At 63.9% G+C, this 56,428-nt stretch carries 53 protein-coding genes (2 of these 53 only partly in view); 34 read left to right on the forward strand and 19 right to left on the reverse strand.

The window, feature by feature from the left end:
- The 5 genes in view from ASC75_RS00295 to ASC75_RS00315 are tightly spaced (at most 60 nt apart) and all read left to right on the forward strand, a layout consistent with a single transcriptional unit that may run on beyond the window.
- A protein-coding gene (locus ASC75_RS00295) for a TonB-dependent receptor (protein ID WP_200943429.1) crosses the window boundary here: on the forward strand, positions 1–856 show its final stretch. 1,199 nt of this gene lie to the left of the window's left edge; only the last 856 of its 2,055 coding nucleotides appear in the window; the start codon falls outside the window, past its left edge; it ends in the stop codon at positions 854–856.
- 46 nt (positions 857–902) lie between these two features.
- The gene (locus ASC75_RS00300; RefSeq protein WP_244487717.1) at positions 903–1,307 is read left to right on the forward strand and encodes a hypothetical protein; all 405 of its coding nucleotides are present in this window, start codon (positions 903–905) and stop codon (positions 1,305–1,307) included.
- Between the two features lie 60 nt (positions 1,308–1,367).
- The gene (locus ASC75_RS00305) at positions 1,368–1,607 is read left to right on the forward strand and encodes a hypothetical protein (RefSeq protein ID WP_055969029.1); all 240 of its coding nucleotides are present in this window, start codon (positions 1,368–1,370) and stop codon (positions 1,605–1,607) included.
- Positions 1,608–1,618: 11 nt separating this feature from the next.
- On the forward strand, positions 1,619–1,933 hold the full coding sequence (locus ASC75_RS00310; RefSeq protein WP_055969032.1) for an antibiotic biosynthesis monooxygenase: 315 nt from the start codon (positions 1,619–1,621) through the stop codon (positions 1,931–1,933).
- A gap of 3 nt (positions 1,934–1,936) precedes the next feature.
- On the forward strand, positions 1,937–2,308 hold the full coding sequence (locus ASC75_RS00315; RefSeq protein ID WP_244487718.1) for a VOC family protein: 372 nt from the start codon (positions 1,937–1,939) through the stop codon (positions 2,306–2,308).
- 17 nt (positions 2,309–2,325) lie between these two features.
- On the opposite strand, the gene putA is transcribed toward ASC75_RS00315, so the two are convergent.
- Entirely contained in the window at positions 2,326–5,931 is a 3,606-nt protein-coding gene (gene putA / locus ASC75_RS00320; protein ID WP_055969038.1) for a bifunctional proline dehydrogenase/L-glutamate gamma-semialdehyde dehydrogenase PutA, read from the reverse strand.
- A 168-nt stretch (positions 5,932–6,099) separates the two neighbouring features.
- On the opposite strand from putA, the gene ASC75_RS00325 reads away from it, so the two are divergent.
- Positions 6,100–6,552 (forward strand): Lrp/AsnC ligand binding domain-containing protein, encoded by a 453-nt coding sequence (locus tag ASC75_RS00325; protein ID WP_055969041.1) that lies wholly within the window; start codon positions 6,100–6,102, stop codon positions 6,550–6,552.
- Here the strand turns inward: ASC75_RS00325 and ASC75_RS00330 are convergent, their stop codons facing one another.
- From ASC75_RS00330 to ASC75_RS00345, 4 genes are all read right to left on the reverse strand, one after another.
- Complete coding sequence (locus tag ASC75_RS00330; RefSeq protein WP_244487719.1) at positions 6,553–7,731, reverse strand: cytochrome c peroxidase; 1,179 nt, start codon at positions 7,729–7,731, stop codon at positions 6,553–6,555.
- A gap of 34 nt (positions 7,732–7,765) precedes the next feature.
- A complete protein-coding gene (locus ASC75_RS00335; protein WP_055969047.1) occupies positions 7,766–8,206 on the reverse strand; it encodes a FixH family protein in 441 nt (146 codons plus the stop codon).
- Between the two features lie 251 nt (positions 8,207–8,457).
- Complete coding sequence (locus tag ASC75_RS00340) at positions 8,458–9,915, reverse strand: NAD-dependent succinate-semialdehyde dehydrogenase (RefSeq protein WP_055969050.1); 1,458 nt, start codon at positions 9,913–9,915, stop codon at positions 8,458–8,460.
- Positions 9,916–10,061: 146 nt separating this feature from the next.
- A complete protein-coding gene (locus tag ASC75_RS00345) occupies positions 10,062–11,012 on the reverse strand; it encodes an AEC family transporter (protein WP_055969053.1) in 951 nt (316 codons plus the stop codon).
- Positions 11,013–11,176: 164 nt separating this feature from the next.
- Between ASC75_RS00345 and ASC75_RS00350 the strand changes: the two genes are divergently transcribed.
- The 6 genes from ASC75_RS00350 to ASC75_RS00375 all read left to right on the forward strand — a co-directional run bounded on the left by ASC75_RS00350 (position 11,177) and on the right by ASC75_RS00375 (position 16,745).
- Positions 11,177–11,722 carry a histidine phosphatase family protein gene (locus ASC75_RS00350; RefSeq protein ID WP_055969055.1) on the forward strand — a complete coding sequence of 182 codons (546 nt, stop codon included), beginning with the start codon at positions 11,177–11,179 and terminating at the stop codon, positions 11,720–11,722.
- Between the two features lie 136 nt (positions 11,723–11,858).
- A complete protein-coding gene (locus ASC75_RS00355; protein WP_183260656.1) occupies positions 11,859–12,167 on the forward strand; it encodes an acyl carrier protein in 309 nt (102 codons plus the stop codon).
- Between the two features lie 17 nt (positions 12,168–12,184).
- A complete protein-coding gene (locus ASC75_RS00360) occupies positions 12,185–13,372 on the forward strand; it encodes a beta-ketoacyl-ACP synthase (protein ID WP_055969058.1) in 1,188 nt (395 codons plus the stop codon).
- 18 nt (positions 13,373–13,390) lie between these two features.
- Positions 13,391–14,662: a beta-ketoacyl-ACP synthase gene (locus tag ASC75_RS00365; RefSeq protein ID WP_055969062.1), complete on the forward strand. Its 1,272-nt coding sequence runs from the start codon at positions 13,391–13,393 to the stop codon at positions 14,660–14,662.
- A 42-nt stretch (positions 14,663–14,704) separates the two neighbouring features.
- On the forward strand, positions 14,705–15,733 hold the full coding sequence (locus ASC75_RS00370; protein ID WP_055969065.1) for a zinc-binding dehydrogenase: 1,029 nt from the start codon (positions 14,705–14,707) through the stop codon (positions 15,731–15,733).
- A gap of 64 nt (positions 15,734–15,797) precedes the next feature.
- The gene (locus tag ASC75_RS00375; RefSeq protein WP_055970582.1) at positions 15,798–16,745 is read left to right on the forward strand and encodes a lipid A biosynthesis lauroyl acyltransferase; all 948 of its coding nucleotides are present in this window, start codon (positions 15,798–15,800) and stop codon (positions 16,743–16,745) included.
- A gap of 9 nt (positions 16,746–16,754) precedes the next feature.
- Here the strand turns inward: ASC75_RS00375 and ASC75_RS00380 are convergent, their stop codons facing one another.
- The 4 genes from ASC75_RS00380 to ASC75_RS00395 form a co-directional block, all read right to left on the reverse strand.
- The gene (locus ASC75_RS00380; RefSeq protein ID WP_055969068.1) at positions 16,755–17,675 is read right to left on the reverse strand and encodes a DmsC/YnfH family molybdoenzyme membrane anchor subunit; all 921 of its coding nucleotides are present in this window, start codon (positions 17,673–17,675) and stop codon (positions 16,755–16,757) included.
- Positions 17,676–17,678: 3 nt separating this feature from the next.
- A complete protein-coding gene (locus tag ASC75_RS00385; protein ID WP_055969071.1) occupies positions 17,679–18,446 on the reverse strand; it encodes a 4Fe-4S dicluster domain-containing protein in 768 nt (255 codons plus the stop codon).
- On the reverse strand, positions 18,443–21,292 hold the full coding sequence (locus ASC75_RS00390; RefSeq protein ID WP_055969074.1) for a molybdopterin oxidoreductase family protein: 2,850 nt from the start codon (positions 21,290–21,292) through the stop codon (positions 18,443–18,445). Before ASC75_RS00390 ends, ASC75_RS00385 begins: the two co-directional genes overlap by 4 nt.
- Before the next feature lie 347 nt (positions 21,293–21,639).
- Positions 21,640–22,065, reverse strand: a complete 426-nt coding sequence (locus ASC75_RS00395; protein WP_055969077.1) for a L,D-transpeptidase — start codon at positions 22,063–22,065, stop codon at positions 21,640–21,642.
- Between the two features lie 309 nt (positions 22,066–22,374).
- Here ASC75_RS00395 and ASC75_RS00400 point away from each other — a divergent pair, with 309 nt between their 5' ends.
- The 8 genes from ASC75_RS00400 to ASC75_RS00435 all read left to right on the forward strand — a co-directional run bounded on the left by ASC75_RS00400 (position 22,375) and on the right by ASC75_RS00435 (position 31,591).
- Entirely contained in the window at positions 22,375–23,976 is a 1,602-nt protein-coding gene (locus ASC75_RS00400) for a flavin monoamine oxidase family protein (protein ID WP_244487720.1), read from the forward strand.
- Between the two features lie 49 nt (positions 23,977–24,025).
- Complete coding sequence (locus ASC75_RS00405) at positions 24,026–24,439, forward strand: cytochrome c (protein ID WP_055969083.1); 414 nt, start codon at positions 24,026–24,028, stop codon at positions 24,437–24,439.
- A 125-nt stretch (positions 24,440–24,564) separates the two neighbouring features.
- On the forward strand, positions 24,565–25,065 hold the full coding sequence (locus ASC75_RS00410) for a RidA family protein (RefSeq protein ID WP_055969086.1): 501 nt from the start codon (positions 24,565–24,567) through the stop codon (positions 25,063–25,065).
- Positions 25,066–25,177: 112 nt separating this feature from the next.
- On the forward strand, positions 25,178–26,458 hold the full coding sequence (locus tag ASC75_RS00415) for an acetylornithine deacetylase/succinyl-diaminopimelate desuccinylase family protein (protein ID WP_055969089.1): 1,281 nt from the start codon (positions 25,178–25,180) through the stop codon (positions 26,456–26,458).
- Positions 26,459–26,596: 138 nt separating this feature from the next.
- Positions 26,597–28,078 (forward strand): ABC transporter substrate-binding protein, encoded by a 1,482-nt coding sequence (locus ASC75_RS00420; RefSeq protein ID WP_055970584.1) that lies wholly within the window; start codon positions 26,597–26,599, stop codon positions 28,076–28,078.
- Positions 28,079–28,155: 77 nt separating this feature from the next.
- On the forward strand, positions 28,156–29,103 hold the full coding sequence (locus ASC75_RS00425; protein ID WP_055969091.1) for an ABC transporter permease: 948 nt from the start codon (positions 28,156–28,158) through the stop codon (positions 29,101–29,103).
- Between the two features lie 5 nt (positions 29,104–29,108).
- Positions 29,109–29,969 (forward strand): ABC transporter permease, encoded by an 861-nt coding sequence (locus ASC75_RS00430; RefSeq protein ID WP_184117362.1) that lies wholly within the window; start codon positions 29,109–29,111, stop codon positions 29,967–29,969.
- Positions 29,966–31,591: a dipeptide ABC transporter ATP-binding protein gene (locus tag ASC75_RS00435; RefSeq protein ID WP_055969097.1), complete on the forward strand. Its 1,626-nt coding sequence runs from the start codon at positions 29,966–29,968 to the stop codon at positions 31,589–31,591. The genes ASC75_RS00430 and ASC75_RS00435 overlap by 4 nt, the downstream gene beginning before the upstream one ends.
- An 18-nt stretch (positions 31,592–31,609) precedes the next feature.
- Here ASC75_RS00435 and ASC75_RS00440 read toward each other — a convergent pair whose 3' ends face one another.
- Complete coding sequence (locus tag ASC75_RS00440) at positions 31,610–32,041, reverse strand: TerB family tellurite resistance protein (RefSeq protein WP_055969100.1); 432 nt, start codon at positions 32,039–32,041, stop codon at positions 31,610–31,612.
- Between the two features lie 164 nt (positions 32,042–32,205).
- Between ASC75_RS00440 and ASC75_RS00445 the strand changes: the two genes are divergently transcribed.
- The 3 genes from ASC75_RS00445 to ASC75_RS00455 all read left to right on the forward strand — a co-directional run bounded on the left by ASC75_RS00445 (position 32,206) and on the right by ASC75_RS00455 (position 34,392).
- Positions 32,206–32,991, forward strand: coding sequence for a TSUP family transporter (locus ASC75_RS00445; protein ID WP_055970585.1), 786 nt, complete (start codon positions 32,206–32,208; stop codon positions 32,989–32,991).
- A gap of 118 nt (positions 32,992–33,109) precedes the next feature.
- Positions 33,110–33,889, forward strand: a complete 780-nt coding sequence (locus ASC75_RS00450) for a helix-turn-helix transcriptional regulator (RefSeq protein WP_244487721.1) — start codon at positions 33,110–33,112, stop codon at positions 33,887–33,889.
- An 83-nt stretch (positions 33,890–33,972) separates the two neighbouring features.
- Positions 33,973–34,392 carry a VOC family protein gene (locus ASC75_RS00455; RefSeq protein WP_055969106.1) on the forward strand — a complete coding sequence of 140 codons (420 nt, stop codon included), beginning with the start codon at positions 33,973–33,975 and terminating at the stop codon, positions 34,390–34,392.
- Here ASC75_RS00455 and ASC75_RS00460 read toward each other — a convergent pair whose 3' ends face one another.
- Positions 34,393–35,862: a cobyric acid synthase gene (locus ASC75_RS00460; protein WP_055969108.1), complete on the reverse strand. Its 1,470-nt coding sequence runs from the start codon at positions 35,860–35,862 to the stop codon at positions 34,393–34,395.
- 2 nt (positions 35,863–35,864) lie between these two features.
- Positions 35,865–36,464 carry a dimethylsulfonioproprionate lyase family protein gene (locus tag ASC75_RS00465; protein ID WP_055969112.1) on the reverse strand — a complete coding sequence of 200 codons (600 nt, stop codon included), beginning with the start codon at positions 36,462–36,464 and terminating at the stop codon, positions 35,865–35,867.
- Between the two features lie 117 nt (positions 36,465–36,581).
- Between ASC75_RS00465 and ASC75_RS00470 the strand changes: the two genes are divergently transcribed.
- Entirely contained in the window at positions 36,582–37,757 is a 1,176-nt protein-coding gene (locus ASC75_RS00470) for an isobutyryl-CoA dehydrogenase (RefSeq protein ID WP_055969114.1), read from the forward strand.
- 73 nt (positions 37,758–37,830) lie between these two features.
- Complete coding sequence (gene mmsB / locus ASC75_RS00475; RefSeq protein ID WP_348271277.1) at positions 37,831–38,733, forward strand: 3-hydroxyisobutyrate dehydrogenase; 903 nt, start codon at positions 37,831–37,833, stop codon at positions 38,731–38,733.
- 250 nt (positions 38,734–38,983) lie between these two features.
- On the opposite strand, the gene ASC75_RS00480 is transcribed toward mmsB, so the two are convergent.
- Complete coding sequence (locus ASC75_RS00480) at positions 38,984–39,355, reverse strand: hypothetical protein (RefSeq protein WP_055970587.1); 372 nt, start codon at positions 39,353–39,355, stop codon at positions 38,984–38,986.
- A 273-nt stretch (positions 39,356–39,628) separates the two neighbouring features.
- On the opposite strand from ASC75_RS00480, the gene ASC75_RS00485 reads away from it, so the two are divergent.
- Positions 39,629–39,925 carry a hypothetical protein gene (locus ASC75_RS00485; protein WP_055969120.1) on the forward strand — a complete coding sequence of 99 codons (297 nt, stop codon included), beginning with the start codon at positions 39,629–39,631 and terminating at the stop codon, positions 39,923–39,925.
- A 79-nt stretch (positions 39,926–40,004) separates the two neighbouring features.
- Here the strand turns inward: ASC75_RS00485 and ASC75_RS00490 are convergent, their stop codons facing one another.
- Both ASC75_RS00490 and ASC75_RS00495 read right to left on the reverse strand, forming a co-directional pair.
- On the reverse strand, positions 40,005–40,334 hold the full coding sequence (locus ASC75_RS00490; RefSeq protein ID WP_055969123.1) for an RcnB family protein: 330 nt from the start codon (positions 40,332–40,334) through the stop codon (positions 40,005–40,007).
- Positions 40,335–40,467: 133 nt separating this feature from the next.
- Positions 40,468–41,847 (reverse strand): aspartate aminotransferase family protein, encoded by a 1,380-nt coding sequence (locus ASC75_RS00495; RefSeq protein ID WP_055969126.1) that lies wholly within the window; start codon positions 41,845–41,847, stop codon positions 40,468–40,470.
- 320 nt (positions 41,848–42,167) lie between these two features.
- On the opposite strand from ASC75_RS00495, the gene ASC75_RS00500 reads away from it, so the two are divergent.
- Complete coding sequence (locus ASC75_RS00500; protein ID WP_055969130.1) at positions 42,168–42,545, forward strand: hypothetical protein; 378 nt, start codon at positions 42,168–42,170, stop codon at positions 42,543–42,545.
- Between the two features lie 58 nt (positions 42,546–42,603).
- On the opposite strand, the gene ASC75_RS00505 is transcribed toward ASC75_RS00500, so the two are convergent.
- Entirely contained in the window at positions 42,604–43,704 is a 1,101-nt protein-coding gene (locus tag ASC75_RS00505; protein WP_156381084.1) for an MFS transporter, read from the reverse strand.
- Positions 43,705–43,983: 279 nt separating this feature from the next.
- Between ASC75_RS00505 and ASC75_RS00510 the strand changes: the two genes are divergently transcribed.
- From ASC75_RS00510 to ASC75_RS00525, 4 genes are all read left to right on the forward strand, one after another.
- Positions 43,984–45,561 (forward strand): trimethylamine methyltransferase family protein, encoded by a 1,578-nt coding sequence (locus ASC75_RS00510; protein ID WP_055969135.1) that lies wholly within the window; start codon positions 43,984–43,986, stop codon positions 45,559–45,561.
- A gap of 44 nt (positions 45,562–45,605) precedes the next feature.
- A complete protein-coding gene (locus ASC75_RS00515; protein WP_055969139.1) occupies positions 45,606–48,179 on the forward strand; it encodes an FAD-dependent oxidoreductase in 2,574 nt (857 codons plus the stop codon).
- Between the two features lie 229 nt (positions 48,180–48,408).
- Positions 48,409–49,764 (forward strand): Xaa-Pro peptidase family protein, encoded by a 1,356-nt coding sequence (locus ASC75_RS00520; protein WP_055969142.1) that lies wholly within the window; start codon positions 48,409–48,411, stop codon positions 49,762–49,764.
- Positions 49,765–49,883: 119 nt separating this feature from the next.
- Positions 49,884–51,488 carry a glycosyltransferase family 39 protein gene (locus ASC75_RS00525; RefSeq protein ID WP_055969145.1) on the forward strand — a complete coding sequence of 535 codons (1,605 nt, stop codon included), beginning with the start codon at positions 49,884–49,886 and terminating at the stop codon, positions 51,486–51,488.
- 56 nt (positions 51,489–51,544) lie between these two features.
- Here the strand turns inward: ASC75_RS00525 and ASC75_RS00530 are convergent, their stop codons facing one another.
- Both ASC75_RS00530 and ASC75_RS00535 read right to left on the reverse strand, forming a co-directional pair.
- The gene (locus ASC75_RS00530) at positions 51,545–52,366 is read right to left on the reverse strand and encodes a PhnD/SsuA/transferrin family substrate-binding protein (RefSeq protein WP_055969148.1); all 822 of its coding nucleotides are present in this window, start codon (positions 52,364–52,366) and stop codon (positions 51,545–51,547) included.
- 47 nt (positions 52,367–52,413) lie between these two features.
- Positions 52,414–53,424 (reverse strand): fatty acid desaturase, encoded by a 1,011-nt coding sequence (locus ASC75_RS00535; RefSeq protein WP_055969150.1) that lies wholly within the window; start codon positions 53,422–53,424, stop codon positions 52,414–52,416.
- A gap of 217 nt (positions 53,425–53,641) precedes the next feature.
- On the opposite strand from ASC75_RS00535, the gene ASC75_RS00540 reads away from it, so the two are divergent.
- The 3 genes from ASC75_RS00540 to bmt all read left to right on the forward strand — a co-directional run bounded on the left by ASC75_RS00540 (position 53,642) and on the right by bmt (position 56,263).
- A complete protein-coding gene (locus ASC75_RS00540; RefSeq protein WP_055969153.1) occupies positions 53,642–54,499 on the forward strand; it encodes a helix-turn-helix transcriptional regulator in 858 nt (285 codons plus the stop codon).
- Positions 54,500–54,561: 62 nt separating this feature from the next.
- Positions 54,562–55,161, forward strand: a complete 600-nt coding sequence (locus ASC75_RS00545; RefSeq protein WP_055969157.1) for an urea carboxylase-associated family protein — start codon at positions 54,562–54,564, stop codon at positions 55,159–55,161.
- A gap of 85 nt (positions 55,162–55,246) precedes the next feature.
- On the forward strand, positions 55,247–56,263 hold the full coding sequence (gene bmt / locus ASC75_RS00550) for a betaine--homocysteine S-methyltransferase (RefSeq protein ID WP_055970590.1): 1,017 nt from the start codon (positions 55,247–55,249) through the stop codon (positions 56,261–56,263).
- A gap of 13 nt (positions 56,264–56,276) precedes the next feature.
- On the opposite strand, the gene ASC75_RS26595 is transcribed toward bmt, so the two are convergent.
- A protein-coding gene (locus ASC75_RS26595; protein ID WP_055969160.1) for a hypothetical protein crosses the window boundary here: on the reverse strand, positions 56,277–56,428 show its end. 253 nt of this gene lie beyond the right edge of the window; only the last 152 of its 405 coding nucleotides appear in the window; its start codon lies off the right edge, out of view — the gene reads right to left on this strand; the stop codon is at positions 56,277–56,279.

Genomic DNA, 56,428 nt, shown 5'->3' on the forward strand with positions numbered 1-56,428 from the left:
CTTCGTCCAGAACGAGTTCATCTGGGACGAGAGACTGACCCTGATCGCCGGTGCGCGCCTTGACTGGCAGAGGCTCGAGCCGACCGACATCGCAGCTGCTGCAAGCAAGGATCATACGGCCTTCTCACCCAAGATCGCAGCGCACTACAAGCTCAATGACACCTTCGCGGTATTCGGCTCGATCGCCCACACGGAACGCGTGCCGACCATCGACGAGGTGTTCGATTCGGCGCAGATCGGCAGACCCGATCTGAAGAAGGAACTGTCGAACAACTATGAAGCCGGTGTCGCCGTCTCGCTCTACGACCTGGCCCAGCAGGGCGATTCCCTGCAACTGAAGACCACCGGCTTCTACAACGACATCACCGACCTGATCACCGACAACGGTCGTCTTGCCAATCCGCGCTTCACCAACATTGGACAGGCCCGCATCTACGGCGCCGAAGTCGAACTGGGCTACGATTCGGACTATGTGTTCGGCAATGCCGCCTACTCCTATGTGATCGGCGAGGACCTGCTGAACGACACGGCACTGAACACCGTGGCGCCGCACGAATTTGCCTTCACCGTCGGCGGTCGCATGCCCGATCGCGATCTTTCATTCGGTTGGACCAGCAGGTTCGTGGCCGGACAGGACCGCGTCAGCGACTTGCCTAACATGCGCCTGCCAGTACCTTCTTTCTCAACCCATGACGTCTTCCTGACCTGGAAGCCGCAGGACGGCGTGCTGAAGGGCTTCGAGACCAACTTCCGCGTCGACAACATCTTCAACGAACAGTACCGCGAGTTCCTCTCGGGCACGGCCGGCAAGGGCCGCACCTTCAAGCTCACGCTCGCCAAGCAGCTGGATTGGTGACGCGATGACCAGACGAGCAAGGAACGGCCGTCCTCTGATCGCGGCTATGGTTGTTCTGCTCGCGGCAGCGGGCTCGGCGGGCGCCCAAAGCGCCCCGCCGGCCCCTGCCCTGGTGCTCGAGCTCAACGCGGCGCAACCCTCCGAAAAGGGTTGTCGCTTCACCTTCGTGGTGACCAACAATCTCGGCGCCGAGTTGTCCAAGGCGGCATTCGAGATCGCGCTGTTCAACGACGCCGGCGTGGTCGACCGCCTGACAGTGCTCGACTTCAAGGAATTGCCGTCCGGCAAGACCAAGGTCACGCGGTTCGACCTGTCTGGCACCGACTGCACCAAGGTCAGCCGCGTGCTGATCAACCAGGCCACCGATTGTACCGGTCCCGGCATCGCAGGCGCGGCCTGCCTCAAGTCCCTGCGCACCGAATCCAAGTCCGGCATCGCGTTTGGGATCTGAGGAACTACCTTGCCTAAACTCCCGTCATCTCGCGCACGACGCATCGAAAGGCACAAGCGCATGCTCGGACTGAACAAATTCGATCAGATGGTGAAACGCCAGGGCGACGGTCTCTTGCCGGAAATGCGCGAACTTTTCGAGCGCTTAGCGTGCATAAGGGCAAGCGCCAACGTCACGGAACTGGCAAGCTATCGCGATCAGTCCAGGGTTCAGTCCGGCCCGAACCCGGCCCCCGGCGGAGAGCGCTCCACCGCCAATGTCGTGTCGCTACGCAGCGTTCAGCAACGAAAGACCCGTTGAAAGGAAATATCATGTACATCGCAATGAACCGCTTCAAGGTCCAGAAAGGCTCCGAGACGGCCTTCGAGGACGTCTGGAAGAACCGTGATTCCTCGCTCAGCGAGATGAAGGGTTTTCGCGAATTCCACCTCCTGCGCGGCCCGGTCAATGAGGCCGAAGGCTATACGCTTTACGCCTCGCACACCGTCTGGGCGAGCCAGGACGATTTCGTCGCCTGGACCAAGTCGGAAAACTTCCGTGCCGCCCACAAGAACGCCGGCTCTGGAAAGGCGTCCTATGTCGGCCACCCGCAATTCGAAGGTTTTGCGGTCGTCGAAGGCGCCTGAGCGGTGACGGACTTTGCCCGCAGTATCCCCGTCATGCCCTCGCCCGACATCGGCGAGAGCCGCGATTTTTATCGCGACCGGCTTGGTTTCGAAGTCATCGGGCCTGAGATGGACGATTACCTGATCGTCCGGCGCGGCGAGATCGAGATCCATTTCTGGAAGAGCGACGACCGCAAGCTGCCCGAGGTGACCTCGTGCTACATCAGGGGCGGTGAGGTCCCAGCCCTTCACGCGGAATTCTCGGCGCGCGCTGTCGAGCGGCTGAGCCCGTTCACCGTGCGGCCGTGGAACATGAAGGAATTCTACATCCACGATCCGCACGGCAACCTGTTGCGGTTCGGATGCGCGCCCGAAGAAATCGAGGGGCAGGCCTAGACCTGCCCCATTTCGTTTCAGGCTGACGCCAGCAGACTGGCGTTGCCACCGGCAGCGGTGGTGTCGACGCAAACGGCCCGTTCATGGGCATAAGCGGCGGGATAGATCACCTCGCTCACCAGCGGCACGATCGGCCCCCTGCGCTCCGCGATCACCTTGCGGACGATGCGCATGCTCTCTTCCGTTCCCGAATAGGCGACGACATCGACAGCCAGCGCGCGGGCCTCGACCGGGTCGGGGCGGCCGTCGATGGCCGCGATCGGCAAGCCCTTGCCAAGCAGCGGCTGGACCGCCGCCGGCGCGCCGGGAGCAACCGCCAGAACCGCATTGCCGGCGGCTAGCGCCTGGATCGCCTGGGCCAGAAGCGTGTCAGCGTCCGGCCCGAGGCAAAGCACGCGGCCGCGCGGATTGAGCGACAGTGTATTGGCCTCGCCCGTCGGCCCGGGCAGGTCGACCTGGCCGAAGTCGATGCTGGCGGCTGCGGCGATCGCAGCCGCACCCTTGCCGCGCAGGTGCTTGCGCAGGATGGCGATGCGATCGGGCCTCGTCGCCCATTCGCCAGCATCGACGAGGTTGTCGACCAGTTCGGTTGCCGTGACCTTATGGCCTTCCGGCAAGACCGTTGCGGCTTCCGGCGCCTTGCGAAAACGCCTGAGATAGTGCGGTCCGCCGGCCTTGGGGCCGGTGCCGGACAGACCTTCGCCGCCGAAGGGCTGCGAGCCGACGACGGCGCCGATCTGGTTGCGGTTGACGTAGATGTTGCCGGCATGGATGCGGTCGACCATGTGCTGGACGCGGCCCTCGATCCGTGTGTGCAGGCCGAAGGTCAGGCCGTATCCCTTGCGGTTGATCGCGGAAATGACGCCGTCGAGTTCATCGGCCTCGAAGGTCGCGACATGCAGCACCGGGCCGAAGACCTCGCGCTCCATTTCCTCGATGCCCTTCACGCGGAAGACGTGCGGCGCGACGAAGCGGCCGTCGGCAGGCGCATCGAGCTTGGCGATGAGCTTGCCCTTGGCTTCCATCGCAGCACAGTAGTCCCGGATCGACGTCTGTGCCTCCTCGTCGATGACGGGGCCGACGTCGGTCGACAACTGCCATGGATCGCCGATCGTCAGCGCGTCCATGGCGCCCTTCAGCATCTCGACCATCTTCTTTTCGACGTCGGTCTGGACATAGAGCACGCGCAGCGCAGAGCAGCGCTGGCCGGCACTCTGGAACGACGAGGCCAGCACGTCGCGGATCGCCTGCTCGGGCAATGCGGTGGAATCGACGATCATCGCGTTGAGGCCGCCGGTCTCGGCGATCAGCATCGCATCGGGTGCCGCCGTCTCGGCGAGCTGCTTTTCGATCAGCTTGGCCACTTCGGTAGAGCCGGTGAAGCAGACACCCGCAATGCGCGGGTCGGCGGTCAGTGGTGCCCCGACATTGGGGCCGTCGCCCGGCAGGAGCTGGATCACGTCTTCCGGCACGCCGGCCTCGCGCATCAGCGCCACCGCACGCGCGGCAATCAGCGGCGTCTGTTCCGCCGGCTTGGCGATGACGCTGTTGCCCGTCACGAGCGCCGCGGCGATCTGGCCGGTGAAGATGGCGAGCGGAAAATTCCACGGCGAGATGCAGACGATGGCGCCGCGCGCCTCGGTGCCGGTTTCGGCTTTCTCGGCCTCCGCAGCGTAGTAGCGCAGAAAGTCGACGGCCTCGCGCACCTCAGCCACGCCGTCGGCCAGCGACTTGCCGGCCTCGCGGGTGGCAAGGGCAAAGAATTCGGCCGCGTTGGCCTCATAGAGATCTGCGGTGCGACGCAGGATCGCGGCGCGTTCGGCCACCGGCTTTTTGGCCCAGGCGGGCTGCGCCTCGATGGCGAAGCGCACGGCCGTCGGCACCTGCTTGGCCGCCGCCTCTGTCACCGTGCCGACGATGTCGTCCGGCCTGGCCGGGTTGATCACCTTGCGCGACGCGCCATAGCCGGCAGCGCGCGTGACGGGCTTTGCCGTCCACCTGTCGGCGCCCTTGAAGCTGTCCTTGGCCTTGTCGAGCGCGGCCAGGGTCACCGTATCGGTGATGTCCCAGCCCTTGGCGTTCTGGCGACCGGCGCCGAAGATCGCGGCGGGGACCGGGATCGACGGATTGGATGCCGCCCCTTGCGTCTCAACAGTGTCGAGCGGGTCACGGGCGATGTCTTCCGGCGCCACGTCCTCGTCGGTCAGCTGGTGCACGAAGGACGAGTTGGCACCATTTTCGAGCAGGCGGCGGACCAGATAGGCGAGCAGGTCGGAATGCGCGCCGACCGGCGCATAGATGCGGCAGCGTGTGCCCTCGGCCTTGCGCACGGTCTCGTGCAGCGCCTCGCCCATGCCATGCAGGCGCTGGAACTCGAACGACGTGCGGTCCGTGGCCATCGACAGGATGGCGGCGACCGTGTGTGCGTTGTGGGTGGCGAACTGCGGATAGATGCGGTCCGTCATCGACAAGAGCTTGCGGGCGCAGGCCATGTAGGAGACGTCGGTGTTGGCCTTGCGGGTGAACACGGGATAGCCCGGCAGGCCCAGCGTCTGGGCGCGCTTGATCTCGGTGTCCCAATAGGCGCCCTTGACCAGGCGCACCATGATGTTGCGGTCGAGCCTGTTGGCGAGTGCATAGAGCCAGTCGATGGCGAAGGCCGTGCGCGGGCCATAGGCCTGCACGACGACGCCGAACCCGTTCCAGCCCTCGAGTTGCGGATCGGTCAGGACGCGCTCGATCACGTCGAGCGACAGGTCAAGCCGGTCGGCCTCCTCGGCGTCGATGTTGAGACCCATGCGGGCGTGCTTGGCGGCAAGGCACAGCGACAGCAGGCGCTCGGCCATCACCGGCAGCATCTTGTCCCGGTGCGAGACCTCGTAGCGCGGATGCAGCGCCGACAGCTTGACCGAAATGCCGTGGTTGTAGCGGATGTCGGGACCGTTGGTGCCGTTGTCGAGCGACGAGATCGCTTCGGCATAGGCGCGGTGGTAGCGCAGCGCGTCGGCTTCGGTGCGGGCAGCCTCGCCCAGCATGTCGAACGAGTAGAGATAACCCTTCTGGATCATCGAGCGGCCGCGCTTGACCGCCTCTGTGATGGTGCGGCCGAGCACGAACTGCTCGCCCATTTCGCGCATGGCTGCCGCGACGGCGGTGCGGATGACCGGCTCGCCCAGGCGGCGCACCATCGAACGCAGCGTGCGCTCGATCGAGCCCTCGCCCTCGTCGAGCACGCGGCCGGTCAGCATCAGCGCCCAGGTCGAGGCATTGACGAAGATCGAACTCGAACCACCCGAATGGGACGACCAGTCGTGCGGCGCGATCTTGTCCTTGATCAGGTCGTCCATGGTTTCGGTGTCGGGCACGCGCAACAGCGCTTCGGCCAGGCACATCAACGCCACGCCCTCCTTGGTCGACAGGCCGTAGGCGGAGAGGAAGACCTCCATCAGCCGCGGATCGGTCGATCCGCGCACCGCGCGCACGAGGTCGGCGGCACGGGCGGAAATCGCCTTGCGGTCCTCGACCGAAAGATTGGCGGTTGCCGAAAGCCTTTTCAGCGCGTTGGCTTCGTCTGGGAGGTAGTTGGCGCGGATTTCCTGGCGGATGGCGTCGAGCGCGGGCATGATGTTCCTGTCGAGCGGTTGAGGCTGTGCCCGGCGGGAAACTCGCTGCCGAGCCTTTGTCGAAAACTAACACAACACCCCGGATATGGCCGGTCCAAAAAATTCGACTTTGCAGATCAAATTATCTACGATCTGGCGTTCAAATCCCTCATTAACGCTGCATTTCTCATGACTGAAGACCAATTGGACCGCATCGACCGCAACATCATGTTCGCCCTGACGCGCGATGGCCGCCTGTCGATGGCTGAGCTTGCCACAAAAGTCGGACTTTCCAAGACCCCGGTCCAGGCAAGGGTCAAGCGGCTGGAAAAAGATGGCTACATCAAGGGCTACCAGGCGGTCATCGACAGCGAGCGCATGGGCGAAGGCCACGTCGCCTTCGTCCAGGTCAAGCTGTCGGATACCCGCTCGGCCGCGCTCGACGATTTCAACCGCGCGGTGCACGCCGTGCGCGAGATCGAGCAGTGCCACATGATGGCGGCGAGTTTCGACTATCTGCTCAAAGTGCGCACCAAGGACATCGCCGCCTATCGCCGCGTGCTCGGCGAGCGCATCTCCGCCTTGCCCCATGTCGCCCAGACCTCGACATTCGTGGCGATGGAAACGGTCAAAGACCGCTGATCAGTCCGACAGGGTCTTGAGGAACGCCACCAAGGCGGCGCGCTCGCGGTCGGAAAGCTGGAGCGGGTGGATTTCCGTCTCGCCCTCTATGCTCGCTGCGGCCTTGGCGTAATGGTCAACTACTTGCTCCAGCGTGGCGAACTGGCCGGCATGCATGTAGGGCGCGCGGCCGGCGACACCGCGCAACGACGGCGTCTTGTAGGCGCGGACCAGTTCCGGCGAACTTTTCTGCATGAAGCGCAGCTCGCCGCATGCCTCCTCGTCGCCGTCGCGAAATTTTCCAAGACAGTTGAACGGATCCGCGCGCACCTCGTCCACGACCGCGATGCGCCCCCGATCGACAGGCAGGCCGGCGACCGGGGACACGCCCGTGTTGTGGAAGTGGTTGTCGGTGAAGCGCGGACCGGTGTGGCACGTCGAGCAACTGGCCTTGCCGATGAACAGCCGCAGGCCCGCTTCCTCTTCCTCGGAGAGCGCGGCATCGCCCGCCGGTGCGGTGCCCCTGGCAAGGGCATCGGCAAACCGATCGAAGCGGGTCGGCATATGAACCAGCGAGCGCTCGAAAGCCGCCATCGCCTTGCCTATATCGGCGAACACAAGGTCGACCCCATCGCGCTGCTGCTCCGTCATCGACGCCCAGGCCGCCCGCTCGGACGGCGCGCCGAATGGCCCGGCATTTGCCGGCAGTCCCGTGAGATCAGGCAAAGGCCGGAAGATTCGCTCATAGCGTTCGCCAAAGCGGCGCTTGATGTAGTGCGCATAAGAAGTGCGTGTACCGGCATGCTCGAGCGGGTTTTCCAGCGGCACCAGTGCCTGCGACCACAGGCTGTCCCTCCGGCCGTCCCAGAAGAAGAACGGATCACGCGCCACGCCCGCCAGCGGCATCGTGCGCCGGTTGGTCTCAGCCACGCCGATACCGCGCGGAAGGTCGTCCTGAAACTGGCGGTCGATCTTGTGGCAAGTGCCGCAGGCGACGTTGCCGTCGCGGCTCATCCCGGTATCGAAGAACAGCGTCGCGCCCAGCGCCGCAGCGCCCGGATCGTCGGCGAAGCGGTTGGTCGGATCCGGCGGCAAGGGTGCGAGCGCCGACAGCGACATCAACGCGATCGTACGCTTCTCGACGTCGGTGAATTCAGGCTGGCCGCACCCACCAAGCAATGCCGTCAGCGATACGGCCATTGCCAGTCTGCGGAGCGACGTCCTGTTCATTGCCTCACAGCACAAGGTTGAACGTGGCTTCGTCGGCCCCTGCTGGCGCCGTGATGCCGAACTTCAGCTGCCACCAGCCGGTCATCGAAAACTTCATGCCCTCGATGCGGTAGCGGCCATCGCCGAGATAGGATGTCGCCTCCGGGCTGGTCGGCAGGCCATGGGCATGCTCCGGCATGCCGCCGCCTATCGTGAAGCTGGCATTGTCGACCGGAGCGCCCTGCCGCGTCGTCACAGTCACGACCCACGAATGCAGGTCGCCTTGCTTCGGCTCGCCGGATTCCGGCGCGATGGCGATGGAATAGAGCCCCTTGAGAGAGGTTTTCGCGCGTGCAAGATCGGGTCCAGGTGCCGCAGGCGCAGTCAGGAAAACGACCGCCAGGAACCCGATTGCCAGCGCCACCAGGCCGAATGCCCCGACCACCATGCGCCCAGTCGAACCCATCTGCCCTCCACATCATACCGTCAACGAATGTCGCCGGCCCATCCGTCCCGCCGCCGATTCACAGACCGCAACATGGCGCAGCGGCGAACGGAACGCCATTCAGGAAACGACAGCGCGGCAGCCCCGGAAAACTCAAGGAAAAAGCAGTCAGAACAACGGCCTGCCTGCCTTTTCGGATTCCGTTTCTCAGAATTCAAGCAAAGAAAACGCGCGGACATGCCGCGCGTCTCGAGAGAGCGATGGCTCGAGCCCTACAATCCCAGCCCGCCGATGCAGACATATTTGGTGTCGAGATAGTCCTCGATTCCCTGATGCCCGCCCTCACGGCCGAGCCCGGACTCCTTGACGCCGCCGAACGGCGCCTCCGGCGTGGTGATCAGGCCCTCGTTGACGCCGACCATGCCATATTTCAACCCTTCCATCACCCGGAAGGCGCGGCCGAGATTGCCGGTGTAGAAATAGGACGCCAGGCCGAACTCGGTGTTGTTGGCAAGCTCGATGGCCTCCTCCTCGGTCTCGAAGCGGAAGACCGGCGCGACGGGGCCGAAAATCTCTTCTTTCATGAACTTCATCTCGGTCGTCGCATTGGCAATGACCGTCGGCTCGAAGAACGAGCCGCCGAGCGCGTGCCTCTTGCCGCCGGCAACCACCTTGCCGCCCTTGGCGGTGGCGTCGGAGATGAATTCCTCGACCTTCTCGACCGCCTTGCCGTCGATCAACGGGCCCTGCTGGACGCCTTCGTCGAGACCCGAGCCGACCTTGAGCTTGCTCGACGCCGCCGCGAACTTCTCGACGAACGCGTCGTAGATGCCGGCCTGCACGAAGAAGCGGTTAGTGCAGACGCAGGTCTGGCCCGAATTGCGGTACTTGGCGGTGATCGAGCCCTCGACCGCGCGGTCGATGTCGGCGTCGTCGAAGACGATGAACGGCGCGTTGCCGCCAAGTTCCATCGACACCTTCTTGACCGTCGAAGCCGACTTCTCGATCAGCAGCTTGCCGATCTCGGTCGAGCCGGTGAAGGTGATCTTCTTGACCAGCGGATTGGCGCAGATCTCGTCGCCGATTTCGCCGGCCGAGCCGGTCAGCACATTGACCACCCCCTTGGGGAAGCCGACTTCCTCGCACAGCGCGCCCCAGGCGAGGCCCGAATAGGGCGTCTGCGATGCGGGCTTGACCACGGCGGTGCAGCCCGCGGCAAGTGCCGGTCCGAGCTTGCGCGACAGCATCGATGACGGGAAATTCCACGGCGTGATCGCTGCGATGACACCGACCGGCTCCTTGGTGACGAGGATGCGGCGGTCGGCCCAGGGCGACGGCACCACGTCGCCATAGGTGCGGCGCGCCTCCTCGGCGAACCACAGCACATAGGCTGCCGATGAGCCGATCTCGCCGCGGGATTCGGTCAGCGACTTGCCCTGCTCGATGGTCAGCAGCTCGGCAAGCGAGTCCTGGTTGTCCATGATAGCGTCGTGAAGCTTGCGCAGCAGCTTCGAGCGTTCGAGCGCCGAGGTCTTGCGGAAGCTCTTGAAGGCTTCGTTGGCCGCCTCGATGGCGCGGCGCGTTTCCGCGCCCCCGGATTTCGGCACCGTGCCGATCTTCAGCCCGGTCGCCGGGTTGATGACATCGATGGTCTTGCCGGAATCGGCCTGTACCCATTCGCCATTGATGAGATTGGCCTGCCGCATGAACTGACTGGCTTTCTGGAGCATGGCTCACCTCCTGATATGGCGCCGGCTGGACACGGGAAGCGTCCGCCTTAGGATCGGCCAATGCCCGGCGCGCTGGTGCAAAATTAGTAGCGCGCTAAAAGCCAGGCGATCAACCACATTGTGGCATGGATACGCTGGTCCAGCCCTTAGCCGAACACCATCGTTGCAACCGTCAGCCAGAAGGCGGTCGTCACCACCGCGCAGGCGGTGGCGATCGTCATCTGGTTGGAGGCGAGCGCCTGGCCGGTGCCGAACTGCGTCGCGATAAGGTAGGAATTGACGCCCGAAGGCAGGCTCGCCGCCGCCACCGCCACCTTGGCCGGCAATGGTGGCAGCCCGAACAGCCAGGCAAAGGCGAGCGCGACAGCCGGCATCAGCATCAACTTGAGTACCGACAGCGCGAGTGCCGGCTTGATGTTGCCGGAAATGCCGAACTTCCTGAGCCCGAGCCCCATCGCAAACAGCGCGACCGGGCCTGCGATGTTGGCCAGCGCATCGACGAAGCGGGTCGCGAGCGAGGGCAGCGGAAAGCCGGTCGCCCGCCAGGCAAGGCCGGCCAGGATGCCGATGATCAACGGGTTGCTGAATATCTTGCGCAGGAAATCGCGGACGATGGCGAGCGGATGCATCGGCTCGTCGCGCCGCGGCCCGAACATCTCGAAAAGGATGATCGAAGCCATCATCATGGTCGGCAAGTGCACCGAGACGATCAGCGAAAGGACCTCGAAGCCCTGCTGGCCGAAGACGCCGAGCATGAACGGAATGCCCAGCAACACCAGGTTGGAAAAGGCCGACGAGACGCCGCCGACCACGCCTGCCTGTCCGTCGCGGCCGAACAGACGGGTGGTGACGAGATGACCGGCGGTCCAGGCAACCGCAACGGCGATGAAGTAGGTCGCCCACAGGGCCCACGGCGCCGCGCCGTGGAAGTCCGCTCCGACCATGGTGCGGAACAGCAGGAGCGGCAGCGCCACGCCGATGGCGAACTCCGAAAGCGCATCGCCGGTTTCAATTCGCAGATAACCGGTGACGCCTGAAATGTAACCCAGCGCCACGAGGCCAAAGACGAAGAGTACTGTTTCGACGAGCGGAGACATCGGCACACTGGCGTAAACGGGAATCGGCTTGCAGAAGCATTGCCCCCTGGCCGGCTCCGATCAAGCTCCCTGCGGCAGATCGGCTTCTGCCGGCATTTGTCGTCACCTTGCCTTTCATTCGGCTTTGGCATCCCTATATCCGCGTCGCCTGTTCGGGATCATTCATGCTTAGAGTTGCCATTGCGGTCATGCTTTTGTTCGGCGCCCCGCCTGCCCAGGCCACCGAAGCCGGCTGGGCACTGCTGCGCAACGGCGGCCATGTCGTGCTGCTGCGCAACGCCATGACCACCGGCACCGTCGAGCCGCCGAACTTCGACATCGAGAAATGCGCGACCCAGCTCAATCTGTCCGACCGCGGCCGCCAGCAGGCGCGCAAGATCGGCGCGTTGTTCGCCGCCCGCGCTGCCCCTGTCGAAAAGGTGTTGGCCAGCCGATTCTGCCGGACGCTGGAGACCGCCCGACTCGCCTTCGACGACCAGGTGGTCGAACCATTGGCGACCCTCGACAAGCCCACGGAGGCTACCGCCGAGGTCGATGTCGCCGCTGTCCTCGACATCATCCGCAACTATTCCGGCTCGGACAATCTCGTGCTTGTGACCCACCTGGAGAACATCCAGGCGCTGACCGGAGCGTCTGCGCGCGAGGGCGAAGCGCTGATTGTCGGCCTGCAAGGAGAAAGGCTGCATGTGCTCGGCCGCATCGTCTTCTAGCAAAGCGCTTGCCCTGCCTTCCCTTGCGTCCAAAGCCGGAAGCGTCAACCAAAGCGCAGGATTTGGCCTTTTCCTGTCTGAAAAAACCGATTAGACAGCCCCTCAAAACTATGCGCGCAGAATCTGTCCCGGATTCATGACCGCCCTCATCAAAGGAAAAAACGTGTCCACGACATTCGAGAAAGTCGCCAAGATCATTGCCGAAACCAGCGAGATCGACATCGACACCATCACGCCCGAGAGCCACACCATCGACGACCTGGGCATCGACAGCCTCGACTTCCTCGACATCGTCTTTGCCATCGACAAGGAATTCGGCATCAAGGTGCCGCTCGAGAAGTGGACGCAGGAAGTCAACGACGGCAAGGCTTCGACCGACGAATACTTCGTCATGAAGAACCTCTGCGCCAAGATCGACGCGCTCGTCGCCGCCAAGAACGCCTGAGCACGCTGAAGCCAACCATGGTCAACCGCGACGTCGTCATATCGGGAATCGGCCTTGTCTCCTCGCTCGGAGAGGGCGGTGACGCCCACTGGGACAAGATGACCGCGCCCGGCGTGGCACCGGTCACCGACGCCGAGCGCTTCCATCCCTATGTCGTGCACCCCCTGCCCGAGATCGACTGGGGCCAGCAGATCGCCAAGCGCGGCGACCAGCGGCAGATGGAGACCTGGCAGCGGCTCGGCACCTATACGGCGGGCATGGCGCTCGACGACGCCGGCATCAAGGGCAATGACGAGCTCAGCGCGACCATGGACATGGTTGTGGCGGCCGGTGGCGGCGAACGTGACGAAGCGGTCGACGCCGGCGTGCTGGCGGCATCGGAAAACCGCGCCGACCACGATGTGCTTCTCAACGAGAAGCTGACCACGGAACTCCGGCCTACCCTTTTCCTGGCCCAGCTTTCCAACCTTCTCGCCGGCAACATCTCGATCGTCCACAAAGTCACCGGCTCTTCGCGCACCTTCATGGGCGAAGAAGGCGCCGGCGTCGCCGCCATCGAAACCGCGGCGGCCCGCATCCGCTCGGGACAGTCGACGCATGTGCTTGTCGGCGGCGCCTTCCAGACCGAGCATCCAGACATGCTGCTCGGCTACGAACTCGGCGGCTATCTGCACCGGGGACCGTGGAAGCCGGTATGGCACAGGCGCGGCTCGGAAGGCGGCGGCGTGGTCACCGGCTCGGGCGGCGCGTTCCTCGTGCTGGAATCGCGCGAACATGCCGAAGCGCGCGGCCAGAAGATCTATGCCCAGCTCGGCCCGGTCGTTTCAGGTCGCGCCAGGCGCCGCAATGGCGGGCTAGAAGCAGGCATCGCCGAGTTGCTTTCCAAAGCGGAACTCCCCTCGGGCGAGTTGCTGGCGATCTCGGGCGCCTCGGGCGCGCATGCCGCCACAGCCGCTGAGAAGGCGGCGTTCGAGGCCAATCCGGCGATTGCAACCCGCGCCCTTTCGTCGCTCACGGGGCACATGAAGGAAGCGCAGTTTCCGTTCGCGGTGGCGCTTGCAGCGCTCGCCGTCAGCCGCGGTGCCGGTTATCCGGCCTTCGAGGCTGGCGAGAAAACATTTGCCGGAAAGCCCGCATCCGTGCTGGCAACTGCGGTCGGCTATCACCAATTCGAAGGCCTGGCGCTCGTTTCCGCGCCGCGCTGAAGGGTGTCAGGACAAAACATGGCCAATCTGAAGGATCATCTCGGCAGACCCGTCGTCGCCGTCACCGGCATCGGCGTCGTCACCTCGCTCGGCGTCGGCAAGGCCGAAAACTGGGCAGCGCTGACTTCCGGCAAGTCGGGCATCCACCCCATCACCCGCTTTCCCGTCGATCTCCTCAACACCCAGATTTCGGGCATGATCGACTTCCTGCCGTCGAGCACCAAAGGCTCCAGCGCCCTCACCTACGAACTGGCGGAGACGGCGGCAAAGGAAGCAGTGGCCGAAGCCGGACTGGACAATCAGGATTTCGATGGCCCGCTGTTCCTGGCCTCGCCCCCGGTCGAGCTCGACTGGGCTGACCGCCTCGCGCTCTATGCCGGCGACAAGGAAGGTGCGGGCTACGAGCGCCTGCTCAAGGTGGCGCGCAGCCAGAATTCGCTCGACATGTTCGAAACAGCGCAGTTCGGCTCCATCGCCGACCGCCTTGCCGACCTTTTCGGCACGCGCGGCCTGCCGATCACGCTCTCGACCGCCTGCGCTTCAGGTGCGACCGCAATCCAGCTTGGCGTCGAAGCCATCCGCCGCGGCGAATGCGATCGCGCGCTGTCGGTCGGCGCCGACGGCTCCGCAACCGCCGAGGCGCTGATCCGCTTCTCGCTGCTTTCCGCGCTTTCGACCAACAATGACGTGCCTGAAAAGGCGTCCAAGCCCTTCTCCAAGGACCGCGACGGCTTCGTGCTGGCAGAAGGCTCGGCAGCGCTCGTGCTCGAATCGCTCGAAAGCGCGCTCGCCCGCGGCGCCGAGGTGCTCGGCATCCTGCGCGGCTGCGGCGAAAAGTCTGACGACTTCCACCGCACCCGCTCCAAGCCGGACGGCTCGCCCGCCATCGGCGCGGTCAAGGCCGCCCTCGCCGACGCAGGCCTCGGCGAACACGAGATCGACTACGTCAACGCCCACGGCACCTCGACGCCCGAAAACGACAAGATGGAACATCTGTCGCTGTCGACAGTGTTCGGCGAGCGCATCCGCAAGATCCCGGTGTCTTCGAACAAGTCGATGATCGGCCACACGCTGTCGGCAGCCGGTGCCATCGAAGCGGCCTTCTCGCTGATGACCATGCGCGAAGGCGTCATTCCGCCAACCATCAACTACGACAATCCCGATCCTTCGATCGAGCTCGACGTCGTGCCCAATGTGAAGCGGAAAGCCGAAGTTCGCACCGTGCTTTCCAACTCCTTCGGCTTCGGCGGCCAGAACACCTGCCTTGTCATGGCGCGGGAACCGGTCTAAGCGACCGTCTCAACGTTCCAGAGACAAGGATTTAGCGACATCATGCGCGCATTGCAGCTCGTCGAGGACCGCCGGCTCGAGCAGGTGGACATCGCTCCGCCGCCGCCACCCGGCCTCGGCGAAGTCACGCTCCGCATCAAGGCCGTCGCGCTCAACCACATCGACGTATGGGGCTGGCGCGGCATGGCCTTTGCCAAGCGCAAGATGCCGCTGGTCATCGGCGCCGAAGCCTCGGGCGAGGTTGACGAGGTCGGCCCCGGTGTCACCGGTCTCGCGCCCGGCCAGCTGGTGTCGATCTACGGCGCCCGCACCTGCGGCCTCTGCCGCCCCTGCCGCGAGGGTCGCGACAACCTCTGCGAGCATGTCTCGGGCGTGCACGGCTTCCACCTCGACGGCTTCGCCCAGGAAAAGATCAACCTGCCGGCACGCCTGCTCGTCCCCGCCCCTCCCGGCGTCGACGCCATCGGTGCTGCCGTCGCTCCGGTAACCTTCGGTACCGTCGAGCACATGCTGTTCGACAACGCCAAACTCGAACCGGGCGAGACGATCCTGATCCATGCCGGCGGCTCGGGCATCGGTTCGGCGGCGATCCAGCTCGCCAAGAAGATGGGCTGCACCGTCATCACCACAGTCGGCTCGAACGACAAGATCGAGAAGGCCAAGGCTCTCGGCGCCGATCATGTCATCAACTACCGCGAGGACCGCTTTGAAGGCGTGGTGCGCAAGCTGACCAGGAAGAAGGGCGTCGACGTCGTCTTCGAGCATGTCGGCAAGGACACCTGGGCCGGCTCCATGTTCAGCCTGAAGCGTGGCGGCCGCCTCGTCACCTGCGGTTCGACGTCAGGCGTTTCCACCGACATGAACCTGATGATGCTGTTCCAGCAGCAGCTGAAGATCCTCGGCTCCTTCGGCTGCCGCATGGAAAACATGGCCGACGCCATGCAGAAGATGGCCGCCGGGCTGGTCAAGCCGATCATCGACACCGAGGTGGACTTCACCTCCATCGACACCGCACTGAAGCGGATGGAAGGTCGCGACGTGTTCGGCAAGATCATCCTCCGTATCGACTGAGGATCTGCCGGAATTGCCCCGCAAGAAGGCCAGCAAGATACCCAACCCCACGATTGTTCGGATCATGGGGCGCCTGCGCATGCTGAACTACTGGCTGGTGGCACAGGTCGCGCTTGTGGTGCTCAAGCTGCTGCGGCTGTTTCCGGTCGACAAGGCGCTCAATTTCGCCGACCGCGCGGCCCGCACCGTCGGCCCCTGGTTCGGCCGCCATCGGGTAGCGCTGTCCAACCTGCGCAATGCCTATCCTGAAAAGAGCGAAGCCGAGATCGAAGCCATCGCCCTCGACATGTGGGGCAACATGGGCCGGCTCGGCGCCGAGTACATTTTTCTTGAAAAGATCTTCGATTTCGATCCGGAGGCGACCACGCCCGGCCGCATCGAGGTGGCGGGCGTCGAGCATTTCGCCGAGATCGCGGGCGAGCAGAAGCCGCACATCGTCTTCACCGCACATCTCGGCAATTTCGAGCTCTTGCCCGTTGCTGCGGCGACCTTCGGCATGAAGATCACGGCGCTGTTCAGGCCGCCGAACAATCCGTATCTCGCCGAGTACATCCTCTCGACACGCACCTCGAACATGGGTGACCTGCTTGCCTCGCAGCGCGGCGCCTCATTCGCGCTGGCCGGCATCCTCGATCGCGGCGGCAACGTCGGGGTGCTCGTCGACCAGAAGTTCAATCGTGGCCTGCGGACAACCTTCTTTGGTCGCGAATGCGAAACCAACCCGGTGCTCGCCATGCTCGCGCGCCACTATGAATGCGATGTCTATCCCGCCCATTGCGTCCGGCTTCCGGGCAACCGCTACCGGCTGTCCGTAGAGGAAAAGCTGACGCTGCCGCGGCTGGCTGACGGCGCTGTCGACGTACAGGCGACGACCCAGATGCTCAACGACACCGTCGAGCGCTGGATTCGCGAGGACCCCGGGCAGTGGATGTGGTTCCACAAGCGCTGGTCTCTTTACGGAGGCAAGCGCCGGAAGGTCAACAAGACCAGCAAGACGACTGCCGACTCCTGAGCCGACGCGCTATCCGCCGTAATAATTCATGACGGCGTGACGAGCCTCGGCGAAGAACAGCCAGCGTTCGACGGCGAGGCCGAGGGCATAGAGCAGCACCGCCAGCATGGCAGCGATCACCGCAACCGCACCGCCGCCGGCAACAATGGCCACGATCAGCAACACGATCGGCATCGCACCGCCTGCAAGAATGGCCAGGCGCGACAGCTTGAGCGCGTGCTTGCGGGCGACCTTGAAGCCCATTTCACGGGTCAGGTAGTTGTCGTTGATATGCGGTCGCTCGAACAGCCTGACCCGGCCGATGTTGCCGAGCCCGGTGGCGCTCTCCGGCGTCGACAGGGGAGCAAGGGCCCGCAGGCGTGTCCACCACTGGTGCTTGGCAAGCCACGACGCCACGACAAACAGGGCGGCGATGACGGCGCACACCGTGCCGCCGGCGCCGGATGCATATCCCGCGACGGAAGCGAGCAGGAAGCCACCGGCTCCGGCAAACAGCAAGTAGCAAAGCGGTGTAAAGCCGGTATTCCAGGCCTGGATCGAGCGCAACGAGGCATAGATCATCGCCGTGCAGTAGACGGTGATCCCGCACATGGCCGCGCCAACCAGGCCGGCGACCGGCTGGTAGCCCCCCTCCACGACCGCAAACCACGCTGAGATCGTCAGAGGCACGAATGTCAGGATCGCCATCACGCCTTCGCGCGACAGCCAGCTCGACCACCATTGCGACAGGGCTCGCCAGGCGCGCTGCGGATTGCCGAGATGCAGCGTCGACGACAGCAGCCCACCGGCTATCATCGCCAACGCAGCCAGATGCGCGACCTTCACCGACAGGCCCGAAGCGTCGAGCAGTCCTAGCCCCAGAACGGCCGCAAGGCCGTAGCCGAGCCCGGAAAGCGTGGTGAACAGAATGATGGAAGGTGCAGGATGCATATTTCAGATTCGGTCCAGCATGCCGTCGAGCCAGGCAAAGAAGCCTTTGGCGCCATCGGTGTTCTCGGCAAGCACGGCAGCGCCGGCGCTCGCGGCGAGCGGCTTGCGCGCCCGCGGCGGCAGATATTTGTTGGTCGGGCGCGTACCCTGTTCCGGCATCAGGTCGAAGCCGCCGCGTTCGGCCACCATGCGCGACACCTCCGAACCGGGATCGGCGAGGTCGCCGAAATGGCGGGCATTGGCAGGACATGTGCGCACGCATGACGGCACGCGGTCGACCTCCTTCAGCGTCTCGTTGTAGATGCGGTCGACGCAGAGCGTGCACTTCTTCATCACGCCTGCGGCAAGGTCCATCTCGCGCGCGCCATAGGCGCAGGACCAGGCGCACAGCCCGCAGCCGATGCATTTGCTTTCGTCGACGAGCACGATGCCATCTTCGGCACGCTTGTAGGAAGCACCCGTCGGGCACACCGTGACACACGGAGCGTCCTCGCAATGCAGGCAGGACTTTGGGAAGTGCACGATGCGGGCTTCGCCGGCCTCGCCGATCACTTGGCCGCCCTCGGGCACCACCTCGAAGGTGTGGATGCGGTTGAGGAAGGTGCCGGACACATCAGCCCCATACGGGTCCTGGTCCGACAGCGCCGCGCCGTAACCGCCGGTGTTCCATTCCTTGCAACTGATGACACAGGCATGGCAGCCGACACAGACGTCGAGGTCGATGACCAGACCCAGCTTCCTCGGCGTTGGCACTGACGGCAAAAGAGTCATTTCGCCCACTCCTGGCCGTAGCGCAATTCGTCCACATGCGGCCGCTCGCCGCCCGGCTGCGCCAGGGCAGAAAAATGCGGTTCGCTGACCTCGGCGCGGTCGGCCTTCTCGATCCGCACCCTGAGGTCGTACCAGGCTGCCTGGCCGGTAATCGGATCGGAATTCGACCAGCGCATGCCATCGCCTTTCGGCGGCAGAAGTTCATGGATCAAGTGGTTCATCAGGAAGCCTTTTTTGGCTTCCGGCGCGTCCTTGTCGAGCGCCCAGGCACCCTCCCGCTTGCCGATCGCGTTCCAGGTCCAGATCGTACTGGAGTTGACCGCCTCCATCCGAGCGGCCTCGACCTTGATGCGTCCGTGATGCGAAATAACCCAGACCCAATCGCCGTCGACAAGTCCGATCTCGTCGCAGATGGCGGCGGGCACGTAGAGCGGGTTCCGGGTGTGGATCTGCCTCAGCCATGCATTCATCGAGCCCCAGGAGTGATACATCGCCGCCGGCCGCTGGGTGATGGCGTGATAGGGATAGTCCTCGCGGCTGACGGCGGCCTCCTCGAACGGCCGGTACCAAACCGGCAATGGATCGAAGGCCGCGAGGATGCGCTCGCGATGCGTCTCGGGTGCTACCGGTTCGCGCAGGCCCTCAGCCGAGAGGCGGAATTTCTGCAGTGTTTCCTGGTAGAGCTGGAAGGTCACCGGCTTCGGCTCGTCGAAGAAGCCCATGCGCACGGCAAAGTCCTGGTAGGCCTTGTTGGCATGCTTGAAGAACTGCGCTTCGAGCGGAATATGGGCCGAAAAGAACGAGCCGTTCTCGATGTAGCGATCGAGTTGCTCGGGATTGATTGCCCCTCGCCCGGCCCGGTCGCCATTGCTGCCGCGGAACCCGGCCAGCGGGCCGATGCCGGGCCGCCGCTCGTGGCGCACGATGTAGTCGGCATAGTCCTTGTAGAGCGCCTTGCCGCGGCTATCGACGAAACCCGGCAGCTTGAGCCGCGAGCCGAGGTCGAGAAGAACGGTCTGGAAGCCGCGCACGTCGCGGTCGGGCTCGACCACCGGCCAGCGAATCGCATCCTGCACCGCATCCGGCTCGGAGATCGGCCGGTCGAGCAGCGAGATGCAATCGTGGCGTTCGAGATAGGTCGTGTCGGGCAGCACGAGGTCGGCATAGGCGACCATCTCGGAGGAATAGGCGTCCGAATAGATGATCTTCGGGATGCGGTACTCGCCGGTCGCAGGATCCTTGTCCTCCAGCATCTTGATGACGCCGGCCGTGTTCATCGACGAATTCCAGGCCATGTTGGCCATATAGAGAAACATCAGATCGATCGGATAAGGGTCGCCGGCATGCGCATTGGCGATCACCATGTGCATCAGCCCGTGGGCAGAGATCGGCGCATCCCACGAGAATGCCTTGTCGATGCGCATTGGCCGGCCCTGCGCATCGATGAGCAGGTCTTCCGGCCCCCTGGGAAAGCCGAGATGCGGGCCCGACAACGGCTTGTTGGAGCCAAAATGCTCGGCCTTGCCGTGCGGCGTCGGATGCGCCTCGATCGGCTTGGGATAAGGCGGCTCGAAGCGGAAAGCGCCGGGGCAGTCGACCGCACCGATGAGCACCTGCAGCATGTGCAGCGCCCGCGCCGTCTGGAAGCCATTGGAGTGGGCCGACAGCCCGCGCATGGCATGGAACGACACCGGACGGCCGATAAACGCCTCGTGGCGTTCGCCATTCATGTCGGTCCAGGGCTGGTCTATGGAAATCGCCTCGTCGAAGGCGACGCGCGCGATCTCGGCGGCAAGGCCACGTATCACCTCGGCCGAAACGCCGGTCTCCCGGGCAACCGCTTCCGGCGCATATTGCGGATCGAGATATTTTTCGGCGAGCAATTGAAACGAGGGCACGGCATAACGGCCATCCGGCAGCTCGACGCGGCCGGAAAGGGCTGCCCGCGCTCCCTTGGTGCCCAGCGGCACGACGTGCTCGGTGACCGTCTCGAAGACCTGCGGCTTGCCGTTGTCGTCGCGCACGAAAAGTCCATGCTCGGCCGTCCCGGGCGCGTCGACCACCAGCCATGTTGCGTTGGAATAGCGCACGATGTAGTCGACATCGATCTTCCGCGACTTGAGCAGTTCGTGCACGACCGCAAGGATCAGCAGGCCGTCGGTGCCGGGGCGGATGCCGATCCAGTTGTCGGCGACGGCGGAGTAGCCCGTGCGCACCGGATTGACCGAGACAAAGCGCGCGCCGCGCTTCTTGAGCTTCGAGATGCCAATCTTGATCGGATTGGAATCGTGGTCCTCGGCGACCCCGAACATGACAAACAGCTTGGTTCGGTCCCAGTCGGGCGCACCGAACTCCCAGAACGCCCCGCCAATGGTCATGATGCCGGCGGCGGCCATGTTGACCGAGCAGAAGCCGCCATGAGCGGCATAGTTGGGGGTGCCGAACTGCTGCGCCCAGAACCCGGTCAGAGACTGTGATTGGTCGCGGCCTGTGAAGAAGGCCAGCTTCTTCGGATCGTCCTGCCTGACGCCGTCCAGCCAGCCGGTCGCCAGGGCCAGGGCCTCGTCCCAGGAAATCTCCTTGAATTCGCCGGAACCGCGCGGACCGGTCCTCAGCAGCGGAGCACGCAGCCGCGCCGGCGCATAATGCTGCATGATGCCGGCCGACCCCTTGGCACACAGCACCCCCCGATTAACCGGATGGTCGCGGTTGCCCTCGATGTAACGGACCTTGCCGTCCTTCAGATGGACGTCGATGCCGCAACGGCAGGCGCACATGTAGCAGGTGGTCTTGCGGACCTCGTCGGAGACGGGTTCCGAAAGCGCTAGATGCGGTTCTGATTTCATCCGGCGGCCTCCCCTGAAGAAGAGTCCTAGCGAGGCGGTCGCCGAAAGGAAATGCTTGAAAATGGCTCTCTACGGCAAAATTTGTCTATTTGCCGATCAGAACTTAGATCGAGCGGCTCATGTTGTGCCGGAAATGAAAAAGCCGGGGAGCCCCCACTCCCCGGCCTTTTCGCAGGCACGTCACCCCAAAGCTCGATTGACGGCACATTAGCACCGACGTGATCGGTGGCAATTCTTGAGCCCCTCGGTCGAGGGCAAATTCCGGTTTTTGACTGCGGCATGAAGCAATTCTGCAACAGAAATGCCGATATCGGGGCAAATGGTACGTATGTTTCCGCCTGGAAGACCTAGTTTGTCACCACGATTCTCGTGTTGCCTGCCCCGACTTCCTTGACCAGGGCATAGAACCTTGCAGCGTTGGATGTCTGCAATCGGACGCAACCGTGCGAGGCCGGCCGGCCGAGTTGCCTGACCGCGCCAGTGCCATGGATGGCGTAGCCGCCATTGTAGAAGACCGAATAAGGCATCGGTGAATTGTCATATTTCTGCGAGTACCACATGCGATGCAGGCGCTTGGGCCGCCAACTGCCACGCGGCGTGACATATCCCCTGCGCGCCGTCGAAACCGGCCATCTGTGGATCACCCGTCCGTCCATGCTGACCGTCATGGTCTGGCTCGAGACATTGACCCTGGCGACAAGAACATCGGCCAATGCCTGCGCCGGAAATCCGGCAAGGGCCAAAGTAGCGGCCATGAAGAGAGCCTTGTACATTGTTCGCACACTCCCCTGTCGGCAGTTTTTTCCCTGCCTGCACCAATAGGGGACCATGAAAAACTCTACGGTTGGTAAATTGAGCGCATAGGATGAGCCCGGCGTCTTCGGTGCCGACCACAGGTAGCATTTGCGCTTCTTGCCGGCGTTCAGGTGGCCCAAACCAGCTCCCGTCGTCGCCCCTTCTGGCCCAGTTGACTCGCCCATGCATGGGCATAGGCTCGCCCGTGCAGCTGGAGCAACGTTCCATCGTGCTCCAGCCGGATAACGTGCGGCCAACAGCGGACCGTCGCCCGGAGGATCTCAAAAATGCAATCATCCCAATATTTTAACGGTATGAGCAGGCGCAACCTGCTGTCGTTGATCGGCCTGTCGGCGGGCACGGCGGCGATGTACCAGGCCATGACCAGCCTCGGCCTGGCCGTTGAATCCGGCTACAAGGGACCGGTCAAGCTGGAGGGCGATCCGAAGGGCGCCACCGTGCTCATCCTGGGCGCTGGCCTCGCCGGCATGACCGCCGCCCTCGAGCTGCGGCAGGCTGGCTACAAGGTCAAGATCCTCGAATACAACAACAGGTCGGGAGGCCGTAACTGGACGCTGCGCGGCGGCGACAGCTACACCGAGCTTGGCGGCGCGACGCAGAAATGCGAATTCGACGAAGGCCTCTACATCAACCCCGGCCCGTGGCGCATTCCCTACCACCACAACGGGCTCCTGGCCTATTGCCGCCGCCTCGGCGTCACGCTCGAGCCGTTTCAGCAGCTCAACCACAATGCCTTCCTGCATTCGTCCAAGGCCTTTGGCGGCAAGCCCCAGCGCGTGCGCGACATCAAGATCGACTTCCAGGGCCATGTCTCGGAATTGCTGGCCAAGGTCGCCCACACCGGCAAACTCGAAGGCGGCGTCACCAAGGAAGACCAGGAGATGCTGGTCGAAGCGCTGCGCTCGTGGGGGGCGCTCGACAAGGACTATGCCTACACCAAGAGCGTCGCCAACTCCGAGTTCCGCGGCTTTGCCAAGGATCCCGGCGGCGGCCTCGGCGCGGCGCCAGTGCCCAGCGACCCGATCGCGCTGACCGACATCCTGAGTTCGGGCCTGTGGGGCAGCCTCGCCAACTTCGCGCTCTACGAATTCCAGACGACCATGTTCCAGCCGGTTGGCGGCATCGACATGATCGGCAAGGCCTTCACCAAGGAGGTCGGCGATCTCATCACCTACAACGCCAAGGTCTCCAAGATCCATCAGGACGAAAAGGGCGTGACCGTCACCTATGAGGACGTGCAAAAGCCCGGCACGACGGCCGAGGAAAAGGCCGACTGGTGTATCTGCACGATTCCGCTTACCATCCTCAGCCAGATCGAAATCAATGTCGGCGCGCCGATGCAGGCAGCCATCGAGGCGGTGCCTTATGCCTCCTCGGTCAAGGTTGGCCTGCAATTCAAGCGCCGCTTCTGGGAGCAGGACGACCTGATCTTCGGCGGTGTCAGCTACACCGACCTGCCGATCACCCAGATTTCCTATCCAAGCACCAGCTTCAACACCGATGGCAAGGGCGTATTGCTCGGCGCCTACACCTGGAATGGGCCGCATTCCTACGAATTCACCTCGATGGCGCCGGAGGAACGCGTCAAGCGCGCGGTCGAATACGGCGCGATGATCCATCCGCAATACAAGGACGAGTTCGAGAACGGCATCTCGATGGCCTGGCACCGGTCGCCCTTCACGCTCGGCTGCGCCGGCGACTGGACCGAGGAAGCGCGCAAGCAGCACTACGACAACCTGTGCCAGATCGACGGACGCATCGTGCTGGCCGGCGAGCACGCCTCCTACATCCCGGCGTGGATGGAAGGCGCGATCCTGTCGTCGCTCGATGCCATCACCAGGCTGCATCAACGTGTCGTCGCGGGATGACGGTCATGCCGTCCGTCCCTCACCCCTCGTTTTCGCAAGGCATGCCATCATGACCCAGCAATCCAAGCATTCACTTGGCCTCTTGGCCGCAACGATCGCCTTCACGGCATTCACGGCCGCGAGCGCCTTCGCCGATTCGGCCGGCGCGACTTTCAGCGACGGCGACAACTTCTCCGAAAAGACCGGCCAGGAACTCTACGCCAATGTCTGCCAGGCCTGTCACATGGACCAGGGCCAGGGCGCGGTCGGCGCCGGCAAGTACCCTGCCCTCGCCAAGAACGTGAACCTGGAGGCCGGCGGCTACCCGGTCTATGTCCTGCTGCACGGCCTGAAAGGCATGCCGCCGGTCGGCAAGATGATGAGCGACGACCAGGTCGCCGCGGTGGTCAACTATGTCAGGACCAATTTCGGCAACGACTACAAGGATGCAGTGACAGCCGAAGACGTCGCCGGCTCGCGCTGACACATCATCGCCAGAATCGAGCCTTGATGATGCCAGTTCAACGGGTTGGAGCGGCGCTCCGACCTGACTAAGGCGGCCGGCGGTTCTGCCGGCTGCTCCATTTCCATGCGGCATAGGAGTAAGAGATGACAAAGATGCGGATCGGCGCCGCCGCGCTTGCGGCTGGCCTTTTCTTCGGCGGCAGCGCGATGGCCCAGGACATCGTGCGCCACAAGGTTCCCAATTCGGATTTTCCCATCGCCCAGGCGGTCGAGGTGCCAGCCGGCAAGACGACCGTCTATGTCAGCGGCGCGGTGCCGTCCGTCGTTGACGAAAAGGCCGAGAAAGGCAGCCTCGCCGCCTACGGCAACACCAGGACCCAGACCGAATCGGTATTGAAGTCGATCGAAAAGACGCTCGACGGCCTCGGCCTGAAGATGGGCGACGTGATCAAGATGCAGGTGTTCCTGGTTGGGGACCCCGACAAGGGCGGCAAGATGGATTTCACCGGTTTCATGGAAGGCTACACCCAATTCTTCGGCACCAAGGAGCAGCCCAACCTGCCGGCGCGCTCGGTGATGCAGGTTGCCAGCCTCGTTGCGCCCGGCTGGCTGGTCGAGATCGAAGTCACTGCCGTTCGTCCCTGACGGGAATCTTTTGTCCGGCCGCCTGGCATTCCGGACGGCCGGCTGTGCTCGACACGCTTGCGCGGATGCGCAAGACTGACATCGACAGCAAAATCGGGTTCGCGTCGGCAGCATGTATGACAAGCTTTTCAGGATCATAAACGACCGACGCAACGAGTTGGCGGAACTCACGGCGGAGTTGATCCGCTTTCCCACCATCAACCCGCCTGGCGACGCCTATCGCCCTTGCGCGGAGTATCTGGGCAATCGCCTGGCGAAGCGCGGTTTCGGCGTCGAATACATCAGGGCCGAGGGCACGCCCGGCGACACCGACCGCTATCCGCGGGTCAACGTCGTTGCCCGCTTCGACGGCCGGACGCGTGGCCAGACGGTTCATTTCAACTCGCATATCGACGTCGTCGAGGCTGGCGAAGGCTGGACCGTGGATCCGTTCGCGGGGGTCATCCGAGACGGCCGCGTCTATGGCCGCGGCGCCTGCGACATGAAGGGCGGGCTCGCCGCCTCCATCATCGCGGCCGAAGCGTTCATGGACGTGAACCCCGACTTCCCCGGCGCCATCGAGATATCGGGCACGGTCGACGAGGAGTCGGGCGGCTTCGGCGGCGTCGCCTACCTCGCCGGCAAGGGCTATTTCTCAAAGCCCAAGGTCGACCACGTCATCATCCCGGAACCGCTCAACAAGGATCGGATCTGCCTCGGCCATCGTGGCGTCTGGTGGGCGGAGATCGAGACCAAGGGCGAGATCGCCCACGGCTCGATGCCGTTTCTCGGCGACTGCGCCGTCCGCCACATGGGCGCGGTGCTCGAAGCCTTCGAACGGGAGCTGTTTCCTGCGCTTGACCGCAAGTCCACGCGCATGCCGGTGGTGCCCGAAGGCGCGCGGCGCTCGACGATGAACATCAACTCCATCCATGGCGGCCAGACCGATGACTTCCGTCCTGGCCTGCCGTCACCCAACGTGCCTGATTCATGCCGGCTGACCATCGACCGGCGCTTCCTGCTCGAGGAGAATATCCTCGATGTGAAGGGGGAGGTCACAAGCATCCTCGATCGCCTGAAGCGCGAGCGCAAGAAATTCGACTACGAGATCCGCGACATCATGGAAGTCCAGCCGCTGATGACCGAGCGCGATGCGCCGGTCGCCTCGGCCATCGCCAAGGGTATCCGCGAGATCTTCGACAAGGAACCGGAATACGTCATCTCGCCCGGCACATACGACCAGAAACACGTCGCCCGTATCGGCCATCTCTACGATTGCATCGCCTATGGCCCCGGTATTCTCGACCTCGCGCACCGGCCCGACGAGTGGGTGGGCATAGATGACATGGTGCAATCGGCCAAGGTAATGGCAATCGGGCTGGACATCTTGCTGCGCGGCCAGTCCAACGGCTGAACACGCAAGCAACGCTGGTCCGCGCCGCCGGGGAAATTCAGTTCGGCAGCGCTGCTGCAATTGCAACAAACTTGATTTACTCGGCTGGAAAATCGCGCTTCTATCCGGCCGATCGAAATGAAGCGGGGAGATCTGAGCATGACGCAGTGGAAAACAATCCTGGCAGCCGCGGCGCTGGCGCTGGCATCCAGCACCGCCGCAATGGCCGCGCGCACGGATCTCGTGCTCGGCATGCCGCTGGAACCGCCTCACCTCGACCCGACCGCGGGTGCCGCCGCGGCCATCGACGAAGTGCTGTATGCCAACGTTTTCGAAGGCCTGACCCGCATCGGTTCGCGTGGCGAAGTGTTGCCCGACCTTGCCGAGAGCTGGACCGTTTCCGACGACGGCAAGACCTATACGTTCAAGCTGCGTGCGGGCGTGAAATTCCACGACGGCAGCAATTTCGAAGCCTCCGACGTGAAGTTCTCGCTCGACCGCGCCCGCGGCGAAGCCTCGGTCAACGCCCAGAAGGGCCTGTTCGCGCCGATCGACAATGTCGAGGTGGTCGACCCCGCCACCATCAAGGTGACGCTGAAGAACCCGCTCGGGTCATTCCTCTACAATCTCGGCTGGGGCGATGCGGTGATCGTTGCGCCCGAGACCGCCGAGACCAACAAGGAAAAGCCCGTCGGCACCGGGCCGTTCAAGTTCCAGAACTGGGCCAAGGGCTCTGCGATCACGCTCGTTAAGGCCGATACCTACTGGGGCGATCCGGTCGCGCTCGACAAGGCCGAGTTCCGCATCATCCCCGATGCCGCCGCAGCGATCCCTGCCCTGCTGTCCGGCGACGTGCAGGCCCTGCCCAATTTCGCGCTCGGCGACGCCCTCGCCCAGGTTAAGGCCGACCCGCGCTTCAAGGTCGTCATCGGCACCACCGAAGGCGAAACGGTCCTGTCGACCAACAACAAGCGGCCGCCCTTCGACAATCTCAAGGTGCGCCAGGCGATTGCGCATGCGCTCGACCGCAAGGCGCTGATCGATGGCGCGACCGGCGGGCTCGGCACGCCGATCGGTTCGCATTTTGCGCCACACAACCCTGCCTATGTCGACCTCACCGGCACCTATCCGCACGATATCGCCAAGGCCAAGGAACTGCTCAAGGAGGCCGGGCTTCCCGATGGCTTCAAGGCAACGCTGAAGCTGCCGCCGGTCGGCTACGCCCGACAGGGCGGCGAGATCGTGGCTTCCCAGTTGCGCGAGATCGGCATCGACCTGCAGATCATCCCGGTCGAATGGGCCGACTGGCTCAAGCAGGTGTTCACCGACAAGGACTACGACCTTTCGATCGTCTCGCACACCGAGCCCAACGACATCGATATCTACGCCCGCAAGGACTACTACTTCAATTACGACAACCCTGCCTTCAACAAGGTCATCGACGAGCTCAACCTGGCCTCCGACGAGGCCAAGCGCAGCGAACTCTACAAGCAGGCGCAGAAGATCCTCGCCGACGATGCCGTCAACGGCTTCCTGTTCGAGCTGCCGAAGGTCGGCATCTGGGACGCCAAGGTCGAAGGCCTTTGGGAGAACTCGCCGATCCAGGCCAACGACCTGACCAAGGTCAAGTGGGCCGACTGACAAGAACCCTGTGAACTCAGCCGCTCCGCAACCCTTGCGAGCTTTCGGAGCGGCGTTTTCTCGGGCAGTTTGAGCCGATGACCGCCTATCTGCTCAAACGCCTGCTGATCGGTGCTGCGACCCTCGTGGTCGCTTCGGTCGTGGTGTTCCTGATGCTCGAGGTGGTGCCGGGCGACCCTGCCCGCGTGATGCTCGGCATGAATGCCAGCGAAGCCCAGGTCGAACTGCTGCGCGACCAGATGGGGCTCAATCAGCCGCTGATCGTGCGCTATCTCGACTGGGCCCGGGGCCTGCTGTCGCTCGATTTCGGCAAATCCTACACCTACTCGGTTCCGGTCATCGACCTCATCAGGGAGCGCATCGTCGTTTCCTTTCCGCTCGCCGTCATCGCACTCGCGCTGTCGACGCTCATTGCCATTCCCGTCGGGCTGTTTGCCGCCGCGCGCCGGGGCCGGGCCGGCGACACCGCGGCCATGGCGGTGGCGCAGATCGGCGTCGCGATGCCCAATTTCTGGTTCGCGCTTCTGCTGGTCTATGTCTTCGCCGTCTGGCTGCGGCTGGTTCCGGCAGGCGGCTTTCCCGGCTGGGGAGCCGGCGCCTGGCCTGCCCTCAAGGCATTGATCCTGCCGGCGGTAGCGCTGGCCTTGCCGCAGGCAGCAATCCTCGCCCGTGTCACCCGTGCGGCCCTCGTCGAGGTTCTCGGCGAGGACTACATCCGCACGGCCCGCGCCAAGGGCATGCCGATGCGCGCGGTGATGTGGCGGCATGCCTTGCGCAATGCCATGATCCCCGTACTGACCATCATGGGCCTGCAATTCGCCTTCCTGCTCGCCGGCACCATCATCATCGAAAACGTCTTCTATCTGCCCGGCCTCGGCAGGCTCGTGTTCCAGGCGATCACCCAGCGCGACCTGATCGTCGTCGAAAGCGTGGTCATGCTGCTCGTCGCCGCCGTGGTGACCGTGAACCTGCTCGTCGACCTCTCCTACGCACTGGTCGACCCCCGCCTGAGGACACGGCAATGAGCAGCATGGCTCCCGGCACCCCGTCGACCCTCGGCGCCCTCGCCGGCAGGGCCTTTGCCAACCGCTCCTTCGTCATCGGCCTGTTCATCACCCTGGTCGTTGCAGCCTTGGCGCTTGTCTCGTTCTTCTGGACGCCCTTCGACGTCACCAGGCTGATCGTCGCCGATCGCATGCAGCCGCCCTCCTCTGCCCATTGGTTCGGCACCGACCATTTCGGCCGCGACGTCCTGTCGATGATCATGATCGGGTCCCGCAACTCGATTGCCGTGGCGCTCGTCGCCGTCGGCATCGGCATGGGCATAGGCGTGCCGCTCGGCTGCTGGGCGGCTGCCCGCGGCGGCTGGATCGACGAGGCGCTGATGCGCTTCAACGACCTCATCTTTGCCTTTCCTGCCCTTTTGTCTGCGATCATGATCACGGCCGTCTTCGGCCCCAGCGCCATCAACGCCATCATCGCCATCGGCATCTTCAACATCCCGGTGTTCGCCCGCGTGGCGCGTGCCGGTGCGCTGTCGATCTGGCCCCGCGAGTACATCCTTGCCGCACGCGCCGCCGGTAAGGGCAAGGCACGCATCACCATCGAGCACATCATCCCCAACATTGCCAATCTGCTGCTGGTCCAGGGCACCATCCAGTTCGCGCTCGGCATCCTCGCCGAGGCCGCCTTGTCCTATGTCGGGCTCGGCACGCAGCCGCCGATGCCGAGTTGGGGCCGGATGCTGTTCGATGCGCAGACGCTGATGATGGTGGCGCCCTGGCTCGCCCTGTTCCCCGGCTGCGCCATCCTTCTCACCGTTCTCGGCCTCAACCTGCTCGGCGACGGCATCTCCGACATCTTCGATCCGCGCGCGAGGCGCCGGCCATGAGCCTGCTCGAGATCGAAAAACTGTCGATGAAGATCGGCAGCCTGTCTCTGTTGAAGGACATCGACCTGTCCATTGCCCCCGGCGAGGTGCTGGGTCTGGTCGGCGAATCCGGCTCCGGCAAGTCTATGACTGCCCTTGCCGTCATGCGGCTCACGCCCGCCCATGCCCAGATGAAGGGGCGTATCTCCTTCAACGGCATCGATATTCTCGGCGCGACCGAACCGCAGATGTGCGCGCTGCGCGGCGATGACATCGGCATGGTATTCCAGGAGCCGATGACCGCGCTCAATCCGGTCAAGACCATTGGCGAACAGGTCGCAGAAGGCATCCGCTGGCACACCAGGGCCAGTCGCCGCGAGGCTGAGGAGCGCGCCAGGAAAATCCTCGACCGCGTCGGCCTTCCCGAGCAGAAATTCGCGCTGTCGCGCTATCCGCACGAACTGTCCGGCGGCCAGCGCCAGCGCGTGGCCATTGCGATCGCCTGCGCGCTCAAGCCGAAGCTTTTGATCGCCGACGAGCCGACGACCGCGCTCGACGTGGTGCTGCAAGCCCAGATCCTCGACCTGCTCAAGGAACTGGTCGACGAAAACAGGATGAGCCTGCTGTTCATCTCGCACGACCTTGCGGTGGTCACCGAGATGGCGGACCGGATCACCATCCTGCGCCAGGGTACGGTGGTGGAAAGCGGCGACACCGCCCGCACGCTGTCGGAAGCCACCCACCCCTACACACGCCAGCTCGCGCTTGCTTCCACGCATGTACCGGCGCGGGTGAGGCCGCATGTCGAAGAAGCCGGTGCCGACAACCTGCTCGACGTGGCAAACGTCACGCGCGACTATCCCGGCACGCGCCGGTCGCTGTTTTCCAGGCCGGAACCGGTGCGTGCGGTGGACAATGTCTCGCTGACGATGAAACCCGGCGCCTCGGTGGCGCTCGTCGGGCGTTCCGGCTGTGGCAAGTCCACCCTCGCCCGCATGATCCTGGCGCTCGACACGCCGACCTCGGGCGCCATCAAGTTTCGCGGCCTGGACATTGCCGGGCGCAGCGAGGCGGAACTGCGGCGGCCGCGTCGCAACATGCAGGTGGTGTTCCAGGACCCCTACGGCTCCTTCGATCCGCGCCATACCGTCGAACGTCTGGTCGCCGAGCCCCTGCACCTGCTGGAGCGCCGTCCCGACCGCAAGGAACGCCGCGACATGGTCGCCCGCGCGCTGCACGAGGTCGGCCTCGGCCGGTCGGACATGGAGAAATATCCGCACGAATTTTCCGGCGGCCAGCGCCAGCGGCTGTCCATCGCGCGTGCCATCATCACCCGGCCCAAGCTGGTGGTGGCCGACGAACCGGTGTCGGCGCTCGACGTTTCGATCCGCGCCCAGATCCTCGACCTGTTCGCCGAGCTCAACCAGAAGCTCGGCGTCGCCTATCTGTTCATCACCCACGACCTGACCGTGGCCCGCGCCATCACCGACGACGTGCTGGTCATGCATGAAGGGCGGATCGTCGAGCGCGGCAAGACCTCGGACGTGCTCAGCCAGCCCTCAACGGAAGCGGCGCAAGCGCTCGTGTCGGCAGCACCCGACCTGCACAGGGCCATTGCAAGGCGGCTGCAAGAACAGGGCTGATCTGCCGGCGGGCCAGTATCAGGTCGCCGGCTTCACCACGTCGACAGGGCTGATGCCGAGCAGATCCAGCGTACGGCGCAGGAGCTTGACCTCGTTTTCCGCCAGATGGGCGTCGGCCTTGGCGATTTCGGCCATGTGCCGTGCCAACTGCCTGCGCCGCTCGACATCAAGATCGCGGAACATCGCAATCGCCTGCGAGCCGTTGGTCTCGTAGCCGAATTCGTTGAGATATTCGATGACGGCGTCGATGCTCTTTTCGGCAATGCCGAAGGCCTGGGTGCAAATCCGGCGAAATGCGGCCATCTCGCTGTCGCTGGCTACGCCATCCGCCAGGATCATCCGGAACAGCAGAAGCAGTTCGGCCGAAAGCACTGGATCGTCGGCGACCTTGCGTACCCCTGGGTCGCCCTCGAACAGCGTACGAATCTGGGTCAGCAATCCCGTCGCCATGCGAATCCCTTCCATCGAGGCAGTTGCTGTGTCCGATATAGAACAAATGGCTGCGAAAGACACTCGGCCCAGCAGCCAGGATGCGCCTGATTCTGGACCGCTATTGCGCATGCGAATTGGCTGTGATCGAACGCGGATCGTCCTCCAGACAGAGCCCTGCGCCGATGTTCGAAATAGCCACAGAAACGATCCTGCTCCTGACGGTCGCGGCATTCATTGCCGGCTTCATCGACTCCATTGCCGGTGGCGGCGGCCTGATCACCATTCCGGCGCTGTTGCTGGCCGGTCTTCCCCCCGTCCAGGCGCTCGGCACCAACAAGCTGCAGTCGCTGTTCGGCTCCGGCTCGGCGACGATCTCCTACGCCGCCAAGGGCCATGTCGACATCCGCAAGCAACTGCCTGCCGCTGCCATGTCCTGCATCGGTTCGATATTCGGCGCATTGCTGGCGACCGTGTTGCCCGGTGACATCCTGCGGGCTTTCATGCCGGTCCTGCTGGTGGCGATAGCACTCTACTTCGCCTTCAAGCCGAACATGGGCGACGTCGACCGCACCGAGCGCATGACGCCGTTCCTGTTCGGCGTGACCGTTGTGCCGGCCATCGGCTTCTATGACGGCGTTTTCGGCCCCGGCACCGGCTCGTTCTTCATGCTCGCATTCGTATCGCTGACCGGCTACGGCATCCTCAAGGCCACCGCCCACACCAAGCTCCTGAACTTCGCCTCCAACATCGGCGGCCTGTTCGCCTTTGCCATTGTCGGTGCCGTCTACTGGAAGATCGGGCTGATGATGGGAGCAGCACAGTTTCTCGGCGCACGGCTCGGCGCCCACATGGCCATGCGAAGCGGCGCCAAGCTGATCAAGCCTCTCTTGGTCTGCACCTGCGTCGCACTCGCCATCCGTCTGCTCATCGATCCCACCAACCCTCTGCGCGTGCTGATCGGGGTCTGACCGTTTTTGACCGGCTCCGGCCGCTGGAGTAACGTCCGGTTGCCTCAGCGGAGCCCGGGCAATGGCAAGCAGTCAGGCACAAGCGACCGACCACGATCAGCCGACGGCGCAGTTCGAGATGGTGCGGCGCGCGCCCTCTCCGCTGCTGGCGGGCGTCGTCACCGACCTCGTCGGCTACCGCGAACTGGTCCCTGTCCATATCAGGCAGAACGAGGGTGCCTCGTTGACGGTGCCGCTCGTCATCAGCTTCGGCGAGCCATTCGCCATCGGCCTGAGCCGGACGCCTGGTAACAGTGACCGCTTCGCCAGCTTTGCCTCGGGTCTTCACGCCGGGCCGGTCGTCATCGACTCCTTTGGCAGGTCATGCTGCGTCCAGGTCAATTTCACCCCGCTCGGCGCCCGCCGCTTCTTCGGCATCCCGATGTGCGAACTCGCTGATCGCGTGGTGACGCTCGACGAGGTGCTCGGCCCGGCAGGTAATGCCCTGCAGGAAAGGCTCGGCCAGGAGACGGGCTGGCGGCAACGCCTGGACCTGGTTGAAGGTTGGATCTTAGAGCGCTTGGTTACCACTGCCCCGCCGGCGGCCGAGATTGCCTGGGCAATGGCGAAAATAGCGTCGAGCAACGGACGCATCCGCATTGCATCCATCGCCGGCGAGATCGGCTGCAGCCGCAAACATCTGGCGGCGCGATTTGCCGACCTGGTTGGCATCGGCCCGAAGGCCGTCGCGCGGATCGTCAGGTTTGATCGAACGTCACGCCTGGCGCGCAATACCGTCGGCGTCGACTGGGCCGACCTGGCAGCCGAATGCGGCTATGCCGACCAGGCGCATCTGGTGCGTGAATTTGGCGAGCTGTCAGGATCGACACCAACAGCGCTGCTCCCTAAGCCCGGCTGACCCGGTAACATTTGTTCAATACGGCGGAACCGCGCTTCGCCAGAGTGGGTTGTCATTTCAACCCGCAAAGCAGGAGGCGCAACATGCCCACTCCCGAAGCTCAGAGGATCTTCCCCACCCTCCGTTACAAGGACGCCGTAGGCATGATCGACTGGCTGGGCGAGGCCTTCGGCTTCGCTGTCCATGCCAGATACATGAACGGCGAAGAAATCGGCCATGCCGAACTCGCTTTCGGCTCCTCGATGATCATGATCGGCTCGTCGCGCCCTGGCGATTACGGCACCATCGTCGGCGAACCCGGACAAAACGGCGGCAAGTCGATCTATGTCGCAACCGAAGACGCCGACGCGGTCTATGCCAGGGCGAAGGCGGCCGGCGCGGTGATCGACCAGGAAATGACCGATCGGGACTACGGCAGCCGCGAATTCATCTGCCGCGACCCCGAAGGCAATGTGTGGTGCTTCGGCACCTATTGGCCAAGGGTGGACTCCCCGGCCGGATAGTCAGCGCGCGGCGGCAAAGATCGCGTCGCAGTCGAGGTGCCGTTCGAGATGGTCGGCAATCTCGTCCAGGGCGCGTTCAACTTCGGCGCGATAGTCGATACCGCCGCCCCTGATGCCAAGGCCTTCCAGGAAACGGCCGCGAAAACCGTCGGCGCCGAACAGGCCGTGCAGGTAGGTGCCGAATACCTTGCCGTCGGCTGAAGTCGCGCCATCGTCGACGCCATTGATGACGACGGCGGGCCTGACGCAGTCGCCGCCCGTCGTCCGCCCGAGATGGATCTCGTAACCAGACAGCTTCTCGCCATAGCGCACCGAGCGTGCCTTAACGTTGCGGACCGTCTTTTCCGGCTCCATGACGGTTTCGACATCGAGCAGGCCGAGGCCTTCGACCTCGGTGACGCTGCCCTCGATGCCATCGGGATCGCGCACGGATTTGCCAAGCATCTGGTAGCCCCCGCAGATGCCGACGACATGGCCGCCACGCCTGCGATGCGCCTCGAGATCGCGGTCCCAGCCGTTTTCGCGAAACAGCACCAGATCGCCGATGGTCGACTTCGAACCGGGAATGACAACCAGCCCGGCATCTTCGGGCAAACGCTGGCCCGGTGGCACGAACACCACTTCCACCTGCGGCTCGGCGCGCAGCGGGTCGAGGTCGTCGAAATTGGCGATGCGCCCGAGCATCGGCACCGCAACCTTGAGCGCGCGCTTTTCGCCGCCGGCCAAGCGTTCGAGGATCACCGAATCCTCCGACGGCAACAACGCTGCCGCCTTGAGCCAAGGCACCACGCCGAAGCAGCGCCAACCGGTAAAACCCTCGATCGCGGTGATGCCGTCGTCGAACAGGCTGGCATCGCCGCGGAACTTGTTGATCAGGTAGCCGACGATCATGCGCCGGTCTTCGTCCGGGAGGATGAGGTGTGTGCCGGCAATCGATGCGATGACCCCGCCGCGGTCGATGTCGCCGACGAGGATCACTGGAACATTGGCGCGGGTGGCAAAACCCATGTTGGCAATGTCGCGTGGACGCAGGTTAATCTCCGCGGGCGAGCCGGCACCCTCGACGATGACCAGGTCCGCTCCCTGGCCCAGCTTGGCCCACGAATCGAGGACGGCGCCCATCAGCTTCGGCTTCAGCTCCTGGTAGTCACGCGCCTTGGCGTGGCCAACAACCTTGCCCTGCACCACAACCTGGCTGCCGATATCGCTTTGCGGCTTGAGCAGCACCGGGTTCATGTGGATCGACGGCTTGACCCCGCAGGCGATCGCCTGCAGCCACTGCGCGCGGCCGATCTCGCCGCCACCGGCCTCGCCCGGAATGTCAGCGACCGCGGCGTTGTTCGACATGTTCTGCGGCTTGAACGGCCGGACGCTGAGCCCCCGATTGCGGGCGGCCCGGCACAGGCCGGCCACCAGCACCGTCTTGCCGACGTCGGAGCCGGTGCCCTGGAGCATAATCGCCTTGGCCATGGTCATGCCCTCGCAATGGTCGAGCGCTGGGCCAGCGGCCCGCCGCGCCAGAGATAAAGCGCCAGCATCGGTTCTAACCCTGTCCTCATCGCATGGTTGACGTTGGACGCATGGTGGATCACTTCGCCTGCGGCACGGAGCCGGAATGGCTCGTCGCCCATTCGCCATTCGGCGGAGCCGGTCAGTGGTATGTAAAGCTCTTCGGCAATATGGTGATGATCTGGATACTCAATGCCCGGACCAAGCACCAGGAAACCCGCCGCCAGTTGCTCGTTGACGAAATGGCCGCGCGTGCCAAAGAGTTCGACCCAGCCATAGTTGTCGATGAAACGCTGGCCGAAATCGTCAGTCGTATAGGTCTGGCCCCAGCGTAGCTCGTCGCGGCATTCGCTCAGGACAGACGCCAACGGCCGCGTCGCATCGGATGCAAGCTGGACGGCGCGGCCGATAAGCCTCGAACCCGGAATTTTCTTCGGCTCCAGCGCTCGCGGCGGCATCGACCAACCGATGTCGGCCAGGAAACTGGCGACAACGGGGTTTGTGCTGCTGCCTTGCAGATAGTCCCGAAACGTTGCCAGCAGCTCATTAAAATTTGTCGTCACGTCGCGTCTCGCCCACCAATTGGTGCACAGCCGTTCTGTTGAAGGTCGGGTTGCGCGGCGGCATCATTGGGCTAGATTGAACGTCGCGCATAGCCAAAAAACGACAGGGAGGCCGACATGGACGCCGCAATCGATGCGACTGCCGGTCAATTCGAACTCAACGAAGATCAGTTGGCGATCCGTGACATGGCGGGCAGTTTTGCCGCCGAAAAAGTAGCGCCCTTTGCCCTCGAATGGGACAAGGCGAAGCATTTCCCCGAAGACGTCATCCGCGAGACCGGCCAGCTCGGCTTCGGCGGCCTGTATGTCAAGGAAGATGTCGGCGGCTCGGCCCTCAGCCGTCTCGACGCCGTGCTGGTTTTCGAGCAATTGGCGCATGCCTGCCCGGGCTTCTCGTCCTTCATCTCGATCCACAACATGGCCGCGGCCATGATCGACCGGTTCGGCAACGAGGAGCAGCGCCTGCGCTTTCTGCCGAAGCTGACCTCGATGGAATGGCTGGCCAGCTACTGCCTGACCGAGCCGGGTTCCGGTTCGGATGCCGCCGCCCTCAAGACCAAGGCAGTGCGCAGCGGCGGCAACGGCAGCGACTACGTGCTGAACGGCACCAAGCAGTTCATCTCGGGCGCCGGCGACAGCGACGTCTATGTCGCCATGGTGCGTACCGGCGCCGACGGCCCGAAAGGCATCTCGACCCTTGTCGTGCCCAAGGATGCGCCCGGCCTCTCCTTTGGCGCCAACGAACACAAGATGGGCTGGCACATGCAGTCGACCCGCCAGGTGATCTTCGACGACTGCAAGGTGCCGGCGGAAAACCTGCTCTCCGGCGAAGGTGCCGGCTTCGGCATCGCCATGGCAGGCCTGGACGGCGGACGGCTCAACATCGCCGCCTGCTCCGTCGGCGGCGCCCAGTCCGCGCTCGACAAGGCACTCGCCTACACCGCCGAACGCAAGGCCTTCGGCCAGAGCCTAGACCGTTTCCAGGCGCTGCAATTCCGTCTCGCCGACATGGAGACCGAGTTGCAGGCCGCCCGGCTGTTCCTCTACGCCGCCGCGTCCAAGCTCGACCGAAAGGCGCATGACGCCTCGAAATGGTCGGCGATGGCCAAGCGTTTCGTCACCGACACCGGCTTCGACATCGCCAACGATGCGCTGCAACTGCTCGGCGGCTACGGCTATCTGCACGACTACGGCATCGAGAAGCTGGTGCGCGACCTGCGGGTCCATCAGATTCTCGAAGGCACCAACGAGATCATGCGCGTCATCATCGCCAGGCATTTGATCGGGAGATAGCGAACAGGGAATGGTGAGTAGCGCATAGACCGCTACCCGCCGCCTTCCCCTATTCGCTACTCGCTATTCGCTGATTGGAAGGGAACCAACTATGACCACAGTCGCCTTCATCGGCCTCGGCAACATGGGCAACCCCATGGCTGCCAACCTCGTCAAGGCCGGACACACCGTCCATGGCTTCGACCTGATGCCGGAGCACCTTGAAACCGCGCGCACCAACGGCGTCACCGTCATGGCCAATGCAGTGGCAGCGGCCAAGGACACCGATGTCGTGATCACCATGCTGCCCGCCGGCAAGCATGTGCTGTCGGTCTACGAGGACATCGCGCCCAAGCTGAAAAAAGGTGCATTGCTCATCGATTCCTCGACCATCGACGTCGATTCCGCGCGCAAGGCCCATGCCATTGCCGCCAGGCACGACCTGCTGTCGGTCGATGCGCCGGTGTCGGGCGGCACCGGCGGTGCGGCTGCCGGCACGCTGACCTTCATGGCCGGCGGCGCGCAGGCCGCCTTCGAAAAGGCCGAGCCGGTTCTCAAGCCGATGGCCGGGCGTATCGTCCATTGCGGCGACGCAGGAGCGGGACAAGCAGCCAAGATCTGCAACAACATGATCCTCGGCATTTCGATGATCGGCGTCGCCGAAGCCTTCGTGCTCGCCGAAAAGCTCGGCCTGTCGCACCAGGCGCTGTTCGATGTCGCCTCGACCTCGTCCGGCCAGTGCTGGTCGCTGACTTCCTATTGCCCGGTCCCCGGCCCGGTGCCCAATTCGCCGGCCAACCGCGACTACCAGCCGGGCTTTGCCGCAGCCCTGATGCTGAAGGATCTCAAATTGTCGCAGGAAGCCGCCCAGCAGGCTGGTGCCGTGACCCCGCTTGGCGCCGAGGCAACCCAGCTCTATGCGCTGTTTGCCGCGCTTGGCCATGGCGGCACCGACTTCTCGGGCATCATCAAGTTCCTGCGTGGCGATCCCGCTTAATCTGACCGACTTGAGACAAAAAAGCTCAAAATTTAGGATTGCTTAAGCTCTCGCTAACCACGCGGTAACGATGTCCGGATAAAAAGGTTTGCAAGGGCGGTCATCGCAGCCGCCCCAAGCTCCGGATCAGGTACTGCGTACCGGAGCAGTAACCTTCGCTGGTCAAGCGTCGCGAAGGGCCATGCGTTCAAGTGGCAAAGCCGCGTTCCCGTTTCGGGGCGCGGTTTTTGCGTTCAGCCTTCAGCCCTCGCTATGTATCGGATTTGGTCGCCAGCCGGCGGAAATTGGCCCGTACGCGCTTGCTCGCCGGGCGCAGCGCGGCGGCAACCGAGCGCTGGGCCGCCACGCCGTTCAGCACCGACGGCGTACGGCCCGACAGCACTTCGGGCCAGAACTGCATCGCCGACTGGAAAAAGGACGTCTGTGCGGCGATCATGCCCTCGGCCAAGGCGGTCGCTTTCTCGGTGACCGCGGCAAGGCTTTCGCCGCTGAGCCCGCCACCGCTGCGCGCTTCGCTGGCCATCATCGGCAGCCGCATGGCCATGACCATTGGCGCCAGCATCAGATTGCCGGCAATGGCGGTGGATTGGCGCGAAGCCCTCGTTAACCGTCTGCTCTTCATGCGACGCGCTCCGGTTTCAAGAACCATGCTGCCCCATCCGACAATCAGCGGGCTTCAAGTCATTGTGCAGTGCACAATATAAGCTCCCGCCCTGTCCTGAACAAGCCGAAACAGCTCGACCTTTCGGCGGGCGGATCCACCAGCCAGCCGACGGCGCAGCCTGATCTCGGGAAATACGGCCGCGTGGAGGGCCAGAGCCGCCTTATCTGCATCTTAACTAATGTAGATCAGTGTTCCGGCATTGGTGTTCTGCGGTCTCCCAGGGGGAGTGGAATGACTGATCAAATTGACGAGGATGACGTTCCGAAGCCCGTCCTGCTTCAACGCTGCCGATTGATTGCGCGCGCGACCATGTTGTTTGCGCCCCCTGTCGTTTCGGTGGGATGCGCGATCGTGGTCGGATACATCACCTACGTGACCAGCACCAAAGAGCCACCGGCTGACATCTCGACGCTGGCCATATCGATCCTCAAATCCGGCGATGCGTCGCCCGAGATGCGCGCATGGGCGACCGGTGCCCTCGGCATACGGACCGACATGCCAATGTCTGTCGGGTCTATCCGGCAATGACGGTCGAATAGACTGAAGCCCTCCCCGAAGCGGGAACGAGAAAGGGCGGCGAACCACCCTTTCCGAGTTGGACTTAGCCTTAGCGCGAGGCCACCACCGCGGCGATGATGCCCGACGCAACGCTGATCAGCAGGAAATCATTGTCGACCTTCACCCAGCGCTGGCCGTGGCCGGGGCGCTTGAGCCCGTAGCGGTGATAGTCTCGGAGCGCCTGCTTGCGCTGCCAGTCGGGCACGCGCTTGCCCCTCGACCAGTAGTGCCGCTTTGCCGGCTTCTTGCGATAATCCTGCCATTTCTGCTGCTGGCTGTAGTAGTTGCCATGGCGCGGCGCCTCGTAGCGCTGCTGGGCCTGGGCCATCGGCACTGCGAACATCGACAGGGCGACAGCGGCAAGAACGATACGTTTCATGGGAGGCTCCTTCTCGTTGACAGGTCGAGAAGTAGCGGCCGCCGGCTGAACCCAATATGAATGCCATCATTACATATCTGTAATGTTTTCAGAAACTTGGCCGGGCAGGCTCATGTCCTGCCCGGCCAAGTGATCAGGCCTTTCTCAGGTCCCGTTCAGCGAGATCGAGCGCCTTGAGGATACGCTCGCCAGCCATATCGATGGTGGCGCGGGTCCAGATCAGCGGCGGCGACAGGATCATCGAGTCGCCGGTCGCGCGCATCATCATGCCATTGGCGATGGCATGGTCGCGGACGGCAACAGCGGCGCTGCCGACCGGCGAAAAGCGCTCCTTGGTCGCCTTGTCCTTGACGATCTCGATCGCGCCCATCAGGCCGACGGAACGGACCTCGCCGACAAGCCCGTGACCGGCGATGCGCTCCTTCAGCATCTGCGCGAAATACGGGCCGGTGTCGGTCTTGACCCGCTCGACCAGCCCTTCGCGTTCGATGATCTCGAGGTTCTTGAGCGCCACCGCACAGGCCACCGGGTGACCCGAATAGGTGTAGCCGTGGTAGAACTCGCCGCCCTTGTCGACCAGCGTCGCGGCAATCCGGTCGCCGACCAGCAGCGCCGACAGCGGCTGGTAGCCCGAAGTCAGGGCCTTGGCGGTGGTGATGGTGTCGGCCTCGATGCCGAAGGTTTGGGCCGCGAACCACTCGCCCGTGCGGCCATAGCCGGTGATGACCTCGTCGAGCATCAGGAGCACATCGTACTTGCGGCAAATCCGCTGGATCTCCGGCCAATAACTTGCCGGCGGGATCTTGACGCCGCCGGCCCCCATGATCGGCTCGCCGATGAAGGCAGCGACGTTCTCGGCGCCGGCCTCCAGGATCGCGTCCTCGACCGATCTGGCGGCACGCAGGCCGAAATCGTGGTCGCTTTCACCCGGCAGCGCCAACTCATAGGCATAAGGCATCATCACGTGGACGATGTTGGGTACAGCGCCGCCAAGCTGCTGGTGCATGCCATCCATGCCGCCAAGCGACGTGCCGGCAACCGTCGAGCCGTGATAGGCCATCTTGCGCGAGATGATGCGGTTCTTCTGGGGCTTGCCCTCGAGCGCCCAGTAGTGGCGGACGAGCCGCAGCGCCGTGTCGTTCGATTCCGATCCCGACGAGCCGTAGAACACCTGGTTGATGTTCTTCGGCGCCAGTTCCGCGAGCTTCTTCGACAACAGCACCGGCGTCGGCGTCGAGCATTTGAAGAAGGAGTTGTAGTAGGGCATCTCCTTCATCTGCTCATAGGCTGCCTCGGCCAGTTCGGTGCGGCCGTAGCCGACATTGACGCACCACAGGCCGGCCATGCCGTCGAGCAGTTCCGTCCCTTCCGAATCGTAGATGAACGGCCCCTCGGCACGGGTGATCATGCGCGAGCCGATGTCGCGCAATTCCTTGTGGTCGGTGAAGGGATGGAGATGATGCGCGGCGTCGATCTGCTGAAGCTGCTTCAGCGAATAGTTCTGATAGGTCATTGGCTTGTGCCTTCCTCTTGAATCAATCCGGCAAGTGCCGGGGCGGATTCAAAGGCCAGGCGGCGGCGAATAGCCGATGCGCGCGCAAAGGCGCAGAAGCTCCGTATGCCGGGTTCGCGGCGACGGCTTCGATGCTGCCTCCCGCAGCGGAATATGAGCGTTGAGCGCGCACATGATTGCACTCTAACCTGCCGCTCTGCAAATCGACAAGCGCCTCAAAATCCGCATCCCTTCGAAAGCTTTCGGGAATACGGCACCCTGGAAAGGCGTTGTCTGCGTGTGTGGCCGGCTTGTCGGCTGAACTCTTGGGAGCGATCATCATGAAGACAATTTCCTCAGCCCTCGCCGTTCTGTTCCTGACCGGCGCGGCCGCTTTCGCCGCCGAGCCCGCCAAGGTCGCGGAAGGCGCTGGCGGCAAGATGTACACCGACGCCAACGGCATGACGCTCTACACCTATGACAAGGACAGCGCCGGCAAATCGGCCTGCAACGGCGACTGCGCGGTCAACTGGCCACCGCTGATGGCTGCGGCCGACGCCAAGGACGAAGGCGAGTGGACGGTCGTTGCCCGCGACGACGGCTCGAAGATGTGGGCTTACGAGGGCAAGCCGCTGTACACGTTCGTGCAGGACAAGAAGGCGGGCGACGTCACCGGCGACGGCAAGGGCGGCGTCTGGCACGTCGCCAAGGCCGACTGACCATCTTCCGCGCGGCGGTGCCTGTCGCCGTCGCGCACCTTCCCCTGCCTACCCTCGCCTAGCTTGTTGTCCGCTTGCGCAGCACCATGCGATAAAAGGCGAAGCCCAACAGGATGACGTTCAGGCTGGCCAGCACGACCGGCAACCCGATCGGCCCGGCCGCCTGCATCACCATTCCCGAGCTTGGCGGGCCGACGATGCCGCCCAGTCCCCACATCAGCGCAAAGGCGGCGTTGCCGGCAATGAGCGCGCTGCCGTTGAAGCGACTGCCGAGCTCGACCAGCGCCATGGTGTAGACCCCGTAGCCGACGGCTCCCATCACCACCAGCACAAGCCAGATGAGCCGTGTCTCGATCAGCATCGGCAACAGCACCGCGCAGGCCGCGGTTGCCGCGGCGCAGAACAGGATCATGGTGCGGCCACCCACACGTTCCGCAAGCAGGCCGAGCGGGATCTGCAGCAGGATGTTGCCCATCGACAGCGCCGTCAGCATCGCCGCCAGGACCGCCTCGGGCAAACCGTGGCTCGCGCCGAAGACGGGCAGCAGCGAATAGGTGCTCTGCTGGTTGGCCGCAGAAACCAGCACGGCAAACAGCAGCGCCGGCGCAAGCGCGGCAAATGCCATCACGCCGCCAACCGATTGCCCGTCTTCCTCGAAGCCTGAAAGATTGGACATCATGCGCAGAATGATCGCGCAGGCGATGAAACCCACGATAGCCACGGCAAACGGCGTCCAGCCCGAGGTGCCGACGATGGTCAGCACCAGCGGCCCGGTGGCATAGCCCATTCCCATCAGGGTGTTGAACACCCCCATCACCCGCCCGCGGCGCGACGGCGGCGCCATCGACAACGCCCAGACCTCGCCGAGAATGTAGAGCGGGTTGATGACGACGCCAATCATGAACCGGACGATGAACCAGGCGACCCAGTCCTGCAGGTAGCCGATGAGCAGGAAACAAAGCGCGCCGGCAAGCGAGCAACCGACAGCGAGGTTCCGTGCGCCCACCAGGCGTACGGCCGCCGGCACGAAGGCTGCCGACGCGATCAGGCCCAGCGGCATCATCGCCGCCGACAGCCCGATCATCGCCGGCGACATGCCCTGCTTCTGCATCAGCAGCGAAAACAGCGGATAACTGAGCCCTTGTGCTGCACCGAACATCGCCAAAGCGGCGGTAACGCCGCCCAGGGCCGCCCAATTCAATGGCGCTTCGGCGATGGTGGAAGTTGGAGTTGTCAAAGCAGATCACCAGGAGAATCGAATGGCGGCGATCCTATCGACGGACCGCCACATGCGAGATGCATCACCACAGCCGAGAACGTCGGTCCAGTCCCATCCGCGATGTCGTTTCCCTCGCGCTATTGGTCGCCGCCTCCGCAATGAGGTTTTCCGGCCCAGTCCATTATGCCCCCAGATACAGACGCTTGCCGTGAGGATTCCATGACCGTGGCCCTGCAAACAGCCGAACAGGCTCCCGCCTCCGATCGCGCTCGCCGCGGCGGCCGCGCCGGCAAGCGTGCCGGCGGCTCCCAGGCCTTCGAACAGCCGCCGTTCCGCCAGCTCAGGGCCCCGTTTCCGCCGACCAAGCTGATCTCCGACGACGAGTTGGAATCGATCCATCTCGCCTCGCTGCGGGTGCTGAAGGAAATCGGTGTCGACGTGCTGCACGACGAGGCGCGTCGCATCATGAAGGCACATGGCGCCGACGTCCGCGACGGCTCCGAGCGCGTCCGCTTCGATTCCGACATGATCCTCGAATTGGTCGCCCATGCGCCGGCCGAGTTCACGCTGCACGCCCGCAACCCGGCCCACAATGTGCGCATCGGCGGCAACAACGTCACCATCGTGCAGGTGGCATCGGCGCCCAATTGCTCCGATCTCGACAACGGCAGGCGTCCCGGCAACCAGCCTGACTTCAGGAACTTCCTGAAGCTTGCCCAGATGCACAACATCATTCACATGACGGGCGGTTATCCGGTCGAACCGGTCGACATCCATCCGTCCGTGCGCCATCTCGAATGCATCCGCGACCTGGCGACGCTGACCGACAAGGTGTTCCACATCTATTCGCTCGGCAAGGAGCGCAACGTCGACGGCATCGAGATCGCCCGCATCGCCCGCGGCATCTCGCGCGAGCAGTTGCTGGAGGAGCCGTCGGTCTACACCATCATCAACACAAACTCGCCGCTCAAGCTCGACGTGCCGATGATGGAAGGCATCATCCAGATGTCGTCGATGGGCCAGGCAGTGATCGTCACCCCCTTCACGCTGTCGGGGGCAATGGCCCCGGTCACCATAGCCGGTGCCCTGGTTCAACAGAACGCCGAGGCGCTGTCGGGCCTCGCCTTCACCCAGATGGTCAGGAAGGGTGCGCCTGTCGGCTATGGCGGCTTCACTTCCAATGTGGACATGAAGTCGGGCGCTCCCGCCTTCGGCACACCCGAATACATGAAGGCGCAGCTTGTCGGCGGGCAGTTGGCGCGGCGTTACAACATCCCCTACCGCTCATCGAACACCTGTGCCGCCAACGCGGTCGACGCACAGGCCGCCTATGAAAGCGCCTTCTCGCTATGGGGCACCATCCAGGGCGGCGCGAACGTGATCCTGCACGCGGCCGGCTGGCTCGAAGGCGGGCTGCGCTGCTCCTATGAGAAGACGATCCTCGACATCGACATGCTGCAGATGGTGGCCGAGTTTCTGACGCCTCTTGACCTGTCGGAAGACGCACTTGCCATCGACGCCATCCGCGACGTCGGCCCCGGCGGCCATTTCTTCGGCACCCAGCATACCCAGGACCGCTACAAGAACGCGTTCTATTCGCCCATCATCTCCGACTGGCGCAATTTCGAGACCTGGGCCGAGGCCGGCAGCCCGACAGCGGTGGAAAAGGCCAATCGCGTCTGGAAGGAACGCTTGGCGTCTTACGAGGAGCCATGGATGGACCCTGCGATCCGCGAGGAACTCAATGCCTTCGTCGACAAGCGCAAGGCCGAAGGCGGCGCCCCGACGGACTTCTGATTGCAATCAGCCGATTCAACGTCTTCAAACCCGGACATAACCATATGAAATCCCATGTGAAAGCAGTTGTCATCGGCGGTGGCGTGGTGGGCTGCTCGGTGCTTTACCACCTTGCCCGCGCCGGCTGGACCAACGTCATGCTGATCGAGCGCTCGGAGCTGACTTCCGGCTCGTCCTGGCACGCCGCCGGCGGCTTCCACACGCTCAACGGCGACCCCAACGTCGCCAAGCTGCAGGCCTATACGGTGCAACTCTACAAGGAACTGGAGGAGATTTCCGGCCAGTCCTGCTCGCTGCACCTGACCGGTGGCGTCATGCTCGCCGACAGCCCCGAACGCATGGACTTCCTGCGCCTGGCGCACGCCAAGGGCCGCTATCTCGGCATGGACACCGAGCTGATCACTCCGTCCGAAGCCAAGAAGATGTTCCCGCTGATGGACGAGAAGCACTTCGTCGGCGCGATGTGGGACCCGGTCGAAGGCCATCTCGACCCGTCGGGCACAACCCATGCCTATGCCAAGGCAGCGAAGAAGCTCGGCGCCGAGATCGTACTGCGCAACCCGGTGAAGGAACTGACGCAGGACCCCGACGGCACCTGGAACGTCGTCACCGAGCAGGGCACCGTCCGAGCCGAGCATGTGGTCAACTGCGGTGGCCTGTGGGCGCGCGAGGTCGGCCGCATGGTCGGCGTCGAGCTGCCGGTGCTCGCCATGGAGCACATGTACCTGCTGACCGAGCCGATGCCCGAGATCGAGGCCTTCAACAAGGAAACCGGCCGCGAGATGATCGGCGTGCTCGATTTCAAGGGTGAGATCTACACCCGCCAGGAGCGCAACGGCATCCTGCTTGGCACCTATGAGAAGGCCTGCAAGCCGTGGTCGCCGGTCAACACGCCGTGGGATTTCGGCCATGAGCTGCTGGCGCCGGATCTCGACCGCATCGCACCGTCGTTGGAGATCGGCTTCCAGCATTTCCCCGGCATCGCCAACGCCGGCATCAAGCAGGTCATCAACGGCCCGTTCACCTTCGCACCAGACGGCAACCCGCTGGTCGGCCCGGTCCAGGGCCTGACCAATTTCTGGGTTGCCTGCGGCGTCATGGCCGGCTTCAGCCAGGGCGGCGGCGTCGGCCTCGCCCTGTCGAACTGGATGGTCGACGGCGACCCGGGCTTCGACGTCTGGGGCATGGACGTCGCCCGCTGGGGCGAATGGGCCAGCCTGCGCTACACCAACGCCAAGGTGCGCGAGAACTATTCGCGCCGCTTCTCGATCCGCTTCCCCAACGAGGAGCTCCCGGCCGCCAGGCCGGCACAAACGACACCGCTCTACGACACCATGGTCGCCAACAACGCCGTCATGGGCGACAGCTGGGGCCTAGAAACACCACTGTGGTTCGCGCCCAAGGGGACGAAACCGAAGGATATCGTCTCCTTCCATCGCTCCAACGACTTCGAGCACATCGGCAATGAGGTGCGCGCCACCCGCGACCGTGTCGGCGTCACCGAGATCGCCAATTTCGCCAAATATGAGGTCTCAGGCCTGGCGTCGGAGGATTTCCTCAACCGGCTGATGACCAACCGCATGCCGAAGAAGGGCCGCATCGTGCTGACGCCGATGCTGAACGAGTTCGGCCGGCTGATCGGCGACTTCACGATTGCCAAGACCGGCGACGACAAGTTCATGATCTGGGGCTCGTCGGCAGCGCAGAAGTACCACATGCGCTGGTTCGAACAGCACCTGCCCACCGATGGTTCGGTGCGCATCCACCGCTACGACCAGACGCTCGTCGGCCTGTCCATCGCCGGCCCGAAGTCGCAGGCGCTGCTGGCCAAGCTGGTCGACGTCGACGTCTCCAGCAAGGCCTTCCGCTTCATGGATTTCCGCGAGATGGCCGTCGGCGGCGCACCCTGCATGGTCAACCGCATCACCTACACCGGCGACCTCGGCTACGAGATCTGGATGGCGCCCGCTTACCAGCGTCTGGTCTACAAGGCGATCAAGGAGGCCGGCGAGGAGTTCGGCATCGTCGACTTCGGCATGCGCGCGCTGCTGTCGATGCGCCTGGAGAAGAATTTCCCGACCTGGTTCCGCGAGCTTCGCCCGATCTATGGGCCATTCGAAGGTTCGATGGAGCGCTTCATCAAGCTCGAAAAAAATGACTTCATCGGCCGCGAGGCGGCAACCAAGGAACATGCCGACGGACCAAAACTGCGCCGCGTCTCCTTCTATGTCGACGCCCAGGATGCCGACGTGATGGGCGACGAGCCGATCTGGGCCAAGGTCGGAAACAAGGATTTCGGCACCGTCGAGAAGCCGCATGGCTACGGCGCGCCGCGCTTCGACGACACCGGCAAGGAAGTGCGCGGCTCGGACGCCGCCCGTGGTGCTTCCGCCGTGCGCGGCATCGTCGATGGCGATTGGCGTGTGGTCGGCTGGGTGACGTCAGGCGGCTACGCGCACTATGTCCAGAAATCGATGGCCCAGGGCTACGTTCCGGCAGCACTCGCCGAAAACGAGGCGGACGGCCTGTTCGAAATCGAAATCCTCGGCCACCGCCGCCCTGCCCGCATCAACGTCGAGCCGCCGTTTGATCCGAGTGGCGAGAAGATGCGGGGGTAAGTGCACATAGGGGAACGCACATGCTCTACGTTGCCCCCCTCTGTCCTGCCGGACATCTCCCCCTCAAGGGGGGAGATTGGATGTCAAGCGTGTCCCACCCAAATTCGGCGTTCCCAAGAGGAGCGCCGAGCCCCCAACTGCTGGTCTCCCCCCTTGAGGGGGGGATGTCCGGCAGGACAGAGGGGGGCGCGCGCGAACACCAAGTTCGGCGATTTGCGGGTCACTACTGATGGACACTCCCGCAAAAGGCAACTTCGGCCGCCACCGCAAGATAATGCCGTTCGAGCCGGGCTCGATCGACGACCTGCGCGAGCAGGCCCGCACGAAGGCAGCGAGCCTCAACCAGCACGTCCTCGGCTACGGCGCGCAAGCCGAAGCCGAGTGGGCCGCAGCCGGCATCGCCGCGCCCGACATGCCGGCGATGCGCGCCTACCGCCTCGACCGTATCCGCGCCGAGCTCAGGCGGCGCGGTTATGCCGGCGCCCTGCTCTACGATCCCGTCAACATCCGCTACGCCACCGACTCGACCAACATGCAGCTGTGGGTGGCGCACAACCCGACCCGCCACTGCTTTGTCGCCACAGACGGCCCTGTGGTGCTGTTCGACTACTTCTCCTGCGAGCACCTGTCGGACCACTCGGGCATCGTCGACGACGTCCGCCCGGCCGTGTCGTGGATGTATCTCTACAGCGGCGAGCTGACCGACATGAAGGTCGAGCGCTGGGCGCAAGGCATCGCCGATGTCGTACGCGAACATGGCGGCGGCAACCGCCGCATCGCCGTTGACCACCTCGACCACCAAGGCGTTGACGCCCTTGCCCGGCTGGGCATCTCGGTCGGCAATGGCGAGGCGGTGATGGAAAACGCCCGCCTCATCAAGTCGCCCGACGAAATCCTCTGCATGCGCCGCTCGATCGTCGCCTGCGAGGCCGCGATGGCCGAGATGGAAGCGGCGCTCCACCCGGGCATTTCCGAAAACGAACTCTGGGCCGAACTGCACCGCGGCAACATCGCTCGCGGCGGCGAATGGATCGAGACGCGGCTGCTATCGTCAGGCCCGCGCACCAATCCGTGGTTCCAGGAGTGTTCTTCGCACGTCATCAAAGCGGGCGATCTCGTCGCCTTCGACACCGATCTCATCGGCCCCTACGGTTTCTGCGCCGACCTGTCGCGCACTTGGCTGTGCGGCGAAGGAAAGCCAACCGACGAACAGCGCGAGCTCTACAGGATCGCCGCCGACCAGATCGCCCAGAACACCGCGCTGCTCAAACCCGGAATGGGATTCCGTGAGTTGGTAGAGCACGCAGCCGTGCCACCGCCCGACTGCTTCCCGACGCGCTACGGCGTGCTTTTCCACGGCGTCGGCCTCGCCGACGAATATCCCACCTTGCCTCACGCTTCGGACTGGACGGCGGATACGCCCGACGGCGTTTTCGAACCGGGAATGGTTGTCTGCGTCGAAAGCTACATCGGCCGCCTCGGCGGGCACGAAGGCGTCAAGATCGAGGAACAGATCCTGATCACCGAGACCGGATACGAGCAGCTCTCAAGCTATCCGCTGGACGAGCACCTGCTCGGGGGCTGAACTACGCGCGTGCCGCGCTCCAAGAGAAACACCGGCACAGTGAGTGTCTCGGGATCGGTTAACTTCCCACCGGGCGGTGCGACTCTGGTCGCGAAAAGATGCGGGGATGACTTCGCGCGATGATTGAGAACCGCATTCTTCGTGTTTATTTGGCCCGCATGCAAAGCAGATTGGCGTCCATCGCTTCCCCCCGCCACTACGCAGCCCGAGCCGATCGGCTCGCCGAAGGCAAGGTCGGCCGGCTCTCCGCGATCGTCATGGCATTGGCCGCCTACTTCTGTCTTCAGGTAGTGGCAATGACACTGCTGTCTCGGGTCGCAGGCACCGGGGTCGGCGTCGACGATGCCGAGCAGCTGATGTACATGAGCGGCCTGCAGGCTGGTTACGGTGGCTCGCAGCCGCCCTTGTACACCTGGGCCGGCTGGCTAGTGGCGCAACTGTTCGGCCCGAGCGTGCTGACGCTGAAGATCGTCAAATACGCCATGATGTTCGCGGCGGCGGCCGCGATCGTGCTGGCAGTGGTCAAGTTCGGCTACTCGCGCCGAGCTGCTGTGACTGCTATGTTCGGCGTGCTGCTGTTCCCTCAGATATTCTGGGAGATGCAGCACACCCTCTCGCACTCGGTCGCCGTATTCGCCCTGTGTTCACTGCTGCTTTTGGCTCTGGCCTGGCTGCTGGAGCGCCGTTCCATCCTGGCCTATGCCGTCTTTGGTTTTGTGATGGGCGGAGCAATCCTGGCCAAGTACAATGATCTATTGCTGATAGCTGCCATGATGCTTTCCGCGCTATCGCTCGGCGAAACCAGGGCTGTCATCCTGAACCGCCGCTTTGCCATCAGCATCGGAATGGCTGCTCTCATCTGCCTGCCGACGCTCTACTGGAACCTAACCAATCCCGGAGAGCTTGTCGCGCGCGGCTACAAGTTTGGAGTGGCTTCTGACAAGGGACAACTCATCGCTGCGTGGCTCGGCCTGAAGGGCTTCGCCAGGGCAGCGTTCAACTTTGCCATACTCCCGGTCGCCGTTTTTACCCTGGCAATGATCGTGGCGCGCGTTTCGCCCTTTGCAACGGGAAGGAGTCGCCCTGTCGTCGAGAGCTTGCTGTGGCGAACGATCCTTATCGGGCTGGCGATCGGCCTGCTTCTCGTCTTTGCCAGTGGAGCCACCACGTTCCGGGACCGCTGGATGCTGCCGCTGCTGCTGTTCCTGCCGGTGGCGCTGGCAATGCGCCTGGACGGTCTGGGCGACAAGGGCAAGACGGCACAGGCCATCATCATCAACGTGGCCGCGACCCTCGCGATCGTGGTGCTGCCGTTCACATGGTACATGCATCTCTATGGCGGAAATGGCATGGGCAGCATCGCCCGCATCGACTACGCCACCCTCCATCGCGGCATGGCTGCGGATGGCCCGGTCAGAACAGTTGTCTCCGACTGGCACTGGATCGGCAATCTGAAGCTGGTTGACCCGGACCTGACGATACTGTCGCCGGAAGTGCCGGACTTCATCGAGCAATTGCAGGAACCGGCCGTCATCGCCCTGCTCGACGGACAGCAGCCCAGCGACCAGTTGCTCGATCTCATCGCCAAGGCTGGCTACGTGCCTGGCGGCCCAGCGGTTGGTTTCAATGCTCCCATGCTGTTCAGCTGGAAAGAAACTGAACGTCAGGTCAGCATCGTACGGCTGGTGAAGGCCACTTCAACCTTGGCGCCGCAGGCCAAATAGCACCGCAGGGCCGACAGTTAGCCCTCGCCGAAATATAGCGCCTTCTATCCCTTGGGCTATCTGCTCCCCTGGAGCTCGGGCATGTTCGAAACGACGTTGCGAAGCAACTCCAGCTCTGGCATGCCGAGCGCCGTGATGAACGGCAAGCCCCTGCGCTTGGCGGTCCAGCCGACGACCATCACGTCGCGCGCGGCCGGCTCGAAGCGCTGCGCCAGGGCCCAGCTCTGGCAGTCGATGGTCGCGACGTCTGCCCGTCCTTCGGCGATCGCGACGATCGAGTTGCGATGCCCGCCGCTTTCGACCCGGTCGGAGAACATCCTGAGACCCTCGCCCAAGGCTGCAAGATCGCGGGAGATGCCGAGGAAGCCCGACATCGAATCGTGGCCGTTGAAGGCGAAGCGCTTGCCGCGGATCAGGTCGACAGGAACGAGCGGCACATCGCCATCGGGGGCATGCGCATGGTCGGCGGTCACCGATCCGCGCCGTACCACGATGGCGCTGGAATAGAGTTCGCCACGGCCGCCCTCGATGCCGTCATAGTTCGGTTGGCCGATCACCCGTACCGCTGCGTCGAGGCCGGTGGTTTCCATCGGGCCCCAGCAGGTCTGGCCAAACAGCAGCTTGGGATGCCGCCACAGCGTCGGCAGGTCGAAGCCGTCAGCCGGCAGCGTCGCCGGATCGGGCGCGATGGTCTCGCCCTCGGCATTGCGAATGCCGCCTGGAACCGGCGGCAGGTCGGCGTTGCGCCGGGTCAGAGTTTCCGGTGCGTCGATGCCAAGCTGGCGAAGCGCCGTTCGCAGCCTGACCCACTGCGCATCGACCTCGTCGCGCATCTCGGGCCAGTCATACATGGGCAGGGCGGCGATGAAGTCGCTCATGGTGTCATTTCAGGCTCGAATGCGGGAAATGGCAAGCTGCAGCGCATCTATTCCTTCGGCGGCTCGGCAGGCACGGGCGCCGTGCCCAACCCATGGACGCTGCGCGACCTGACGCGCGGCACGAACGCCCTGCCCGGCTCCGGCGCCCTGCGCAAGGAGGGATGCACGACCGGCTCCTTGGCGCGGAAGGCATAGGCCCGGATCAGCGACAGGTAGTTCGGATAGGCATAACCCTTGTTCATCTTGAGCCATTCCTCGCGGCGGGTGCGGAACAGCTCCGGCAGCTTGTACCAGGCCACCGTCGGGCTCTTGTGATGGACGAAATGCAGGTTGTTGTTGAGGAACAGCAGCGACAGCGGCGAACGTTCTACGATGATCGTGCGCCCTTCGGGATGCTCCGACCACTGGTGCTCGGCAAAGGTGCGGATCGAAATAATCGACTGGCCGAGCCATACGGGAACAAGAACATAGAGCCACAGCGGCACGCCGAAAGCGAATTGCACCACCGGCAGGACCATCGCAAGACCCGCGGCATGCAGCAGCCATGCCTTGCGGATCGCCTTGTCGCCGGCAGCGATCTGCTTGGCGTCGTCGATGAAGAAACCGATGCAGGCAAGCAGCGGCCCGAGCACGAAGCGCCCGGCCATGGTGTTGTTGACCTTGAGCAGAAGCTTCATCGCCTCCGGCAGATCGTCATGTTGCCACAGCGCGCGATAGTAGCTTTCGGGGTCGTCGAACGGGTCGGTCAGCCGTTCATCGGCATGATGGCGCAGATGGATGGTCTTGAACCGGCGATACGGCCAGACGACACCGATCGGCAGGGAAACCAGCGCCTCGTTGAGGCGGGCGTTGCGTGTCGGATGGCCGTGCAGGACCTCATGCACCAACGACGACTGCAGGGCCACCGCCAGCGCCATAACGGCAAGTGCCGCGATCGGATAGTTCGGCCAGATGACCAAGCCGGCCACCAGCCAGCCGCCGTAGCAGGCAGCGATCAGAAACACCGTCGGCCACTCGACCGTGGTGGTCGTGCCGCGCTTGTGTTTCCGCTTTGCCATGCTGATGCCTGCTGCCTTGTGAAGCCTGGAACTCGTTGATTCCTGACATAATGTTGTCAGTAATCATGCACCGCTTCAACGCGACAATGCGCACAAAATGTTTACATTGCGCTGCTTAAGCCGCAGATGTTACACTTAGTAAACAAACTGAAAGATAAATCTATTTCCAGCGGGCGAGATGGCAGCTGGCGCAATTTGAATCCGGAGAGGGCCAGCCATGGACAAACGCGATCTATCCGGCATCTTCCGCGACCGCCTGAAGTCGCTCGTCCAGCGCTCGGGCCTCAACCAGTCGGCCTTTGCGGCATCGGTGGGCATAGACCGTTCCGCCTTGTCGCAACTGCTGTCGGGAGCAACCATCCGCTTGCCGCGCGCCGAGACGCTGCTGACCATCGCTTCCGCGCACAGGGTGTCTCTAGACTGGCTGCTCGGCCTCAGCCAGGACGAAGGCGTCACCGGCGAGATCCGCGAAAGCCTGGAGATCGAGGAAGCCTCCGGTGGCTTCGAACGTACATTGATCGCCAAATGGCACGCCGAAGCAGCCGGAACCAAGATCCGCTATGTGCCGGCCGGCATCCCCGACCTGCTGAGAACCGAAGCGTTGGTCGACTACGAGGCCGACATCTCCAACAAGAACCGTGAGGTCCAGGCCGGAGAAACCCAGTACCGGATCGACTACAACCGGCGGCCCGAGACCGACATGGAGGTCTGCATGCCGCGCCACACGCTCGAGATCTTTGCGCGCGGCCTCGGCGTATGGTCAGGCTTCCCGGAGACGGACCGCAAGCAGCAGCTTCGCCACATGGCCGACCTGCTCGACGATCTCTACCCGACATTCCGCCTGTTTCTCTACGACGGACGCATGCGCTATTCCGTTCCCTACACGATCTTCGGCCATTCCCGCGCCGCGATCTATGTCGGCGACATGTATCTGGTGCTGTATGCGACAGACCCGATCCGCACCCTCACCCGCCATTTCGACAACCTGATCCGCGCAGCCGATATCAACGCCCATGAAACGGCGGCTTTCGCCAGGCGGTTGGCTGTCGCTTCGTTCCCCGCCGGCTGGGCCTGACCGGCGCTAGGTTGAAATTCGCGCTTCGTTGCGGCAGCGTGGAGCCTCATTCCGAGGAACCCATGCCAAACCAGCACCGTATCGTTGTGCCGGCCCAGTCGGGCCGTTCCATCCGCGTGTCTCGCGGCGACCTTGTCCGCATCATCGACCCCAAGGGCCAGCAGGTCGCTGACCTCTGGGCGTTCACGCCCGACATGAAAGACTGGCTGAGCACGTCGAACCCACGCGACATCGGCGAGCGGCTGTTTCCCAAGGTCGGCGAACATTTCTACGGCACAACGGGCGAGCCGTTGCTGACGCTGGTCGAGGACGCCTCGCCCGGGCCGCACGACATGCTCTATCCCGCCTGCAACCATGCGCTCTACCTACGCGCCGGATTTGACGATCACCCCAGTTGCCAGGACAACCTGCACAAGGCTCTGGCTTCGGAAGGCGTCAGCCTGCCCTTCACGCCGGATCCCGTCGACCTGTTCCAGAACTCGCTGCCGCAGCCCGACGGCCGCATCGACGTCTTCGCCTCTATCAATCCGCCCGGCGGCTACGTCACTTTGCGCGCCGAGCGCGACCTGCTGCTCGTGGTCACCGCCTGTTCGGTCGACCACTATCCCACCAATGGCGGCATTTGCACCGAGATCGAAGTCGAAGTCATGGCCGCTCGCTAGCGCGGTTTGCCGAACGCAATCATTGACTGGATATAAAGACTTCTTTATATGGTTATCCAATCCCCCAGATATGAAAGTCGCTGCAATGACGACCAATCCGATCGATGCCCTGCTGGCCGAAAAGGGCGTGCTGCTCGCCGATGGCGCGACCGGCACCAACCTGTTTGCCATGGGCCTCGAGGCCGGCGAAGCGCCCGAACTGTGGAACGAAAGCGCGCCCGAGAAGATCGAGACGCTGCACCAGAAGTTCATCGATGCCGGCGCCGACATCATCCTCACCAACTCCTTCGGCGGCACCCGCCATCGCCTGAAGCTGCACCACGCGCAGGACCGCGTCTTCGAACTCAACAAGCGCGCCGCCGAGATCGCCCGTGCCGTCGCCGACAAGACCGCCCGCAAGGTCATCGTTGCCGGCTCGGTGGGGCCGACCGGCGAACTTCTGGTGCCGCTTGGCGCCCTTACCTATGACCAGGCGGTCGACGCTTTCGCCGAGCAGATCGAAGGCCTGAAGGCCGGTGGCGCCGAAGTCGCCTGGATCGAGACGATGTCGGCCCCCGACGAAATCCGCGCGGCCGCCGAGGCCGCCATCCGCGTCGGACTGCCCTACACCTACACCGGCTCGTTCGACACTGCCGGCCGTACCATGATGGGCCTGCTGCCCAAGGATATCCATGGTGTCGTCGACGGCCTTGCGGAGACGCCGCTCGGCGTCGGCGCCAATTGCGGCGTCGGTGCGTCCGACATTCTGGCCTCGCTGCTCGACATGAGCGAGGCTAGGCCGGATGCCACCATCATCGTCAAGGGCAATTGCGGAATCCCCGAATTCCGCGGCACCGAGATCCACTATTCGGGCACGCCGGAACTGATGTCCGACTACGTCCGTCTTGCGGTTGATGGCGGTGCAAGGATCATCGGCGGCTGCTGCGGCACCTCGTTCGAGCACCTCGCAGCAATGCGCAAGGCGCTCGACGCCCACAAGAAAGAGGCGCGCCCGACCGTTGAGGCGATCATCGAACGTATCGGCCCGATGCGCAACAAGCTGGCTGCGCCGAACACCACCGAAACAAGCGAAGGCCGCCGCGAGCGTCGCCGCCGGAGCTGAGCCTACCTGGTCGTCAGCTATTTTCTTCGTAGCGCGCGAGTGCCGACCTGACGTCGGTGCCCGCGCCTTCGACCGGACGCATCATCATCACCGCATCCGACGTCCGGACGTCGGATAGATTTTCCATGGCAAGCCGGAAGCGATCATTGTTGAGCGCCGACCATG

Source organism: Aminobacter sp. DSM 101952 (assembly GCF_001424795.1).
Classification (GTDB): domain Bacteria; phylum Pseudomonadota; class Alphaproteobacteria; order Rhizobiales; family Rhizobiaceae; genus Aminobacter; species Aminobacter aganoensis.

Excerpts from the sequence above, each read along its gene's own strand:
- putA (WP_055969038.1), bottom strand. The coding sequence starts at position 5,931 with ATGCCCGCGCTCGACGCCATCCGCCAGGAAATCCGCGCCAACTACCTC.
- ASC75_RS00405 (WP_055969083.1), top strand. The coding sequence starts at position 24,026 with ATGACCCAGCAATCCAAGCATTCACTTGGCCTCTTGGCCGCAACGATC.
- ASC75_RS00340 (WP_055969050.1), bottom strand. The coding sequence starts at position 9,915 with ATGCTCCAGAAAGCCAGTCAGTTCATGCGGCAGGCCAATCTCATCAAT.
- ASC75_RS00495 (WP_055969126.1), bottom strand. The coding sequence starts at position 41,847 with ATGACCTATCAGAACTATTCGCTGAAGCAGCTTCAGCAGATCGACGCC.
- ASC75_RS00445 (WP_055970585.1), top strand. The coding sequence starts at position 32,206 with ATGTTCGAAATAGCCACAGAAACGATCCTGCTCCTGACGGTCGCGGCA.
- ASC75_RS00325 (WP_055969041.1), top strand. The coding sequence starts at position 6,100 with ATGACTGAAGACCAATTGGACCGCATCGACCGCAACATCATGTTCGCC.
- ASC75_RS00390 (WP_055969074.1), bottom strand. The coding sequence starts at position 21,292 with ATGAAATCAGAACCGCATCTAGCGCTTTCGGAACCCGTCTCCGACGAG.
- ASC75_RS00535 (WP_055969150.1), bottom strand. The coding sequence starts at position 53,424 with ATGGCAAAGCGGAAACACAAGCGCGGCACGACCACCACGGTCGAGTGG.
- ASC75_RS00355 (WP_183260656.1), top strand. The coding sequence starts at position 11,859 with ATGACCGCCCTCATCAAAGGAAAAAACGTGTCCACGACATTCGAGAAA.
- ASC75_RS00430 (WP_184117362.1), top strand. The coding sequence starts at position 29,109 with ATGGCTCCCGGCACCCCGTCGACCCTCGGCGCCCTCGCCGGCAGGGCC.
- ASC75_RS00425 (WP_055969091.1), top strand. The coding sequence starts at position 28,156 with ATGACCGCCTATCTGCTCAAACGCCTGCTGATCGGTGCTGCGACCCTC.
- ASC75_RS00455 (WP_055969106.1), top strand. The coding sequence starts at position 33,973 with ATGCCCACTCCCGAAGCTCAGAGGATCTTCCCCACCCTCCGTTACAAG.
- ASC75_RS00545 (WP_055969157.1), top strand. The coding sequence starts at position 54,562 with ATGCCAAACCAGCACCGTATCGTTGTGCCGGCCCAGTCGGGCCGTTCC.
- ASC75_RS00505 (WP_156381084.1), bottom strand. The coding sequence starts at position 43,704 with ATGTTCGGTGCAGCACAAGGGCTCAGTTATCCGCTGTTTTCGCTGCTG.
- ASC75_RS00415 (WP_055969089.1), top strand. The coding sequence starts at position 25,178 with ATGTATGACAAGCTTTTCAGGATCATAAACGACCGACGCAACGAGTTG.
- ASC75_RS00520 (WP_055969142.1), top strand. The coding sequence starts at position 48,409 with ATGGACACTCCCGCAAAAGGCAACTTCGGCCGCCACCGCAAGATAATG.
- ASC75_RS00510 (WP_055969135.1), top strand. The coding sequence starts at position 43,984 with ATGACCGTGGCCCTGCAAACAGCCGAACAGGCTCCCGCCTCCGATCGC.
- ASC75_RS00380 (WP_055969068.1), bottom strand. The coding sequence starts at position 17,675 with ATGCATCCTGCACCTTCCATCATTCTGTTCACCACGCTTTCCGGGCTC.
- ASC75_RS00450 (WP_244487721.1), top strand. The coding sequence starts at position 33,110 with ATGGTGCGGCGCGCGCCCTCTCCGCTGCTGGCGGGCGTCGTCACCGAC.
- ASC75_RS00345 (WP_055969053.1), bottom strand. The coding sequence starts at position 11,012 with ATGTCTCCGCTCGTCGAAACAGTACTCTTCGTCTTTGGCCTCGTGGCG.
- bmt (WP_055970590.1), top strand. The coding sequence starts at position 55,247 with ATGACGACCAATCCGATCGATGCCCTGCTGGCCGAAAAGGGCGTGCTG.
- ASC75_RS00500 (WP_055969130.1), top strand. The coding sequence starts at position 42,168 with ATGAAGACAATTTCCTCAGCCCTCGCCGTTCTGTTCCTGACCGGCGCG.
- ASC75_RS00375 (WP_055970582.1), top strand. The coding sequence starts at position 15,798 with ATGGGGCGCCTGCGCATGCTGAACTACTGGCTGGTGGCACAGGTCGCG.
- ASC75_RS00515 (WP_055969139.1), top strand. The coding sequence starts at position 45,606 with ATGAAATCCCATGTGAAAGCAGTTGTCATCGGCGGTGGCGTGGTGGGC.
- ASC75_RS00420 (WP_055970584.1), top strand. The coding sequence starts at position 26,597 with ATGACGCAGTGGAAAACAATCCTGGCAGCCGCGGCGCTGGCGCTGGCA.
- ASC75_RS00385 (WP_055969071.1), bottom strand. The coding sequence starts at position 18,446 with ATGACTCTTTTGCCGTCAGTGCCAACGCCGAGGAAGCTGGGTCTGGTC.
- ASC75_RS00540 (WP_055969153.1), top strand. The coding sequence starts at position 53,642 with ATGGACAAACGCGATCTATCCGGCATCTTCCGCGACCGCCTGAAGTCG.
- ASC75_RS00310 (WP_055969032.1), top strand. The coding sequence starts at position 1,619 with ATGTACATCGCAATGAACCGCTTCAAGGTCCAGAAAGGCTCCGAGACG.
- ASC75_RS00300 (WP_244487717.1), top strand. The coding sequence starts at position 903 with ATGGTTGTTCTGCTCGCGGCAGCGGGCTCGGCGGGCGCCCAAAGCGCC.
- ASC75_RS00360 (WP_055969058.1), top strand. The coding sequence starts at position 12,185 with ATGGTCAACCGCGACGTCGTCATATCGGGAATCGGCCTTGTCTCCTCG.
- ASC75_RS00365 (WP_055969062.1), top strand. The coding sequence starts at position 13,391 with ATGGCCAATCTGAAGGATCATCTCGGCAGACCCGTCGTCGCCGTCACC.
- ASC75_RS00335 (WP_055969047.1), bottom strand. The coding sequence starts at position 8,206 with ATGGGTTCGACTGGGCGCATGGTGGTCGGGGCATTCGGCCTGGTGGCG.
- ASC75_RS00305 (WP_055969029.1), top strand. The coding sequence starts at position 1,368 with ATGCTCGGACTGAACAAATTCGATCAGATGGTGAAACGCCAGGGCGAC.
- ASC75_RS00400 (WP_244487720.1), top strand. The coding sequence starts at position 22,375 with ATGCAATCATCCCAATATTTTAACGGTATGAGCAGGCGCAACCTGCTG.
- ASC75_RS00435 (WP_055969097.1), top strand. The coding sequence starts at position 29,966 with ATGAGCCTGCTCGAGATCGAAAAACTGTCGATGAAGATCGGCAGCCTG.
- ASC75_RS00470 (WP_055969114.1), top strand. The coding sequence starts at position 36,582 with ATGGACGCCGCAATCGATGCGACTGCCGGTCAATTCGAACTCAACGAA.
- ASC75_RS00350 (WP_055969055.1), top strand. The coding sequence starts at position 11,177 with ATGCTTAGAGTTGCCATTGCGGTCATGCTTTTGTTCGGCGCCCCGCCT.
- ASC75_RS00395 (WP_055969077.1), bottom strand. The coding sequence starts at position 22,065 with ATGTACAAGGCTCTCTTCATGGCCGCTACTTTGGCCCTTGCCGGATTT.
- ASC75_RS00330 (WP_244487719.1), bottom strand. The coding sequence starts at position 7,731 with ATGGCCGTATCGCTGACGGCATTGCTTGGTGGGTGCGGCCAGCCTGAA.
- ASC75_RS00480 (WP_055970587.1), bottom strand. The coding sequence starts at position 39,355 with ATGAAGAGCAGACGGTTAACGAGGGCTTCGCGCCAATCCACCGCCATT.
- ASC75_RS00370 (WP_055969065.1), top strand. The coding sequence starts at position 14,705 with ATGCGCGCATTGCAGCTCGTCGAGGACCGCCGGCTCGAGCAGGTGGAC.
- ASC75_RS00530 (WP_055969148.1), bottom strand. The coding sequence starts at position 52,366 with ATGAGCGACTTCATCGCCGCCCTGCCCATGTATGACTGGCCCGAGATG.
- ASC75_RS00485 (WP_055969120.1), top strand. The coding sequence starts at position 39,629 with ATGACTGATCAAATTGACGAGGATGACGTTCCGAAGCCCGTCCTGCTT.
- ASC75_RS00490 (WP_055969123.1), bottom strand. The coding sequence starts at position 40,334 with ATGAAACGTATCGTTCTTGCCGCTGTCGCCCTGTCGATGTTCGCAGTG.
- ASC75_RS00460 (WP_055969108.1), bottom strand. The coding sequence starts at position 35,862 with ATGGCCAAGGCGATTATGCTCCAGGGCACCGGCTCCGACGTCGGCAAG.
- ASC75_RS00525 (WP_055969145.1), top strand. The coding sequence starts at position 49,884 with ATGATTGAGAACCGCATTCTTCGTGTTTATTTGGCCCGCATGCAAAGC.
- ASC75_RS00440 (WP_055969100.1), bottom strand. The coding sequence starts at position 32,041 with ATGGCGACGGGATTGCTGACCCAGATTCGTACGCTGTTCGAGGGCGAC.
- ASC75_RS00410 (WP_055969086.1), top strand. The coding sequence starts at position 24,565 with ATGACAAAGATGCGGATCGGCGCCGCCGCGCTTGCGGCTGGCCTTTTC.